We start from the raw sequence: 42,276 nt of genomic DNA, 5'->3' as shown, positions 1-42,276 counted from the left end.
TTTTTACGTCTGAAATAAGTGGCTGATAATAAGGGGCTGATAAAAACGCTTGGGAACGTGTTGGAAAGAAGTTAGCGGATCTGTTTATACACCGAAGAAAAATACGTTTTTTCCTATGCTGTTAAGGCTCTATCTTCATGAAAAGTAAAGTCGCGTTTAATAGCTTGAGTTATTGATTGAAATCTCTACGACTCCTTTGTACTGCTGACGCTTTTTAATATTTTTTTCAAAACATGATTGACCTGATGGCTTAAAGCAGTCTACAATCAATTTCGTTTAAAAGAGTTGGCAATATTTATGTCCAGAGTTGCGAATAATACGTTAGTATGTTCGGTCCTGTTAAGTCATAAGTAATACCGAGTTTTTTTAGCACTATAACGTTAGATGATTAACATCTACGTATAAATTAACTTAACCTACAGGATAACAGACATGTCTGACGTAGTAACTGGTACAGTAAAATTTTTCAACGAAACTAAAGGTTTCGGTTTTATCACTCAAGATTCAGGTCCTGACGTTTTCGTTCATTTCTCTGCAATCAACACTTCTGGTTTCAAAACTTTGGCTGAAGGCCAAAAAGTTGAATTCCAAGTAGCTCAAGGCAAAAAAGGCCCTGAAGCTCAAAACGTTACACCTTTATAAGGTAACGTTGCTGAGGATTCTCTCAGCAGTGCGAATACTAAAAAGCGACTTTTAAAGTCGCTTTTTTTGTTTTTATAGGTCAGGCTTATTTTCTCAAGGTGCTTCCATGGTAGGTTTGATCTTATAAATTGTGTTTGGATGAAATATGAGAGAGGTGATTTTCTATGGCTGCTAAATCTTTACAAGAGCAGTTGTTAGGCGTTGGGCTTGTTGATAAGAAGAAAGTTAAAAAATTAAAAGCAGAAAGCTTGCAGCATAAGCAGAAAGTGAAAAAAGGCAAAGCAGATGCTACGGATCAAGATGCACGTCTTGAGGAGTTGAAGCGCCAAAAAGAAGAGAAGGTTGAGAAAGATCGGGCTTTAAACCTTGAACGTCAAAAGATTGTTGAGCAAAAAGCCATCCAGGGGCAGATTCGTCAGATGATAGAGCAAAACCGTATTCGAAAAGAAAATGGTGATATTGCCTATCATTTCACAGATAACAAAAAAGTTAAGCAGCTGTATATTAGCCAGTCTATGCATGATGACTTGAGTCGAGGTCGCTTAGCGATTGTAAAGCTTGATTTGCAGTATGAGCTTCTTCCTGAGCCTGTTGCGGTAAAGATTAATGAGCGAGACTCATCATACGTGCTTGTTTGTAATAATCGCGTAGAAAGCATTGATGATGATCCTTATGCAGACTTTCAAATACCTGATGATTTAATGTGGTAACTGTCTTATCTAAAGTGATATGAGGGTTTTTTACCCTCTATTCTAATTTCCGCGCAGTTTTTCCTCTTCTAGATTTTATTTTTCATCTTCAAATCTGACTTTTTCATAGATATTTCTTTGTATCCTGACGGAAAGTTTTCAATTTTTGTGCTTAAAAGTGTCAAAAATTAGATTCCATGTGCACATTGACAGCCCAATATTCTCACTATTATTTTTATAACTACATGATAAATAATAAGTTTTAGATTTTATCTAAGGTATTCATTCTGCATTCAAAATCCTTTTTGAATGATATATTTCATCAAAAAAGCATCGATAGCGAATACTTTATGCAAGTAGCTTGCATCTACTTGTCTATTTCTGAGGAATGTTTAGATTGTTTGACTGTTGCTTGCACATATCAAGCGCCTACAAGAAAAAGCTAAACATTAAAAAGGGAAACGAGAATGAAAAAATCGATTATTGCTATTGCTGTGTCAAGTGCTGCACTTGCTTCTGTATCCGTTCAGGCTGCTGAAGGTTCAACTGTTGATGTTTACGGTAATATCCAGTACGCATACACAGACGCTGATGCTGGAAGTGACTTTGCAGATAATGGCTCAACCATTGGTTTGAAAGGTGAAACAAAAATCAATAATGATCTAACGGCTTTCTTCAAGTATGAACTTGAAGCTGATGCGGACCAGAAGACTGGAGATGTGAGTGTCGGTCTTGACCAAGCATTCGTTGGCTTAAAAGGCAGCTTTGGTAAGGTGCAAGTTGGTTCGTTTGATACTATTTATAATAACGCTATTCAGGACTCTGTTGATCAGTTTGAGAATGTTAGCTTTACAAGTGCTGACAAAACTACTGAAGGCGATACTGTTGCCTATTTCTCTCCTTCCATGAGCGGATTCGAGGTGCAAGTAGCAGCTCAGGTAAAAGGTGATGGTAGCGAATTGGCTGCATCTAACACAGATGGTACATCTGTAATGGCAGTTGTTAAATATTCAACTGACCTTGTGTCTGTTGCGTTGGGTTATGATGCTCGTGAAAACACATCAACAGATCCTAAAGCGACTACAGGTTTAGCTGTTACTGTAATGCCTATGGCTAACTTGTCCGTTACTGGTAAGTATGAAACGACTGAAGATACTCAAGACATCCTAGGTTTAGCCGCTCGTTACGGTTATGGAAGTGGTGATGTGTATGCTTCATATGAAAATGTTGATCCGGACTCTTCAGACGACTTCAATGAGTATGGTGTAGGTGTTACTTACAACCTAGCTTCAAATGTGTATGTTTATGCTGAAGTTGGTCAATTTACAGCGTCAGAAGATGACCAAACAGCTGTTGGTGTTTACTACGGTTTCTAAGATCTTCTCCTAGATGATTTTATTTACTCTAAGGCTCCTAACCTGTTAATAGGGTAGGAGCCTTATGTTAAGCAAGATCATTCAAGGTTCCATATTTCTTCTCTTGTAGGCGGATTGTTGGAACATTTTGGCATCAGATGGCAACATCTGGTGCCTTTTTTTATTCATTTACTTTGTCTTTTGATTTTAATCAATGGCTTGATTGTTATTTAATCAAAACGTTAAACTAATTTATCATTTAGATTTGGCGGCCAACTATGTTCAATATGAATTTTTCTGAGGCAGTTTATGTGGATACGAATCAGGTCGATTGGATTGCCAGCCCTATGTCTGGTGTTTATAGAAAGCCATTGGCAAGAGAAGAGGCTGAGCGGGGTCATGCGACGAGTTTAGTGCAGTATGAAGCTGGTTCTGTATTTCGTCCTCACCCTCATCCATTAGGTGAAGAAATACTTGTTCTAAAAGGTATTTTTTCAGATCAAAAAGGGGATTTCAAAGCGGGCAGTTATTTTAGGAACCCTCCGGGTAGCAGTCATGCACCTCATAGTCTTGATGGTTGTTTTTTGCTTGTAAAACTTCACCAATTTCAAGCGTCAGATTTAAACCAAGTATCTATCAATACGCCTTCTATTTGGTCTTCTGAGCATTCAGAAGTATTGCCGCTTTATCAATATGGGGCTGAGCAAGTTTGGCTTATTCGTATTCAAAATAGTGACGATATATTAAGCCAGCTAGACATGTCTGCTTCGGTTGAGTTATTTATAATCTCTGGTCATGCACGATATGGCGATATTGAAATGCCCGAGGGGGTTTGGTTGCGTGAGCCCGCGTTTTCATTGGATAAGTGGCATGTAAAATCAGAATGTTTTATCTGGTTAAAATCAGGCCATTTCTAAATTCAGATCATTATTTAGATTGAGGTTATTGTGAAGAATATTGTACCGGAACAAAAGCGTGTCTACCTACCTATAGTTGATAGTGACGAGGTGTTCCCTGTCGGTCGAGTGTATTGTGTTGGTCGTAACTATGCTGAACACTCAAAAGAAATGGGGGATGACCCAGAAAGAGACCCTCCGTTCTTTTTTGCGAAAGACTCTTCCAGTGTTGTTCCTGCTAATTTTTCTGCCGTTACTGCTATTTCTTACCCTATGGCGTCATCACAGTTTGAATACGAAGTTGAGTTGGTTGTTGCTATTGGTAAAGGTGGTCGTCACCTAACACAGGAGCAAGCTGCGGATTCTATTTTAGGTTATGCTGTTGGTTTGGATATGACCAGACGTGATCTTCAGGCACAAGCTAAGAAAAAAGGACGTCCTTGGGAGGTTGGGAAATCATTCGACCAGTCTGCGCCAATAAGTCCCATTTTGATTAAGAGTAAAAAGCTTACTGCTAAGGTCAGAGAGGCGGAAATTGGCTTAAAGGTGAATGGTGAGGTTAAGCAATTGAGTCGCGTTTCAAATTTAACCTGGTCTATTGAAGAGGTGATTTGTAAATTATCTGATGTTTTTGAGTTAAGGGCGGGTGATGTGATCATGACGGGAACCCCTGAGAACGTTGGTGCTGTGATTGTTGGTGATGACATGGTGGCTTGGGTTGAGCATCTTGGTGAAATTTGTGTCCGTGTTACTGATTAAACTCGTAAAAGGCGCTTTGTAAGGTGGAAGTGGCTGGGTGTTTGTATTTACTGAGCAAATGAATGGCAACTTCTGCGGTACATAGTCCAATATTTTTTTGGTTTCGTCGTTTGCTATAGACAGACGTCAAGCCTACTATCTCATAATGTTTGAAGCGTTTTAGGTAAGGCGATTGATTGTACATTTTTCGTGCTTGTTGCCATGTACCATCAATGATGACGATGTTTTCAATCGTTAATGAGCTTTCGCTAGTGTACTTTTGCTTTTCGTTCTCACAAAGGTAGATAAGTAAGGTCTTGTCGAGTGGAAGTGTAGCTACTGAGTTATTTTGCGCCACTCTCGACCATTCAATTATTTCACAATCGTTTCCAAGTGACTGCTTTATCAATTTCCCAGTTCCTGTTGTCTTTTTGAGTTCTTCGCTGTGTGTTAGCAGCCAAATTTTCATAGAATAGGTTCACTTTAATAAAGTGTGTATTCTACTTAATTTTCGTACATGTCGAAAATAAAAAAGCCTAAGGTAAATCAAGAGATCATCCTTAGGCTTTTGATTATTTCTTCTATTCGGTCTACGGTTTATTCTTTACCAATAGAGCCGATTTTGTGAATAGACAAATCGGCGCCGTTAAACTCATCTTCTTCACTCAGGCGTAAACCGCTGATTGCTTTTACAGCGCCGTAGACAATAACCCCTGATAAAGTTGCAACAACAATGCCGCTTAAACTTCCTATTAGCTGAGACATGACGCTAACGCCTCCGAGTCCACCAAATGTTTCGGACCCGAAAATACCGGCAGCTATGCCACCCCAAGCACCACAAACACCATGTAAAGGCCATACGCCGAGAACGTCATCTGTGTGTTTGAGTTTTTGTTGGATGTGGGTGAATAAGACGGTAAAAATGACACCCGCAATAGCACCGGTCGTTAAGGCGCCAATAGGGTGCATGATATCTGACCCTGCACAGATCGCAACGAGTCCTGCTAATGGTCCGTTATGAATAAAACCAGGGTCGTTTTTGCCAAAGATCATAGCGGCTATGATACCTCCCACCATGGCCATTAAAGAGTTCACAGCCACTAAACCACTAATGCCATCCAGAGTTTGCGCAGACATAACATTAAAACCAAACCAGCCTATGCAAAGGATCCAGGCGCCTAATGCGAGAAAAGGAATATTGGATGGCGCAAAAGCAACGAGTTTTCCATGTCTGAAACGACCATTCCGTGTGCCAAGTAAGATGACTGCGGCCAGTGCAACCCAACCACCAAAAGCATGAACCACAACCGAACCGGCAAAATCATGAAAAGGCGCGCCATATTGTGTTTCAAGCCAATTTTGAAAACCGTAATTGCCATTCCATACAATGCCTTCAAAAAATGGGTACGCAACACCCACAATGACAGCAGCGGATATGAGCATTGGGTAAAATTTTGCTCGCTCAGCCACGCCGCCAGAAATGATGGCAGGTATTGCTGCGGCAAACGTCATTAGAAAAAAGAATTTGACTAACGCGTAGCCATTTTCTTGAGATAAGGTCGCCGCACTTTCAAAAAAATTAATACCGTAGGCTATTTGATAACCAACAAAGAAATAAACCAAAGCGGATATCGCAAAATCTGTCATGATTTTCACGAGTGCATTGACTTGGTTTTTATGGCGTACGGTTCCGACTTCTAAAAAAGCAAAACCTGCATGCATCGCAAACACCATAATGGCGCCAAGAAGTATAAAAAGAGTATTTGAGCTGGAAACGAGCATTTCAACTGCACTGTTTGTGGGTGTCACGGGTGGCTCCTGATGTTGTTGTTGCACCGTAATGGTTTGATTTTTCTTTTCGGTGCACTTTATTTGGGCTTAATTGTGTTTTTATTCTCTTTATTTTGATTTCTTTCTTGGTTAAGCAATTATTATTCCACTTGTGCGTTTTTTTGGTGCTTTTTGTGTTTTTCATTTTTCTGTAACGCACTGTTTTGGTTTTTTAGAGGAGCTGGAGGGCGGTGTTTTAGGCGTTACTCTGATTTCTGGTGATCAAATATTAATCATTACCTTTTTTAACAATACTCAGTTTCTATTGGCTTTCTATTTTTTTTTTAACAACATACTATCGAGTGGTTGGTGTATTTATTAAGGTCAATATATTTTTAATACGCTTAACATAATGTCGTTGCTTAAGGTCTAATTGCTTTTAGCGTAGTTAAAAGATTGCTCATGTAAGAGCAGCATATAAAATGAGGTTGTTATGTCAGGTCAGTTAGTTTCAGGTATTGTTAAGTGGTTTAATGACGAGAAAGGATTTGGCTTTATTGAGCGTGACGGTGGGGCAGATGTTTTTGTTCATTTTCGTTCAATAAATGGAAATGGTCGTCGTACTTTGCAAGAAGGTCAAAAAGTAACGTTTGAAGTGACTGATGGGCAGAAAGGTCCTCAGGCTGAGAATGTCACTATTGTATAGTTGAGCCTCTGAGTCTTTATAAAAAACCATGCTTTACAAAGTGTGGTTTTTTTATGCGTATAATTTGTATATTTAAGAATATCGGAGATGAATGTGTTACCAGTTCTGTATTCGTTTAGGCGTTGTCCTTATGCCATTAGAGCAAGATACGTTATTGCTGTGTTGGGTGTATATGTGTCGCTAAGAGAAGTCATTCTCAAGTCAAAACCCGAGGAGTTGTTATCGTTAGGAGGCCGCTCCAGTGTGCCTCAGCTTATCGATGTCGATGGCTCTAGGTATCCAGAAAGTTTAGATATTATCTTTTGGGCGATTTCACGCGCTGCTGACAATCCCCTCAAAGACAGCCTGTGGTCGTCTCAAGTTAAGACGCAGCATAATATTAAAGCATGGATAAAATACAACGATCATTTTTTCAAGTGCTGGCTTGATCGTTATAAATACGCGGATCGTCATCCTGAGTTTAGCGAGCGGTATTATCGAAATAAAGGTGAGGTGTTTTTGCGGCGGTTGGATGCACGTTTAGCAAAAAAGGTTTTTTTATTCGGTAACACAGCGAGTATTGCCGATATTGCTGTATTCCCATTTGTGCGTCAATTTGCTGCGGTCGATCAAGCGTGGTTTGATCATTCTGAATACAATAATATTAAAACTTGGCTGGCTGGATTTTTAGAGTCTGAGGTGTTTAAAACGGTTGTGATGGCTAAATATACAGCTTGGGAACCAAGGCAAAAAGAAATTCTGTTTCCTGCTTCCTAAGCTGCTTGAGTGTTTAGAATATTAATCGATTAGGCCAAATGTCACCCAGTACAAGAAACCAGGGTCAGCATCATTTGGAAGCTTAAGAGGAATGAAGTTTCCGTCATTGTCTAGATAAGTAGAGTTTGGAAAGCTTTGTTTTAACACCGCAAGGTTGGTTTGTGCTAAATCAGTCTGTTCTAAATCGTTGTAAGATTGGACTGAAATGGCGAGCGCTTCTTCTACAGAGTGCGTGCTTGGGTAGTGCTGAATCACTTCTTGGCTGCGGCGCAATGCAGAAAGTGGGGCTTTGCGTTTTAAGTAATAGTGGGCTACTTGCAGTTCGTGACGGGACACCATTTCGCGCAAATAATACATGCGCGCTTTTGCGTCTGGTGCATAAGCGCTGTTTGGGTAGCGCGAAGTGAAGTCTGCAAGTTCATTGAATGCTTTTGATAGCTCCTTGGAATCTCGTTCACTAGGATCGAGATTCAAGTAACGAGACATTAGGCTTTCCGCCCCTTTGTAGGTAGAAAGAGCACGCATATAGTATGCGTAATCGACTGAGTCGTGTTCAGGGCGATTTTTGACGAACCGTTCAGCAGTTGCATGAGCAGCGATGAAATCGCCCGCTTCGATTTGAGCATAGATTAAATCCAGCTCTGCACGTGCGCTGAACTCGCCAAATGGATAGCGAGAGTCCAAATCTTTTAGGTGTTTAATGGCGGTGGACGGTAGATTTTCTTCCAGTGCTTGCTGAGCTTTATCGTAATAGGCGCGTTCAGGCAGGTCTGGTTCTTGTATTTGTTTGCTCGAACAAGCAACAATGAATAAAGAAAAACTTACTATTCCAGAGAATCGGAGCAACGAGTGATGAAATCCCATGTATAATCAAAACCTTGATATGGTAGTAGATTAGCCTCAATCGGCATTTTGTAGCGTTATATTGCGAAAGATGATGAAGTGCAAGGCGCTACACGTTTTTTCACTTTCAGACTCAATGATAAAATCAATGAACTGAAAACAACAGACTAAAGTACATTGTATGGCAGAGCGCATAGTAAAAGAAGCCCAAGTTCCGTTCGATTTGGGCGGTAACCGATTTGATCAGATCGCCACCGAGTTGTTTGGCGATTATTCACGTTCGCGAATCCAAAGTTGGATCAAAGAAGGTGTTTTAAGAGTCGATGGAAAAGCCACCAAAGCGAAAGAGAAACTGTTTGGCGGCGAGACGGTATCATTGGATATCGTAATCGAAGCTCAAGAAGACCACGAAGCGCAGGAAATGGCGCTCGACATCGTTTATGAAGATGACGATATTATCATCGTGAACAAACCAGCCGGTTTGGTTGTGCACCCAGCAGTGGGGAACCGCGACGGCACTTTAATGAATGCCATTCTTCATCATGCACCAGAAACCGCTCATATACCGCGCGCCGGCATAGTGCATCGTTTGGATAAAGAGACAACGGGTTTGATGGTGGTGGCGAAAACGCTAATCGCGCAGACGGATTTAGTCTCTCAGCTGCAAGAGCGCAGTATGGGACGTGAATACGAAGCCATTTCGATTGGTGTTATGACGGGCGGTGGTGAGGTTGATGAGCCAATTGGTCGTCATCCACACAATCGTCAAAAACAAGCCGTTGAGCCTGTGCATGGAAAAGATGCCGTGACGCATTATCGATTGGTCGAGCGTTTTAAAAATCACACGCATATCCGATTGAAGTTGGAAACTGGTCGTACTCATCAGATTCGAGTGCACATGGCCTTTATTCAATACCCATTGGTTGGCGACCCTCAATACGGCGGCCGTCTAAAAATGCCGAAAGCCTGCTCACCAGAGTTGCAAGATCAACTGCGTAATTTCCGCCGACAAGCATTGCACGCCAAAAGGTTGGAATTGGCTCACCCTGTTACGGGTGAGTGGATGGAATGGGAGGTTGATTTGCCCGAAGATATGAAGCAACTATTAGACGCCCTTAGAACCGATATGTTGGAATCTGGTAGTAACGACTCAGAATACTTCTAAAAATAAGGCAGCTTCGGCTGCCTTTTTACTGTTTGCTTGTCTGTATGGAGATACTGATGTCTTCCTCTTCTTCGTTTATTCGGCCTAACTGGCCGGCGCCTTCTAAAATTTGTGCTTATGTCTCTACTCGTATTGGTGGGGTCAGCAGTCCGCCGTTCGATAGCCTTAATTTAGGTCTTCATGTTCAGGATGATCCTGTTTCAGTCAATCAGAACCGCCATATATTTACAGCCAAAACTGGCATGCCTGATTCCGCTGTTTGGTTAAATCAGGTGCATGGAACGGATGTTGTGACGCTGCCTTCTGAGTCCTTACCTGAAAGCGCTGATGCGGCGTTCTCTGAAACGTTGAGTCAAGTGTGTGCGGTTTTAACCGCGGATTGTTTGCCCGTGTTTTTTTGTAACGCATCGGGCACGCAGGTCGCCGTTGCGCATGCGGGTTGGCGAGGTTTGTGCGCTGGTATTTTAGAGACAACATTAGCCAAATTTGAGGACAAGAGTCAGGTAATGGTGTGGTTTGGGCCTGCTATTGGGGCTTCTGCTTTTGAAGTAGGAGGCGAAGTGAGGGCGGCGTTTATGGCGATCCATCCGAATGCGCGAGATGCGTTTAAATCAGTGCCAGCGACGGACAAATGGCTGGGGGATTTATATTTGCTGGCCAAGCAGCGGTTATGCACTGCGGGTGTGACTCAGATTTATGGTGGCGATTATTGTACTTTTTCGGACGAGACGCGTTTTTATTCCTATCGTCGAGAGGGTAAAACGGGCCGAATGGCATCGGTTATTTGGATTGATGAGTAGATTGTTCGTTGTTTTATTGATGAGTGTCAAAAAAATGACACCTCACTCTTGAAAACGTATTTTTCAATGCTATTAAGTAATCAGTTGATGTATTTCCTCTTATTTTTTTCAAAGGATGTCAGATCATGCGTATAGATCGTTTAACCAGTAAATTGCAGTTGGCGCTTTCCGATGCTCAGTCCGTTGCTCTTGGGCAGGATCATTCTTATATCGAGCCATTGCATTTAATGATCGCGTTGCTGGATCAGCAAGGTGGTAGCACACGTCCGATTTTGCAGCAGTCAGGTATTCCTGTCGCCAAATTCCGTGACAGTCTAAATGAGTTATTGTCTCGTCTTCCTGAGGTTCAGGATCATGATGGGAATGTTCAAATGTCGCCAGAGCTCGGTCGATTAATGAATTTGGCGGACAAAGAAGCCCAGAAGCGAAAAGATCAGTTTATTTCTTCTGAATTGGTCTTGATGGCGATGTTCGACGGCAAAGACGACCTTGCAAAAAGCCTGAAAGCGAGTGGCGTGACAAAAGCTGATATTGCGGCGGTTATTGATAACATTCGAGGTGGGGACTCTATTAATGACCCTGATGCCGAAGAAAGTCGTCAGACATTAGATAAGTACACGGTTGACCTTACTGCTAGGGCAGCTGAAGGTAAGTTAGATCCTGTGATTGGTCGAGATGATGAGATTCGTCGTACTATCCAGGTTTTACAGCGTCGCCGTAAAAATAATCCGGTACTAATTGGTGAGCCGGGCGTGGGTAAGACCGCAATCGTTGAGGGCTTGGCGCAGCGAATCATTAATGGTGAAGTGCCTGAGGGTCTAAAAAACAAACGCGTTTTATCGCTTGATATGGCGGCCTTGATTGCTGGTGCGAAATATCGAGGAGAGTTTGAAGAGCGTCTAAAAGCCTTGCTGAATGAGTTATCAAAGCAGGAAGGTCAGATTATTTTGTTCATCGATGAAATTCATACCATGGTGGGGGCGGGTAAGTCGGAAGGTTCAATGGACGCTGGTAACATGCTTAAGCCTGCATTGGCGCGCGGAGAACTACATTGTGTTGGTGCGACGACCTTAAATGAATATCGTCAGTACATTGAGAAAGACGCTGCGTTGGAGCGACGTTTTCAAAAAGTGTTAGTGGAAGAGCCTACGGTATTGGATTCCATTGCCATTTTGAGGGGCTTGAAAGAGCGTTACGAAGTGCATCATGGTGTGGATATTACCGATTCTGCAATTATTGCAGCGGCCAAATTGTCTCAGCGCTATATCACTGATAGACAATTACCGGATAAGGCGATTGATCTGATTGATGAGGCTGCGAGTCGTATTCGGATGGAAATGGACTCTAAACCAGAAGACATGGACCGTTTGGAGCGTCGCTTGATTCAATTAAAAATTGAAAGAGAAGCGCTTAAGAAAGAAAAAGATAAGGCGTCTAAGCTTCGATTGGCTGAGTTGGATGGCGAAATTGAGAGTTTACAAAAACAGTTTTCGGATTTAGAAGAAATCTGGAACGCAGAAAAAGCCGCTGTTCAAGGGGCTCAAAAGTTAAAAGAAGAATTAGAAAGTGTTCGTCACGAAATGGAAGAGGCTCGCCGTAGTGGTAATTTGGCCAAAATGTCTGAGCTTCAATATGGCGTGATTCCCATGCTGGAAACAGAAATAGAAAAAGCCAGTCAAGCGGAAGAAAATACAGAAACTCAGTTATTGAAAAGACGCGTAACGGAAGAGGAGATTGCGACGGTAGTCTCTCGCTGGACAGGTATTCCGGTCGATAAAATGCTAGAAGGTGAGCGTGATAAGCTGCTACGAATGGAGGAAGCGCTGCATGAATCTGTTATGGGGCAGAATGAGGCTGTGTCAGCGGTTTCTAATGCGGTTAGGCGTTCTCGATCTGGATTAGCTGATCCAAACCGACCTAATGGCTCCTTCCTTTTCTTAGGGCCTACTGGTGTGGGGAAAACGGAGCTTTGTAAGTCATTAGCGAAATTTCTGTTTGACACTGAGCAGGCCATGGTTCGGGTCGATATGTCCGAGTTTATGGAAAAGCATTCAGTGGCTCGTTTGATCGGAGCGCCACCAGGATACGTTGGCTATGAAGAGGGGGGCTATTTGACCGAAGCGGTCAGACGTCGACCTTATTCTGTGTTATTGCTTGATGAAGTTGAGAAAGCGCATCCTGATGTTTTTAACATTCTCTTGCAAGTGTTGGATGATGGTCGATTAACAGACGGTCAAGGCCGCACAGTGGACTTTAGAAACACGGTTATTGTAATGACATCGAACTTGGGATCAGATTTGATTCAGGACTATAAATCAGCAGACCAATATGAAGAAATCAAATCGAAAGTGATGGAAGTGGTGGGGATGCATTTCCGTCCGGAATTCATCAACCGAATTGATGAAACCGTTGTGTTCCATCCTTTGATGAAATCTCAAGTCAAAGGTATTGCAACCGTACAGTTGGCGAACCTAAATGAAAGATTGTCAGAGATGGGAATGTCGTTAACGTTAACCGATGCGGCTGCAGATCAGTTGGTCGAGATAGGATACGATCCTGTTTATGGTGCTCGTCCACTGAAGCGAGCGATACAGAAGTGGATAGAAAATCCACTGGCTAATGAGTTACTAGCGGGTAATTTTGCGACTGGAGATCATATTCGCGCAGATGTTGTGGATGGTGTGATCGGTTTTTCCAAAGCGAGCTAGTGCTTTGAAGATATAAAAAATCCCTGAATACACAGTATTCAGGGATTTTTTTGGTTTTTGCTTAGAAGTCTACAAAAACACCAATGAAGGCGCCTTTAGGTTCGTATTTACCTGCGGATGAAAAATCTTCAGTCATCGTACGGTAACCAGCTTCTATACCTGCGAAAATTAAAGGCTGGTATTTGATTTTGAACGTTGTGTCGCTAATGTCTGCATCGCTACCGCCGCCATTTTTTACTTCACCGCCAATAGATAGGGCTGTGCCAGGGAAACTAACATAAGCGGATACATAAACTAATGGGTAAGTACCATCGATATCGGAGTTGCCCGCATCGGAAATCTTACGGAATGTAACACCAGCATCTAGATCCAACCACAATAGGCCATCTAGAAACTCATAGTATAGCGTGTAGTCATTAAAGCTAAGGTCCGCTTTGTCTTTTTGTTCTAGAGCTTGATGTTGTAAGCGAACGTTTGGGATTAGAGGGATTGGGTGCTCTACTGCGATACCGTAGTAAGAGTTAAAATCATCTCCATCATTGACAGCGAACGTTCCGGCTTCAGCGGTTAGGCCAAGTACGTCTGCATGAGCAGCACTGGCAAGCAAAGCAGTTGAAAGTAAAAGAGCTGATTTCATAATTAGTATCCATATATCAAGTAAGATAAATTTTGTCTAATTATAGTTTGAAGAGAAACAAAAACCAATGAAATAAGGAGGGGGTGTGAAATATTGTGAAGATTTTTAAAAGATGGCTGGGGTAGAAGGATTCGAACCTACGCATGACAGGATCAAAACCTGTTGCCTTACCGCTTGGCTATACCCCAATAACTGATTTTCTTTGTGCTGGTGAGAAGGATTCGAACCTCCGCATGACAGGATCAAAACCTGTTGCCTTACCGCTTGGCTATACCCCAATATCGAATTTTGGTGGCTATGACTAGATTCGAACTAGTGACCCCATCATTATGAGTGATGTGCTCTAACCAACTGAGCTACATAGCCTAAATTGTATCTTGACGCTTATAACGTATATCGATGGCTGGGGGAGAAGGATTCGAACCTCCGCATGACAGGATCAAAACCTGTTGCCTTACCGCTTGGCTATACCCCAATATCGAATTTTGGTGGCTATGACTAGATTCGAACTAGTGACCCCATCATTATGAGTGATGTGCTCTAACCAACTGAGCTACATAGCCTTGTCTGTTGGCTGGGGTAGAAGGATTCGAACCTAAGCATGACAGGATCAAAACCTGTTGCCTTACCGCTTGGCTATACCCCAACAGACTGACACAAAAGCCGCTTACATAAAATGATCTACTGCCTCTGTGGCGCGATATTATTCATATAACCGGTTAATGGGTCAAGTGTTTTTCTTAAAACTTTTAATAATGAGCTAAACATTAAAACGGAAATGCATGACATCGCCGTCTTTTACGATGTAGTCCTTACCTTCCAAGCGCCATTTTCCTGCTTCTTTTGCGCCACTTTCGCCCTTATATTGGATAAAATCATTATAGCCAACCACTTCGGCGCGGATAAAACCTTTTTCAAAGTCTGTATGGATCACACCAGCGGCCTGTGGGCCTGTTGCGCCTTGTTTTACTGTCCAAGCACGTACTTCTTTGACGCCTGCTGTAAAGTAGGTCTGAAGGCCTAGAAGCTCGTATCCTGCGCGGATGACTCGATCAAGACCGGGTTCTGCCATGCCCATTTCATCAAGAAACTCTTGCATCTCTTCTGTGTCTAGCTCAGAGATTTCCGCTTCAAGCTGGTTGCAGATGGGAACAAGCATTGCGCCCTCTGCAGCGGCTATTTCACGCACTTGATCCAAGTAAGGGTTATTCTCGAAACCGTCTTCCGCTACGTTGGCAATGTACATCGTTGGTTTTGTTGTCAAAAGGTGCAGTTGACGCACTTCTTTTTGCTGATCTTCTGACATTTCTAGTGAGCGAACAGGAAGGCCGTCTTCAAGATGGGCCTTGATTTTTTCTAAAAAAGCTTTGTGGGCAATGGCTTCTTTGTTACCACTCTTTGCATTTTTTCCAGTACGGAAAATTTGCTTGTCGATAGACTCGATATCGGCAAAGATCAACTCTAAATTGATGACTTCAATGTCTAGTTTTGGGTTGACGTGATTTGAAACGTGAATAACGTTTTCGTCTTCAAAGCAGCGAACAACGTGAGCAATGGCGTCTGTTTCGCGGATATTAGCAAGAAACTTGTTACCAAGGCCTTCGCCTTTTGAAGCGCCTTCTACAAGGCCGGCAATGTCAACAAACTCCATCGTCGTTGCCAAAACGCGTTCAGGCTTCACTATCTCAGCAAGCGCATCCAAGCGAGGGTCTGGCATGGCAACAACGCCTGCATTTGGCTCGATTGTACAGAATGGAAAGTTCTCCGCGCCAATACCTGCTTTGGTTAACGCATTGAATAAAGTTGATTTACCGACGTTAGGTAACCCAACGATGCCGCAATTAAAACCCATAGTGAGATTCCTAAAATAATTAAGTTGTTACGCTTTGAAGCTGTGAAGTTGATTCATTACAGGGTTTAAGTTGCCTTTTACTATGTCGTCAACATAGCGCAATGATTCGTCGATTGTTTGTTCTATTTTTGCATAGTCGTCAGGAGACGCTTTTTTAAGAACGTAATTGGCGACTTGACTTGCGTGACCTGGGTGGCCAATGCCTAATCTTAGGCGGCCAAAGTCTCGGTTATTCGCAAGCTTAGCAATAATGTCTTTTAGTCCATTGTGACCACCATGACCACCACCTTTTTTCAATTTTACGGTGCCGGGAGGAATGTCGAGCTCATCGTGTATAACAAGGACTTCTTCAGGAGGGATTTTGTAGAATTGACAAACGGCCTGAACGGCTTTGCCACTTAAATTCATATAGGTGGTGGGAATAAGGAGGTAGCACTCTTCACCAGCTATAGAAACTTTGCCAAATTGGCCTGAAAACTTTTTCTCAGAACGAAGAGAGCATTGGCTCTGACGAGCCAATGCCTCAATCCACTGAGCGCCTGCATTGTGGCGAGTATTCTCGTATTCGCTGCCTGGATTACCCAAGCCTACTAATAATTTGAAACCTGCCACAATACTGCCTTCAATGGTGTCTTAACGTTTTGATTTACCGATACGGCCGATAGGTTGGTTGTGATCTTCGCCTTTCAACAAAGAAATCAACTCAACGCCTTCAGGCAGAATAACATCAGATAAATGGAAGATTTGATCAAGTTGACCTTCGATTACGTCAACGATCAATACTTCAGGTAGGTTAGCTGGTAGGCAACGTACTTCAGCCAATTTAGATTCAACAGTCAAACGACCGCCTTGGCTCTTAACACCTTCACTTTGTGCAGCGTTGATGAAGCTTAAAGGAACACGAGTTGTGATCGCTTTGTCTTCTTGTACGCGCTGAAGGTCCATGTGCATAACTAGACCTGTTGCTGGGTGACGCTGTAGTGCTTTAACAAGAACTTTTTCAGCTTTACCTTCAACAGATACTTCAACTAGACCAGTCAAGAAACCTGGTGTTCCAACTGCTTTAAGTAGCTCATTGTCTTTGAAAGAAACAGACTGTGGAGCAACTTCGCCACCATAAATAACCGCTGGTACTTGACCAGTGTTACGAAGGCGGCGGCTCGCACCTTTACCTTCTTCATTACGTGCTACGGCATTAATAGATAATGTCATGATATTTTCCTAATAAATAATATAGTTTGTGCCCAGAACTGCGACCCGCTCCGAGCGTAATTGTTTGGCTTAGGCCCCAAACATGGCACTGATAGACTCTTCGTTGCATACACGACGAACAGCCTCCGCCATAATGTCAGACATCGACAATTGGCGTATTTGAGGGCAATTAAGCGCCTCTTGTGTCAATGGGATGGTATCAGTCACGACCAACTCATCAAGCACGGAATTTGTAATGTTCTCAATCGCTTTGCCAGACAGTACTGGGTGAGTACAGTATGCAAGCACTTTTGCGGCGCCGTGTTCTTTTAAGGCTTTTGCCGCGGCACATAATGTGCCACCGGTATCACACATGTCATCGACTAATACACATGTTTTACCTGCTACGTCGCCGATCAAATGCATGATTTGTGCTTCGTTAGCACGTGGACGACGTTTGTCGATAATCGCTAGGTCAGCATCATCGAGCATTTTTGCAAAGGCGCGAGCGCGAACTACACCACCAACATCGGGAGAAACCACCGTAATGTTTTCATGGCCTTGGCGTTTTAAATCGTCAAGTAATAATGGCGTTGCATAAACGTTATCAACAGGGATATCGAAGAACCCTTGGATTTGGTCTGCGTGCAAGTCGACTGTTAGTACGCGATTGATACCAACAGCAGAAATCATATCGGCGACGACTTTCGCTGTAATGGGTACACGAGCAGAACGTACTCGACGATCTTGGCGAGCATAACCAAAATAAGGAATAACAGCGGTTACACGCGTAGCTGACGCTCTGCGTAATGCGTCTGCCATGACAATCAGTTCCATTAGGTTGTCATTGCTGGGTGCACAAGTAGATTGGATAATAAAAACGTCTTTACCGCGCACATTTTCATTGATCTCGACCGCAATCTCACCGTCACTAAACTTACCTACGGTTGCATTGCCGATCGGTAGCCCTAGACGGCGTACCACCCTGCGAGCGAGTTCAGGATTTGCATTACCGGTAAAAACCATCAACTTGGACACTGTGTATACCTTTGTATTTTGTAGCGATGAAATAGACTGGCCAGGGACTTGATGTGTTTGTCTGGCGTACTTAATCCCTGTTTTGCTTAATCCACTGGTTTAGTGCGTAATGAGTAGGAGAAGTGTTACAGCCACGACAAATCCAGCTTTGCCATTTTTGTGGTGTAAATGCTTTAACTCGTTCAGCATCTTGCAAATTTTCAAATGCTAAGAACAGACAAGCCCCGGTTCCAGTTAATTTCGCATCACCGTGGTTTTTAAGCCACAAATAGGCTTCATTTACGTCGGGATTGTGCTTTCTTACTACTTCTAAACAGTCGTTATGCCCATCCAGCTTCAAGGCGTGCGGTATTTTGATCGGAGGGGTGTCTCTTGTCAAATACTTATCGGTAAAAATTTGACCAGTTGAGACATGGCAATTGGGCTTGATCAGCAAATAATAAGGCGTATCTAAGGTGACTTTTTCCAGCTTCTCACCAATGCCTTCTGCAAAAGCCGCAAACCCCATCACAAAAACAGGGATGTCAGCGCCTAAATGGACACTGAGCTCGGCCAATTTTTCTAATGAAAGATGGCATTCCCATAGGGTGTTTAATGCTAATAATGTCGTAGCAGCATTAGAGCTGCCGCCGCCAATCCCTCCACCCATAGGTAGTTGTTTTTCTAGTGTAATATCGACGCCGAAGTGACTGTTTTGTTTGTAGGGTTGCAGTAGTTTTGCGGCTTTATATATGAGGTTGTCTTCGGTTGGCAATTGCTCAATAACTGGCGAAATAGTGATGTGGTTATTTTGCGTCAGCGTAAATTCTAACGTGTCACATAAATCAATAAATTGAAACACCGTTTGCAGTTCATGGTAACCGTCTTCTCGTCGGCCTGTGATGTGTAAAAATAAATTTAATTTAGCGGGAGAAGGTAATTGCATGGTGATTATTGAATGGTCCATTGGTTAATGATCAAGTTTACTTTAAATGGTGGGTTAGAGACTTGCATTTTTTGCGGTAAGGATAAGCCATCTATTTCTGTGAAATTAGTATAAGTCACCAACCAACCATCTTGTTCAATTTCACTCGGAAGGTTGCTGTCTGGATCGTTGGTGGTTCGTGATGCGCTACTTGGGTCAGGCAATCCTCTTATCCAATACGATACCTGTTCGACGGGAAACTCCCAGCCGAGCTCTTGTTGCAATAGTGTTGCAGGGTTGGTGCCTGTTATCACTGTGTCTTCATAGGCTAAGGTGACAATGCCTTCTTTTGATTTATTCAATTTAGTGGCGCCTTGACCAAAAGGACCAACAATATTCAGAGAGAAGGTTTTTGGGTCTTTTTGCCAGTTAAAATTACCGGACACAGCGTCTTCTGGTGTTCGTATTCCGACTCGGCCAGATGTTTCCCATTTAGAAATGGCGCTGACGCTGGTTGGTGGTGGCGTGATAGGGCCTCTTGGTGTTGTGCTACAAGCGCTAATAAGTGAGGTTAATGTCACCAAGCAGAGTATGCGAAAATTCATTCGGATTGTTCCTGTTCCAGTTCGTCTATCAGCGACGGTGAAAGTCGTTTTATTGTATTAAGTAGCAACGGCGTCTCTGGCGATGTTTTTAGTGCCGCTTTCCAGACGTCTATTGCTTCATCGTAATATCTTTGTTGCCACAGAGATTCACCGTAATGTGCGGCAATTTCTGCGTCTGGGAGAATAGACCACGCTTTTTTTAAATAATAAGTGGACTGCTCTAATTCACCTTTAAGGAAAAAACCCCACCCTAAACTGTCGATAATGGCAGGATCGTTGTCGGCTTTTTGATACGCCGATTCTATATAGGTCATCGCTTCATCAATGCGTTTACTGCGAGTTAATAAGGTATAGCCGAGCGCATTAAGGTACTGGGGGTTGTCTGGGTCTTTTTGCAATAATGTTTTCAGCTCTGTTTCCGTTGTTTTCCAGTTCCCCAACGTTTCTGCGAGCAGGGCTTTTCGGTAACGTAAAATATCAGACTCAGGAAGCGTAATGAGAGCATGATCTATTAACTCGTATGACAGTTCTATGTGTCCTTTCTCTTCATGCAGTCGGCAAATAGAAGCCACCTGCTCCGGCATATTTTCACGCAGCGTTCGGCTGAGCACCATGTTGTTAATGTCGTTTTCTTTGCCTTCCTCGTAAAGCCATAACGCCATTTGGTTGGTTGCATTGGCGCGCAATGTTCCGTCGACCATTGACATGGTTTGAAGGGCGTCTGTTTTTTTTCCAAGTTGCGCCTGCGCAATGGCGCTTAAGTATTGAATTTGATCCGATAGGCCAAGTTGTTCTTTGGGGAGTTCTTTAGCGATATCTAAGGCCAATGCCGGCTGTTCGTTCTCTAGCAACACACGCATGAAGTTGATGCCAACCTGAAGTTTTTCGGGGGTGTCTAAATTCGTGTTTTCATACACCTCAACCGCATGACTTGACTGTTTGTTTTCAACAAGAAAATCAATCAAAGGCGTCAATAATCTTGTGTTTCTGGGAGTATGTTTCAATGCGGTGGATAAGGTTGAAATGGCGTGATCAAATTCCCCGAGGTTCTTTTGACTAAAGGCGAGAATAAGGTAAAGCGCTTCACTTTTTTCAGTATCGGCTTGCGCCAAAAGGCGTTCAGAGGTGCTGATAGCAGCTTGGTACTTTCCTGAAAGCAATAAAATATGAGCATGGCTTAATTGAATGTATTGGTTACTTCTTGGTTCCGGCGATAAGACCGAAATTGCTTCTTCAATGGTGTTGACCTGATCGCTGTCACGGACAATTTCTTCAAGATAAAGTGGCAGGAAGCGCAAAGAAACGTTTTTTTGTATGGCATCGGTTAGCAAGGTCGCGACGTCGTTAGCACGATTCTCTTTAATGAGAATTTGCAGCTTGAGTGAGTAAGCGGGCTCTGATGTTGGGACAACAGACAGCCATAGATCGGCACTTCTTTCGATGTACATACGATTTTGAGAAACGACCGCAATGTGTGTTAGTCGTTCAATTAGGGGGACATTGCCTGATTGACTGGCCAGTTTATAAAACGGTTCGAATGCTTTATTTGGGCCTTCTCTTTGCAAGGTGAATTCGGCGTTTAGTAGCGCTTCAATATTGCTATTGGACATTCTTGTTACTTGAGGGGATTTATCGCTCAAAGTCGCAATATCCGCTTGGGCCGTAATATGACTACAGGCGCTTAAAAACGGTAAACACAGAATAGACAGTAGAGCCAAAGACATTTTAGTGTAGGGCTTGTTGTTCTGTTGTTTTTGGGTATTGCCTAAAGCGGAAGGCATGCGTTTTCTCAGTATTAAATTCATATAACCCTTATGGTATCGCTCACAACTCTTTATGTCAGGCATAACTATAAACTAATCCTATTACTTTTATTGATCATATGGGGTGCGAAAAAAAGCTAATTTCTCGTATAATGTGTCTTCTTTATGTAAAGAGTCGTGTTGGAGCGGTGCTTGCTCCTGTCATTACCTTAAATCTCGATCTTTGAGAAGAGCCCTGAATGCCGCTAATTACTGTAGGTGTAAATCACAAAACTGCGCCGGTCTCGATCCGTGAACGCGTGGCTTTTGCTCCTGAAAAGATGATCGATGCCTTGTCTTCTCTTATCTCCGAGAAAAAAGCGAGCGAAGCTGTCATCGTTTCGACTTGCAATCGAACCGAACTTTATTGTGCTATCGAAGATGTTAGTCAGGTTGACGACGTTATTGCGTGGCTTGGGGAATATCATGGTATTGCCTTATCCGATTTGCAGCAATATTGTTACACGCATATGGAGGACGACAGTGTGCGTCATATTATGCGAGTGGCATCGGGTTTGGATTCTCTGATCTTAGGTGAACCGCAAATTCTGGGGCAAGTAAAGTCAGCGTATGCGGTCTCGCAAGAAGGGGCGTCCATCGGCCCCAAACTAGAGTCTTTATTTCAGCGCGCTTTTTCTGTCGCCAAGCGCGTACGAACCGATACGGCGATTGGTGAAAACCCCGTTTCCATTGCCTTTGCTGCCGTGAGTTTGGCACAACGTATTTTCGCAGATATCAGAAACAGTACCGCGTTACTGATTGGTGCTGGACAAACGATTGAGTTGGTGGCGAGACACCTTAAAGAAAACGGCATCAAACGTATTATCGTGGCCAACCGAACCTTAGCGCGGGCTGAATCCTTAGCCCATGAACTCAATGCCGAAGCCATAATGCTGGGCGAAATAGGCGATTATTTATCACAGGCTGATATTGTTATTTCTTCTACGGCCAGCCAGTTACCCATTATTGGTAAAGGAATGGTGGAGCGCGCGACATCCAAACGTCGCCACTCTCCAATGTTGTTGATTGACATTGCTGTGCCACGAGACATAGAGCCAGAAGTAGAAGAAGTAAACGACGCATACCTTTATACCGTGGACGATCTTCATTCAGTGATTGAAGAAAACGTTCGAGCAAGGCAAGATGCTGCGAAAGCGGCCGAAGAAATGATCGACGAAGGCGTAGATTCTTATCGGCGCGTGGTTGAATCTAGGAAAGTATCGGATCTTATTGTCACGTTTAGGCAATCGGCCGAAACCATGAAAAACACAGAATTAGAAAAAGCGCTAAAAAGCCTTGAAATGGGCCATTCTCCAGAGCAAGTGATGAACAAACTTGCGCATGGATTAATGAACAAGCTTATTCATGCGCCGACGCGCTATTTGCGTGATGCTGGCGCAGACGCAGATCAAGACGCATTAACCATTGCCTCAAATGTATTGGGCATTTACCAAGAAAAAGACAATTAAAAAATGAAAGAATCCATTAAGTTAAAATTAGAAAGTTTGTCCGATCGTTACGATGAATTGGCGGCGCTGTTGAGTGTTGCTGAAGTCATTATGGATCAGGATTTGTTTCGTTCTTATTCAAAAGAATACGCCGAACTTGAGCCTGTGGTTAAGTGCTTTAATGAGTTTCAGCAAATAGATGAAAACATTGCTGAAGCAGAACTAATGATGACCGACTCTGACCCAGATATTAAAGAAATGGGTGTAGAGGAATACAAAGCAGGCCAAGCGCAAAAAGAAGCGTTGCAGCTAGTATTGCAAAAATTGCTGTTGCCTAAAGACCCTAACGATTCACGAAACGTGTTTTTGGAAGTGCGAGCAGGCACTGGTGGTGATGAAGCGTCTATTTTTTCTGGCGATTTATTCCGCATGTACTCTCGTTATGCCGAGACACAACGCTGGAAAGTGGAAATCATCAGCGCAAATGAAGGCGAACACGGTGGTTATAAAGAAGTGATTGCTCGAATTGTTGGTGAAGGCGCGTATTCAAAACTTAAATTTGAATCTGGCGTACACCGAGTGCAGCGTGTTCCAGCCACAGAATCACAAGGGCGTATCCATACGTCGGCTTGTACTGTTGCTGTCATGCCAGAAATGGACGAAGTGGACGATATTATTATCAACAAAGGCGATTTACGCATCGACACGTTCCGTGCGTCAGGCGCGGGTGGTCAGCACGTTAACAAAACGGATTCGGCGATTCGTCTTACCCACATTCCAACCGGTGTTGTGGTGGAGTGTCAGGAAGAGCGTTCGCAGCATAAGAACCGAGCCAAAGCCATGTCACTATTGGCGTCCCGATTGTTAGCGGCTGAGCAAGAAAAAGCCGCCAGTGAACAATCGGAAACGCGTAAATCTTTGGTGGGCAGTGGGGATCGTTCTGAGCGTATTCGTACCTACAATTACCCTCAAGGTCGTGTAACGGACCATCGCATCAATCTTACTTTGTACAAATTAGACGAGATTGTCACAGGCGATTTGGATGTGTTGATTAATCCATTGGTCAATGAGTTCCAAGCAGAACAGCTTGCGGCGTTGAGTGGCGATAATTAATCATTCGTACCCTGTTTTGTATAAGGTAATCATCGCGTATGCGAATTGATGAATTATTAAAAGGCGCTTGTGAGCGCCTTACTTTTATCTCCGATACCGCTCAACTTGATGCGCAGCTTTTGCTGGCTCATGTTTTGGGTGTCTCGGCGTCTTATTTTTATACCTGGCCGGAAAAGACCGTAAGCGACGTCGATATCGAACGCTACAATGCGTTGTTGGTTCGTCGAGAGTTGGGCGAGCCCGTTGCGTATTTATTAGGCCATCAAGCGTTTTGGACGTTAGACATCGAAGTCTCGCCTTGCACTTTGATTCCGCGAGCAGACACCGAACGGCTGGTGGAAGTGGCGTTGAGCTTACTTAGTACCGAAAGCGCAAGTCGCATTCTGGATCTTGGCACGGGAACGGGCGCGATAGCCTTGGCCCTGGCAGCGGAACTGCCTCGCTCGAATGTGACTGGCGTGGATCTGGTTGACGATGCGGTTGCGTTAGCCAAGCGCAATGCCATACGAAATCGGCTTAACAATGCGGCGTTTAAGCAAAGCAGTTGGTTTGATGCATTAAAAGAAGACGCTAGGTTTGATTTGATCGTATCGAATCCGCCTTATATTGACCCTGACGACGAACATTTATCACAAGGCGATGTGCGTTTTGAACCGAAAAGCGCGCTGGTGGCCGACAATCATGGTTTGGCGGATATTGAGCACATTATTCACACTGCGCCTAACTTCTTGTCGCCAAATGCTTATCTTGTGTTCGAGCACGGCTACGACCAAGCGCAAGCGGTTCGAGAGCGATTCAAGCTGGCGGGGTATTCTGCAATTGAAAGCTTTCAAGATTTAGGCGGAAATGACCGCGTGACGATTGGCAAGTGGGTTTTGTAGACATCAAGATAAAAGCGCGGATGCTAACGCTTCTATCTTGATGTCTTTGTTCGCTATTTTTTCGGTTGGGCGCTTTCAGGTCGGATAAACACAGGCGCGTCTTTTGTTGATTGCTGGGGGTCGTAACGATAACCCGCGAGATCAAATGCTTTTATTTCGTCTAATGTTTCGCAGCGGTTTTCAATGAGATATCGAGCCATCAAACCTCGTGCTTTTTTCGCGTAAAAGCTAATGACTTTAAACTGCCCATTTTTTTCGTCGAGAAAGTTTGGCGTAATCAGCGGCGCAGTGAGCTTTTTCTTGTTTATCGCTTTGAAATATTCATTCGACGCGAGATTGACCAACAATTCGCCGTCTTGCAAAGTATCGTTTATTTTATCAACAATGATGTCACCCCAAAATTGATAAAGATTGCTTCCTCGAGTGTTGCTTAGTCGTGTTCCCATTTCTAAGCGGTATGCCTGCATAAGATCAAGAGGTTTTAGCAGCCCATATAAACCGCTCAAAATACGCAAGGATTTTTGAGCGTAGGCCATATCGCTATCATTCAACGAATACGCGTCTAGTCCTGTGTATACGTCACCCATGAAAGTATAAACGGCTGGTCGACTGTTTAGCGGAGTGTGTTCTTTTTGCCATTCTTGATAACGTGAGACATTGAGTGTGGCCAGTTTGTCACTGAGTTTCATCAAAGAGGCGATGTCGGCTGGCGTACAAGGTTTAATAGTATCAATGAGTTGCTGAGCGTTATCCAGCAGTTCAGGTTGACTGAATGTGTCGTTGTTAGGCTGTGATGTGAGATCCAGTGTTTTGGCTGGTGATATTAAAAACTTCATAAATTATTCCATCTGCTTGATCATTGCGTTTCCTAAAGATTATCCATAGAGTGTCGATAGATATCCAGACAATGCTTTAATAGAGATAGTTTATGAAGAATAATCTGATACCATTTCCTAAGTCTCGTCATCGCGATAATGAGAAAGAAGTTCCGCTGGCGCCCAGTGATGAATTGACTGCGCTTCGTGCTGCTTTTGATCGGGCTCGCACCGATTGGGTGATAGAGTTGGCTGAGCTACCTGAAAATAATAAATTGCGTTGCGGCTCAAAAAAATAACCGAATTACACTCAATTCGTTTTTATAATGGGTCGCCTATTAAGGTGTAAAACCCATGTTACTTTTTCTTGTGCGTCATTCTCTTCCTTTTATGTTTGTTTTTGCCGTGCTCGGCTTTCTGATTCCTTCTGCGTCGCAGGCTTTTTTTCCTTTTCTTCCGTTTGTTTTGTTCACGCTAATGACATTGACCTTATTGGGAATGAAACAGCATGAGTTAATTAAGCGCTTAGGCAGTAAAGAGATATGGTTTTATGCTGCGCTGCATTCTGCCGCTTTTATGGCAATTGTCGGTGTGTTGGGTTGGTTATTGGCGTTTGATTCAGACCTTTTGTTGGCGGTGGTTGCCGTCGCGGCGACGGGGTCTTTATTTGCCACTCCAGCCATTGTTAGAGCATTAGGATTTGATAGCCTTCAAGCGATGGCGATGACGATTGCAACGACGCTGGTATTGCCTGTGTCGATTTGCGTTGTTTTGATTTTATATCAAACAGAAGACGTTACACTTGATTGGATAAGTTACTTTATTCGTTTGCTGGTGTTTATTTTTGGCCCTATGTTGTTTTCTTTTTTAGTTCATTATTTTTTACCAGAAGAATCCCTGAGTCGCTTCTTGGTTAAGATTTCACCTTATACCATCTTGTTAGTGTTTGCGTTTCCTTTTGGTTTAGTGGGGAGCTTTAGGGTGCTGTTTGACCAAAATCCGATGATGGCGTTGAACTATTTTCTGATAGCAACAGGGCTATGTGCGCTGTTTTTTATTCTGTCTTATTTCACCTATCGCAAGCATGGAAAAGCCATTGCGCTGACTGCCGCTATTACTTCTGGGAACCGCAATGTTTTACTCACCTACAGCATCGCAGGCGGGTTACTTGGCCCCGCTTTTTTACCCTTAGCTGGGGCGTTACAAATCCCTACATATCTGTTGCCTGTTTTGACTCGTTGGCTGAAAAAAATTACTAAAATAAGTTTAGATAGTTAACGTATTTTAGTAAGCTTCGCCGGTATTAGTTTAACTAATGAAAACAGTGGGAAGCTTCCCATGCCATATTTAAGGATGAACGGTCGATGCGTCAAAATACACCGGTGACAAAACAAGAAAAAACTTTCGCCAAAGAAGAAAAACTCATATCTACCACGGATTTAAATGGCAACATTGTCCATTGTAATGATGCCTTTGTGAAAATCAGTGGCTTTGATAAAAGTGAGCTTATTGGCAGTCCGCACAATATTGTTCGACACCCAGACATGCCAAAAGAAGCGTTCCAGATTATGTGGGAAACGTTAAAGCAGGGTAAAGCCTGGATGGGATTGGTTAAGAATCGCTGTAAAAATGGCGATTTTTATTGGGTTGATGCGTACGTGACGCCTGTCACTGAGGCAGGGAAGGTCGTGGGATACGAGTCCGTTCGGACCGTTCCTAATCGAGACGATGTGGCGAGAGCGGACAAAGTCTACCGAAAAATCATGAACGGTAAAAAGGTGCTTCCGAGTGCTTATCTTTCGTGGAAGGTTGTCGTCCCTATTGTGGGCTTGGTGTCCGCTTTTGTAGCCGGAAGTGTGAATGTACTTTATGGTGTTGGTGTAATGGCAATCGCGAGTTTCGTCGCCAATGCCCTCTTTTGGCTGAACCAATCACAATTGCAAAACACATTAAGAAAACGACTTTCTACGTCTTTTTTGCACCCATTAGCAGGTATTACTTATTCCGATCGCGCTTTGGATATTGCGACATTGGATGTCGGTGTTAAGAGCTTATTATCAAGAATGGACGCGGTATTAACCCGATTCGAAGATGAATCTTTGAAGGTATCTCAGCAATCAAAGATAGGTTTAGATCTGACGGTTGAAACCACAAAGGGCATGGTCAGCCAGCAACACGAAACTCAAGATGTGGCGGCCGCGATGCAGCAAATGACCACGACTATTCATGATGTGGCTCAGCATGTACAAATGACAGCAGACAGTGCAAAAACGTCTTTTGAATCGGCAGAAAGTGGCCAAAAAATAGTGACTGAGACAAGACAATCTATTCGCCAGTTAAGCGAAACCGTAAACGACATTAGCGCAACGGTGCAAGAGTTAGCGGATCGCTCAGAGCAAATTGCGCAAGTAGCACAGATGATCGACCAAATCGCCGAGCAAACCAACCTATTGGCGCTTAATGCAGCGATAGAAGCGGCTCGGGCAGGGGAATATGGACGAGGTTTTGCTGTGGTGGCGGATGAAGTTCGTCAGCTGGCCCAAAGAACGCAAGGTTCCACGAAGGACATTCATGACATTATCGCCACGCTACGCAGTGGTTCTCAGAACTCCGTATCGATTGCGAATCAGGGAAAGCAAGATGCTGAAAAAGGTTTGGGAAAAATTGTCGAGTTGGAAAGCGCATTTGTAAACATTGTTGGCGCAGTGTCGAAAATCTCCGACATGGCAATGCAAATGTCGGCTGCGGTTGAAGAGCAAGCGCAAGTGTCTGAGGACATTAATCGACAAGTTGTTCGTATTTCTGATTTGTCGGTCGAAAGTTCAGAGAAATCCAACTTATCAAGTGACAGTATTCGTTCATTGCAACATGTGGCTGATGACATGCATGAGTTGGTGATTCGTTTTAAATAAAACAAATTAGAGATCAGGCAGACGAAAAAAAACGCTGTTACCAAGTAAGGTAGCGGCGTTTTTTTATGCAATAAGCTTTGAGTTGATGATGGTTAAGGAAGTGGCAAGGCTTTCAGTCGCTCACTCGCGTGGTTTAGATTAATCATCATCAGTTCTTGGCTGGCTTTCGTATCGCCCAATGCCTTGAGTAAGCGGCTCAGTTCAGCCAGAGCTTCGCTTTGTGAGTCTAGTGATAACGCTTGCTCGTAATAGTCTCTGGCTTTACCCCACAGCATCATAGATTGGCTGAAGCGGCCACAGACGAGGTAAAGGTTTGCGCTTGCGGGTTCTTTTTTTAGCCAACTTTCACAGTTGGTTAAGCGCTTTTTGATGTTGTCTTGCTGAACGTTGCCATATTCATAAATGAGTTCTTCTGACCATTTATGGTTCAAGCTAGTACGAATGAAGCTTTCTGCTTTTGCATCGTCACCAAAATGAATCAATGTCTGTGCATACAGTTGTCGCATTCTGTCGTCTTGAGCAAGCGTGTCTAGTTTATTCCATAGGTTTTCGACTTCCGTCACTAGGTCTTTTTTGTTTTGTCCCAGTTTATTACGGAATTTGATTTTATCGAGCAGTGCTAAAAAAGCATTACGCTCTAATTCAAGCATATTGTCGTCGTCGAATATGCCGTCTTTTTTAAGCGTGGGCGTAAGTGTTAACAAGGCATCCCAGTCTTTTAATTGTGTGTAAACCGTGACAAGCATTTTTAATACTTGTTTGTGTTTTGGTTTTAACTTTTGAAGACGCAATAGCGAAGCAAGCGCGCCTTCAAAGTGTTCTTGTTTTATTTGGATCTGACTCTGCGCGAAACCAATCGCGAATTCCGCTTCTGGTGTGGATTTATGGGCGGAGCGCAATAGTGCTTTAGAGCGTTCATGTTCATCTTGTTCACTGGCTGCGTATGCGGCACCGATGTAATTAATCAATGGATAAGGGACTTTTTCTGCACTGTTGGTGAGCAGTTTCTCTGCTTTGTTCCAGTTACCGCCAACCAGTTCTAGCATGCCTCTAATCGTGTTTCGAGACGCTCTTTTTTGCGCTAGGTTACCTGTGACTTTTGCTAAAGAATTACTGGGTCTAAGGGCGATAAACAAAATACGTTTCACCCAGCTCATGACAAATAAAGCCACGACCATGCCAATAACCAAAACCCATAAACTGGTTTCAAGGGTAACGCCATTAAAGGCCACCAATACATAGCCGCTGTCTTGGCGCATCAGCAAGCCTAAAACGCCACCAACGGCCATCATAATGACCAGTAAGAAGAGAAGTTTCCTCATAGGTTGTCCCCTGTGTTGGTGTTAGGTGTGACGAGGTTTTCTTCCGGTGTTTCAGCTTGATTTTCTGCACTTGTATTTATATGTGGTGCACTTGGTGTTGCTTCGTTTGGTGTTATCTCATTTGGTATCGTTTCACTTGGCGTTGTGGGGGTGTCATCACGATTTGTCCACTCTTTCATTAATGACTTCATGGCCATTAATGAATCTCTAGGCTGCGGTAAATCAGGCGATGGATTCAGCTGCTGTAAAGCTGTTAAGCTGCCCAAAAATGAAATGACGCTATTGGATTGTGTTTCAAAATGTTCTGTTGTGGCGTTCGCAATGCGGGACAGCGCTTGCTGATAAATAACAGGTTCACCCTTGATAAGGGCAACTTGCGCGATTTCCAGCTGCAGTTGCAAGCTGGTCACCAGTTCTTGATATTCCGCTGGCGGCAGCAAGGCTTTGATGGGTTTGTGGTTATAGTTTATCACCACCAATGATCGAATGGATTGCCAGAAGTTTTCTAATGCCGCGGTGAGCTGGCTGGTGGTTGAATTCTCTGTGGTTGTCGCGGACTGTTCTGTCGACGATTTTTGCCATTCTTTTGACGGCTCTCTTTGAGGCAATGTTTGTACGTTATCGTATAAGGCATTAAGTTGCAGATACGCACCTTCTAAGTCGAATGCGCTGATCGACTTCAATGCTTGGATGTCTTTCGCAAGCGCTTTGCGTGTTGAAAACACGATAGGGTCTGCTAGTTCGTTTAGAATATCATCTGCATTGCTTAGTAATGTTACGGCGCCGTTGTTGTCAGATTCAAGTAATAAGCGCTGATTGGCTAGGCGAATCAGATACTCAGCTTCCGCCAATTTCCAGTCTTCTTTCGTGGTGTTATTGAGTCGATTGAGCTTAGACTCTAATGACAAAAGTTTCTCGTCTTGCTGAGCTTGATACGTGTTGAATTGATTTTGTTGCGTTTGGGCACCGTGTTCCGAGCGTTTAACCTGCTCAATAAGTTGGTTGAGCTGAGATTGGCTTAATGCACTCGAATTTAGCTTTTTATCAAGGCCCATTTGCTGAATGGTTAATTGCTCAATGTCTTTATTGGTTGTGCTTTGGGTGCTTTGGAAATACAACCAGCCGCTTAAGGCGATTGCAATGGCAGAAAGGCCTAGTGAAATAGGAACCAGTCTATTTGAGGGCGACGTTGTTTGTGTCTTTTTGCTGGACGGAGTTGTGGGTTGGTCGCGTTGCATTTCTGCTTTTTCAGTGACAGCTGAGGAGGTTTCAATCGCCTCGTTCGGATGCGTTTCTTGCTTATTATTCTCTGACATTCTATTTTCCTGTGTGAAATTCCGTCGCTTTGATCAAGCTGTTATCGTCAGCGCCATTTGCGCACGAGGCATTTATCCAACCCATTTTTTTTGCTTGTTCATTCACTCTGATACTTGGCGTGAGTATAGGGAGTGTTTTCCATTCTGGTTTATGCATTGCAACGTATTCTGAAAGATTGTCTAAGTTTTCGCCACTGGTTACCCATATTAAATTGATATCGGGCAACATGAAGAAGGTTTGAGCGGAATAATCCGGTTTTTTTCTTTCGTAAAGAGAAAGATAGCTGACTTTAGCGCCTCTTTCTTCCAGTTTGTTGCCTAATTCTGGTCGTCCACCCACTCCTCTGACAATGAGAATTTTTTGGTTCGTCATTTTGGCGGGCTTTAACCAATCCAATAGCGCTTCCGTGGTGTGCCCAGGATTGGATAAGGCAGGAACACCTTCATCAAGTAAAGATTGTGTTGTACCTTGCCCAATACCGATCCAATGAACGCCAATAGGCAGCATTGGCCAACAGGCGTCTAACCATTCACACGCAAGGCGCGCGGCATTTTTACTGACGAAAATAACGTAATCGAAGGTGTCTATGTCAAACACTTGAGCGCGAATAATGTTGCGTTGCGCCGCGTCTTGTATTGGTGCAATTTCAAGCATAGGCAAAGTAACCGGCGTCCAACCTTGAGCACGAATACGTTCACAGCTCAGGGTGTTTTCCGGTTCGGGTCGAGTGATTAAAATACGACAATCTTTCACCAAATATTCGCCTATTTGATTTATTAGAGGGCGTTATTGATACAAGGCATCAAGGATGACATTCGCACCACGAGAAAGCAGATCGTCGGCGAGTTGGACGCCAAGCGATTTAGCATCGTCTTTGTGGCCTCGGATTTCGCCTTCAATCATGGTTGTGCCATCTGGGCTGCCTACCAAGCCTCTCAGCCAAAGTGTGTCGTCGGTTAATATCGCAAAACACGCAATAGGTGCTTGGCAACCGCCATTTAATCGCTCATTGACCGCGCGTTCTGCCGTAACTCGGATAGCGGTTTCTTCGTGCTGCAAAGGGGTTAGTAGTTTGATTGTTTGTACGTCATCAGAGCGGCATTCGATTCCCATCGCGCCTTGTCCGCCGGCCGGTAAACTAGTTTCGGCTGAGATGCGTTGGCGAATTCGCTCAGGCATTTCAAGGCGAAGTAATCCCGCGGTGGCTAAGATAATGGCATCATATTCACCGTCATCCATTTTGCGTAAACGCGTGTTCACGTTGCCGCGTAAATCTTTAATGATTATGTCAGGGCGTTGCATTTTTAATTGGCAGGAACGGCGAAGACTGGAAGTGCCGACGATCGCGCCGTTCGGAAGACTGTCGAGTGATTCAAAGGTGTTGGAAACAAACGCGTCGCTTGGGTCTTCACGCTCACAAATCACCGCCAAGCCTAGCCCTTCAGGAAAGGCCATCGGAACGTCTTTCATCGAGTGAACGGCTATGTCGGCTCTGCCTTCTAAAAGTGCTGTTTCGAGTTCTTTAACAAACAGTCCTTTGCCACCAATTTTAGAAAGAGGAGAGTCTAAAATTTGATCGCCCTTAGTTGTCATACCCAGTAATTCAACCAGCATGTCAGGGTAGAGTGCTTCCAGTTGTGCTTTGACATTATTAGCTTGCCAAAGGGCTAACTGGCTTTCTCTGGTTGCGATCACAATTTTATCTTTCACTTCATCTCCTCATGAGTTTCGGGCGGAAAAATGCCTTTAAATCTTGCGTTTAATGATACTCGCTAAGAAGGACTCCGTCATCTTTCAATGCTTTATAAGTCGAAGCGCATACTGTACTCTTGGCAGCTGTTTGAATTTGTGTGGGAACCAACCGAATGACTGATACTAATAAAACCACTAACCAGCAATGGGGTGGCCGTTTTTCTGAGCCTGTGGACGCTTTTGTGGCGCGTTTTACGGCGTCTGTTGAGTTTGATCAACGTATGGCGAAGCAAGATATTCAAGGGTCGATTGCTCACGGTAAAATGCTCGCCAGTATTGGGGTTTTGACGGCAGAAGAACGTGATCAGATTATTCAGGGTTTGACTGAAATCGAAGGCGAAATAGCCCGTGGTGAGTTTGAATGGTCAATTGAGCTAGAAGATGTTCACATGAACATAGAAGCGCGTTTGACTCAGAAAATTGGCATTACAGGTAAAAAATTGCATACCGGTCGTTCGCGTAATGACCAAGTCGCAACCGACATTCGTTTGTACATGCGTGACGAAGTGGACTTTTTGCTAGAAGAAGTCACACGTTTACAACAAGGTATTTTGAGTTTGGCGGAAAAAGAAGCCAATACCATTATGCCTGGATTTACGCATTTGCAAACGGCTCAGCCTGTGACTTTTGGTCATCATTTGATGGCGTGGTACGAGATGATGCAGCGTGATTACGAACGTCTAGTAGATTGTCGTAAACGCATTAATATTTTACCGCTTGGTGCGGCGGCGCTTGCTGGGACGACTTACCCGATTGATCGTCATATGACGGCAGAATTACTGGGTTTTGAACGCCCAACGTACAACTCTTTGGATTCTGTTAGTGACCGTGACTTTGCGATCGAGTTTGCGTCAACGGCATCCATTATTATGATGCACATGTCTCGTTGGGCGGAAGAAATGGTGATGTGGGCGTCTGCTCAGTTTAACTTCATTTTCTTGCCGGATCGTTTCTGCACAGGCTCATCGATCATGCCGCAGAAGAAAAACCCAGATGTGCCTGAATTGGTGCGTGGTAAAACGGGTCGTGTTTATGGTCATTTGATGGGATTGTTAACCTTGATGAAGTCGCAATGTTTGGCCTACAACAAAGACAATCAAGAAGACAAAGAGCCACTGTTTGATACAGTGGATACGCTGAAAGGTTCATTGCGAGCCTTTGCTGACATGATTCCAGCGATTGAATCGCGTAAAGAGCACATGTACGAAGCGGCCCGTCGCGGTTTTTCTACAGCAACCGATCTGGCTGATTATTTGGTTCGTCATGGGGTTGCGTTTCGCGATGCCCACGAAGTGGTTGGTAAAGCAGTTGGCTACGGTGTGAAAACAGGTAAAGATTTATCTGAAATGACACTGGAAGAACTTCAGTCTTTTGGCAGTATGATTGAGGCGGACGTATTTGATGTGTTGACATTAGAAGGGTCTGTCGCTGCTCGTGACCATATTGGTGGTACTGCACCTGCGCAAGTTTTAAAAGCGGTAGAGCGAGCAAAAGTAGAGCTTGCAGATCGTTTGGCGTAATGGTGTTTATTGGATTTATCTAGCATAAAAAAACGGCGACCAGTTCGCCGTTTTTTTATGCTGAAATAGCGGCGCTAATGGCCAATAGAAAACGGGGAATCTGGACCCAGTAATGTGCTGGGGGTGATGTTGAGTTCAAAATGAAAAGATTTTGTTTGTCCGCTGCAACCAGCGAATACAATTACCCAAGGTTCTTTGCTTCCTGGTTCGGGTAAGCGCCAGCAAACGCCTTTGATATTAACGTAGCGAGTGCCATCCGAATCTTTTGTGATCGGGTAAGTTACTTCTTCAATTTGCCCTTTCAAATAATCCTTTTGTGCTTTTTTGGATTCTGCAATTTTATTTCTTAGCTCTTCAGAAAAAACACCTTCGAGCGCGTCATCGTCGGTATTGGGTGATAAGGAAATTTTTGATAGATCCAGTAAGCTTGGCTTGTCCGTGCTGAAAAAAGTGTCATTCAATTCCGATGTGTCTGCTGTTTTGTTGTCTACTGTGCTACTGAATAGCGCTTCCTGTCCGTTTGCATTGTCTAAGTTGTTGCTGTTTTCATCTTGAATCTGCGTTTGTACTTGAGAGCCAAACGTATTTTGCTCAAGAGGGTTTGGTTCAAATAGATTTGATTCAGTAATATTGGCTTGCCCACCTTGCTGTTGTTTGTCAAATATGTCGAATGGTGCGGTTGATTGCTCTGAGTCTCTTTCTTCAAATGCAGCGTAAGTTTCATTGTCATTATGGTAGGGTGTGGTTTGTTCCGATTCTTCTGTTGTTTGTTGGCTGGCAGGTAATAGAAATAATTCGAAATTGGATGCGGAAACGTCGACATCAAGCCAATGTTGATTGGCTGATATCGCAATAATCATTATGTGTACGATGATGGCGCAAAGTAGTGCGGTCAGCCATGGCGCAAGTTTTCTTTTCATTCGTGTTTGTCGGTGATCCATATTGAAGAAGTGGAAGAGGTTATCTCTTGTGGTAAATATAGCAAATTCAAGACAGGGATCCCTCCTATTCTAAGTAAAGAATTCCAACGAAAGAATATCCAGCTAATTGACTTGCTAGGGTTGGGAAACGAACAGGGCGCAAGGTATACTATCTCAATCAAAAAATAGAAGAGATAAGGCGATGTTTAAGTTGTTTTCAGTGTGTGTATTGGCTGTTCTTTTGACGGCTTGCGGCAATAAAGGAGCCCTTTATTTACCAGATAGCACGCCTGTAATACAACAAGAATCGTCTTTATAGCTGAGGATCCCCTTTTGGACTTTTTTAATTATTCTAATGAGACTCTGCACGCAGAGCGTGTGGCGTTATCTGATATCGCCAATCAATATGGAACGCCTTGTTATGTGTATTCGCGCGCAACGCTAGAGCGTCATTATAATGCCTATGCAGAGGCATTTGCTTCTCATCCAACACTCATTTGTTATGCCGTAAAGGCGTGCTCAAATATTGCGATTTTGAACGTATTGGCTCGATTAGGTTCGGGCTTTGATATTGTTTCCATCGGCGAGTTGGAGCGCGTACTCAAGGCTGGCGGTGACCCTGCTAAGGTGATGTTTTCTGGACTAGGCAAACAAGCCGTCGAAATGCGTCGTGCTTTAGAGGTTGGCATTCATTGTTTTAATGTTGAGTCTGAAGCTGAGTTGTACCGCTTGGATCAAGTTGCTGGCGAGATGGGCAAAATAGCACCTGTGTCATTGCGTGTGAATCCAGATGTAGACGCGAAAACGCACCCTTATATATCGACTGGATTAAAAGAAAATAAATTTGGCATCGATATTAAAGACGCGGTCCGTATCTATCAAATTGCCCACAAATTACCAAATTTAAATGTGATGGGGGTAGATTGTCATATTGGGTCTCAACTGACTGAGTTGAAGCCTTTTCTTGATACATTTGATCGTTTGATCGGTTTGGTGGATCAGCTGTCAGAGGTGGGGATTAAGATTAAGCATCTTGATCTTGGTGGTGGCTTGGGTGTTCGTTACCGTGACGAAGTGCCGCCAGAGCCTGCAGAGTACGCCAAACTTTTGCTTGAGAAAGTAAAGGGGATGGATTTCGAATTGGCATTTGAACCTGGTCGCTCTATTGCGGCGAATGCGGGAATTCTGCTGACTCAAGTTGAGTTTCTGAAGTGTAGTCCGCATAAAAACTTTGCCATCATTGATGGTGCGATGAATGATCTTATTCGCCCATCTTTGTATAGCGCGTGGATGAATATTGTACCTGTCTCTTTGGTGCCAACATCAGAAGGTGAGCGTACGTACGATCTTGTTGGGCCAATTTGTGAAACTGGTGACTTTTTAGGCAAGGATCGCGAACTTGATATTCAGCCTGGCGACCTTTTGGCTGTCCGTTCGGCGGGGGCGTATGGCTTTACCATGTCATCAAACTACAACAGCCGTAATCGCGCGGCAGAAGTGATGGTTGATGGTGATAACACGTATTTAATTCGTGCCCGTGAAACGATTGAGCATCAGTTAGCTGGTGAGCAAATTTTGCCAGACTAAGGAGTTCGTCGTGTTGTTAAAATTTACCAAAATGCATGGATTGGGCAATGATTTTGTTGTCGTCGATGCGGTGTCTCGTAAAGTGTTTTTTAATAAGCAGCAAATCGAGCGACTGAGTGATCGAAACTGGGGGATTGGGTTTGACCAATTGTTGGTGGTAGAGCCACCAACTCAGCCAGATATGGATTTCCGTTATCGTATTTATAATTCAGACGGCAGTGAAGTAGAGCATTGTGGTAACGGCGCTCGTTGTTTTGCCAAGTTTGTATTGGATCGTGAATTAACGAACAAGCGTGTGATCAATGTGGAAACTAAGCGCGGCGTGATCCAGTTACGAGTATTGGATGACGGATTGGTCACGGTCGACATGGGAATGCCGAGCTTTGATCCTAAGGAGTTGCCTTTTACGGCGGAGCCTTCTGATGCGCTTTATGGTATTACGGCTGGTGGCGACGATTTTCTAATGACGCCTGTCTCGGTTGGTAATCCTCATGCTGTGATTAAGGTGGATCAACTGACTGATAATCAAGTATCGACAGTCGGGGCGCTTATTGAATGTCATGAACGTTTTCCTCGAAAAGTAAATGTAGGTTTTATGCAGGTGATTAATCCTGATGAAATTAATTTGCGTGTTTATGAGCGTGGCGTGGGCGAAACTCAAGCTTGTGGAACCGGAGCTTGTGCCGCGGTTGTTGCTGGTATCAAGCAAGGGTGGTTGTCACCTAAAGTGACAGCGCATTTACGAGGTGGTGATTTGCAGATCGAATGGCAGGGTGAAGGTCATCCCATATTAATGACTGGACCTGCTGAAAAAGTATTTGAAGGTCAAATTTACCTATAGAGGCATTATGAGCGAAGAGGAAGTAATTCAATATTTGTCACAAACGCCAGATTTTTTTATTCGGCATGCTGATTTGTTGGAGAGTTTGACTCTTCCTCATCCTGTTAATGGGAAGGTTATTTCTTTACTTGAATATCAGGTGAATTTGTTAAGGCAATCGACAGCGAATTACCGCGGGCAGTTTGAGCGCCTTGTTGATGTGGCTCGTGAAAATGAGTCAACCATGCAGAAAAGTCGGCGCTTGGTATTGGCTGGTCTGACGTGTAGTACTTTGGATGATCTTGCTGTTGTTATCGATGATATGGTGAGAGATGACTTTGAAGTCTCTCATCATGCTTTGGTTTTGTATGGCGAATTTCCAGACAGTGCCGTAAGAAGTCATGTGCTGGTGGATGACGATGTGTTTTTATCTCATGCTGCCGGGTTTGTTGATTGCTTTTGTGGTGTCTTGCCTCTCAATGAAATGCGCTTTTTGTTTTCTGATGATGCGGACTTGATTCGTTCAGTGGCTGTTTTGCCTCTTCTGTCAAGAGAAGGCGGTGTCATTAAAAAGTGCGGTGTTCTCGTTTTAGGCTCTAAAAGCCAAGTGGCGTTTGATAAAGAGAAGGGTGCTATGTTTCTTCAATATATTGCTGATTTATTAAGCGCAATTTTATTGAGGTTGTTACCGTGACTGTGCTTATTACGTTTGATCTGGACAATACCTTGTGGGATGTTGCACCGGTTATTTCCCGTGCAGAATATGCAATGGAAGCTTGGTTTGAAATGCGTTTTCCTGGCTTTTTACAGCAGCATTCCTTGTCAGTACAAGAAGAGCTTAAAAAGAAAGTCATGGCTGAGACGCCAGAAATTGCTGCGAACTTAACCGCCCTTCGTTTGTCTATTTATAAACTGGCACTGAAGCAGTTTGGGTTGCCTTCTGAAGAGGCTAATTCGGTTGCTGAGGCAGCACTGGCGCATTTTTGCGAATGGCGTCAGAAAGTGGATTTATACCCTCATGTTGTTGATGTGCTTGAAGTGTTACATCAGGATTATTCGTTGGCCGTCATTACGAACGGGAATGCCGATGTTTATCATCCTTATGTTGGTCTAGGGCAGTATTTTGACTTTGCTGTGCGAGCTGATCAAGTTGGCGTTGCAAAGCCCGCTGTCGATGTTTTTTCACTTGCCGCTACAACCGCTGGTGTGGATTTAAGCCAAATCATTCATATTGGTGATCACCCTGTGGATGATGTTTTTGGTGCGGCCAATGCGGGAGCAAGAAGTGTTTGGTTTAATCGCCATGGCGCACAGCGTTGGGGGGATAGTTGGGGGGCTCCTTCGGATGCTGAAGTACACTCTTTGCTTGAGTTACCGACGGTTATTCGTTCGCTAATATCATAGCGTTTTTCTATTGCTTTAATTAATAGAGACGCATTTTTACCCCATTCATTTAGTGATACACTATGTCATATTCATTGGTTAAATATAGATTTTAAGGAAATTATTATGAGTGAGAATACAATTCAAATCACTGATGCTCAATTTGCAGAAGAAGTACTGAATTCAGAGATCCCGGTTATTGTTGATTTTTGGGCTCCTTGGTGTGGACCGTGTAAGATGATTGCGCCAGTGTTAGAAGACGTTGCTGCAGAATACGCTGGTAAAGTGAAAGTGGTGAAGCTTAACGTTGATGAAAACCAAGAAACAGCACCAAAATACAATGTTCGTGGTATTCCTACTTTGCTTATCGTTAAAGGTGGTGAAGTGGTTGCGACTAAAGTGGGTGCGGTATCTAAGTCTCAGTTAATTGAATTTGTTAACGGCGCTATCTAATTAGAGATGAGGTCGTAAAAAAGCAGCCAATTGGCTGCTTTTTTTTGGTTGGTTGTTTGTTAGTTTTTGAGTGATGCGAGCTTTTGAGCAAAAGAAGGAGAGTGTGAATTTGACAGTGTTGCAACCACTTGTTTTGCGTAAGGTAGGTATTTTTCTAAGTCCTTTTTAGGCATAGGGGCATCATTGGGTAGCCTCACGGTGACTGGGTTTTTGTGAGTGCCATTAATCCTAAATTCATAATGTAAATGAGGCCCTGTTGCCCAGCCGGTTTGTCCAACATACGCAATGATTCTACCTTGCTGAATTCTAGCGCCACGCTTTGTGCCTCTCGCGAAGCCTTTTAGATGGGCATAGAGTGTTTGATAGCCTCTTCCGTGATCGATAATTACTACATTTCCATAACCATTCTGCTTTCCAGCAAACGAAATTTTTCCATCACCAGCGGCTTTTACGGGTGTGCCACTGGCTGCTGCGTAGTCAACTCCTCGGTGAGGGCGGCTGGTTTTAAATATTGGGTGTAGCCTGTTTGGGTTGAATTTAGAGGAAATCCTAGTGAAATCTACCGGCGTTCGTATAAAGGCTTTGCGCATCGCCAAACCGTCGGGCGTGTAGTAACTCGCGCCTTTACCTGTTTTATATCGAATTGCCTGATAGGTTCTTCCATTATTGATAAATTGAGCGGCGATGATATTGCCGTAGCCAATCTTTTCGCCATCAAGAAACTTTTCTTCGTATAAAACGCTTAAGCTGTCGCCTTTTCGGATGTCTAAAGCAAAATCGATGTCCCAGCCAAAAATATTGGCCAATTCGATTAAAAGGGACTGTTCAATACCGGATCTCAATCCATCAACAAAGAGTGAGTTGTTAATCTCGGCTTCTTTATATGTCTGAATAATATCAGGGATTCTTGATGTGTCGGTGCGATTGAATTTGTCGTCTTCACGTTCAAAAGTGACACTGTCTAAGCGATTTAACACGAGTGTTAAGTGAGTGAGTTCGCCAGACATTTCATTGTTAGTAAAGTTAAGTATTTGTCCTGGCTTCATCTGCAATAAGGTTTTTTGTTTCTTATCCGCCAATGAAACTTTATAAATATCTTGGGCAGAGATGCCTCTGCTTGAGAGTACTCTGGACAGTGAATCGCCAGGTTGAACTTCAACAGACTGTTCTTTAAATGTCGGAGGGCTGTTCTTTTTTGCTAAGGCGTCGGGCACAGAAATTTCATATGTCGTACTGAGATTGCTTGCTAGCAACGGCGTCGATTCGACGGTTCGAGTGGCTGGCGACAGTTTCTGTAGGTCGTGAAGTATGAGTTCCGACTGATCTATTACTTCGAGCTTTGCCTCGAAGGAAATGGAATTGTTGTCTGATATTTCCTCATCCGGCAATGCAATAAGCAACACGGCAAGGAGTGCACTGACTGCAGCAATGAGCAGTAAATGCTTTGTTGGTAGTAATTTGATCAAGATGCGTACCTAAAATCTTTAATAAAGCCTTATAATCCTACCAACATTGCTTTTATAATTGAATGCTTAAGTACGATAAACTAACTAGGATATGGATCAAAATAATGACTGTTAGCAGTAAAGACCTTTTAAATGACTTGCAAGCTCGCGGACTTATCGCCCAAATGACGGCAGAAGATGAGCTAAAAAAACATCTAGATGGTGGAAGTCGTACTCTTTATTGTGGTTTTGATCCAACAGCGGATAGTTTGCATATTGGTAGTTTGGTGCCACTTTTAATGCTTAAGCGATTTCAATTGGCTGGCCATAAACCGCTGGCGCTGGTTGGTGGTGCCACGGGATTGATTGGTGATCCAAGTTTTAAAGCGGTTGAGCGTAAATTGAATGGCCCTGAAGTTGTGGCTGAATGGGTAGAAAAACTGCGTGCACAAGTAAGTCAATTTATTGAATTTAATGATGAGGCCAACAGCGCAGAAGTTGTCAATAATTACGACTGGACAAAAGATCTTAGTATTTTAGATTTTTTGCGTGATGTGGGTAAGCATTTCTCTATTAATGCAATGATCCAAAAAGAATCAGTAAAGCAACGCATCAACCGCGAAGGTGAAGGTATCTCTTTCACTGAATTTACCTACATGATTTTACAGTCTTATGATTTTGCAGAATTAAATAGGCTGCATAACTGTACTTTGCAGATAGGTGGTAGTGATCAGTGGGGGAATATTACCGGCGGAACGGATCTTACTCGTAGGCAAAATGGTAATCAGGCCTTTGGTTTGACAATGCCTTTGGTGACTAAGTCAGATGGTACAAAGTTTGGTAAAACGGAAACTGGTACGATTTGGCTGGATTCAAGTAAAACTAGCCAATATGCCTTTTACCAGTTCTGGCTAAATTCCGCGGATGCGGATGCTTATAAGTTCTTAAAATACTTTACATTCTTGTCTGTTGAAGAAATTGACGCTATTGAAAAGCAAGACAAAGATGGTGGTGGTAAACCACAGGGTCAATCTATCTTGGCACGTGAAGTGACGAGATTAGTTCATGGTGAAGAAGGCTTGAATGCAGCTGAGCGAATTACGCAGGCTTTATTTAGTGGCGATGTAGATTCATTGAGCGAACAAGATCTTGAGCAAATACAGCAAGATGGATTGCCTAGCAGTTCATTATCAGGTCTCGATCTAACAGCAACACCACTAACGTCTTTGATGGCCGATGCGGGATTGGCGGCGAGTGGTAAACAAGTGAAGGATGCGCTCCAGCGAAATTCCGTATTTGTTAATGGTGTGGCGAAAGGACTTGATGACAACATGAGTGCTGCTGACATTTTCAAACCTAAGAATGGATATTACAATAAATACTTCCTTGTTAAATTAGGTAAGAAAAAGCACCACTTATTCGTTGTGTGATGCATTTGACCTTAGTTTGTTTCAAATGACCAAAAAGGGCGCTTCGGCGCCTTTTTTGTTA

General features: G+C 43.6%; 42 protein-coding genes and 6 tRNA genes. 24 read left to right on the top strand and 24 right to left on the bottom strand.

Features of this window, described 5'->3' with window-relative positions:
* The first annotated feature begins 432 nt into the window (after positions 1 to 432).
* The 5 genes from D104_RS28520 to D104_RS28500 all read left to right on the top strand — a co-directional run bounded on the left by D104_RS28520 (position 433) and on the right by D104_RS28500 (position 4,341).
* On the top strand, positions 433 to 642 hold the full coding sequence (locus tag D104_RS28520; RefSeq protein WP_024024079.1) for a cold-shock protein: 210 nt from the start codon (positions 433 to 435) through the stop codon (positions 640 to 642).
* Positions 643 to 806: 164 nt separating this feature from the next.
* Positions 807 to 1,352 carry a DUF2058 domain-containing protein gene (locus tag D104_RS28515; protein WP_024024078.1) on the top strand — a complete coding sequence of 182 codons (546 nt, stop codon included), beginning with the start codon at positions 807 to 809 and terminating at the stop codon, positions 1,350 to 1,352.
* 446 nt (positions 1,353 to 1,798) lie between these two features.
* Positions 1,799 to 2,707 carry a porin gene (locus tag D104_RS28510; RefSeq protein ID WP_024024077.1) on the top strand — a complete coding sequence of 303 codons (909 nt, stop codon included), beginning with the start codon at positions 1,799 to 1,801 and terminating at the stop codon, positions 2,705 to 2,707.
* Between the two features lie 257 nt (positions 2,708 to 2,964).
* Positions 2,965 to 3,603, top strand: a complete 639-nt coding sequence (locus D104_RS28505) for a cupin domain-containing protein (protein WP_024024076.1) — start codon at positions 2,965 to 2,967, stop codon at positions 3,601 to 3,603.
* Between the two features lie 30 nt (positions 3,604 to 3,633).
* Positions 3,634 to 4,341, top strand: coding sequence for a fumarylacetoacetate hydrolase family protein (locus D104_RS28500; protein WP_024024075.1), 708 nt, complete (start codon positions 3,634 to 3,636; stop codon positions 4,339 to 4,341).
* On the opposite strand, the gene D104_RS28495 is transcribed toward D104_RS28500, so the two are convergent.
* Positions 4,331 to 4,789 (bottom strand): tRNA-uridine aminocarboxypropyltransferase, encoded by a 459-nt coding sequence (locus D104_RS28495; protein WP_024024074.1) that lies wholly within the window; start codon positions 4,787 to 4,789, stop codon positions 4,331 to 4,333. The two genes, D104_RS28500 and D104_RS28495, sit on opposite strands and share 11 nt — an antisense overlap.
* Before the next feature lie 128 nt (positions 4,790 to 4,917).
* Complete coding sequence (locus tag D104_RS28490; protein ID WP_024024073.1) at positions 4,918 to 6,129, bottom strand: ammonium transporter; 1,212 nt, start codon at positions 6,127 to 6,129, stop codon at positions 4,918 to 4,920.
* A gap of 454 nt (positions 6,130 to 6,583) precedes the next feature.
* On the opposite strand from D104_RS28490, the gene D104_RS28485 reads away from it, so the two are divergent.
* Both D104_RS28485 and D104_RS28480 read left to right on the top strand, forming a co-directional pair.
* Positions 6,584 to 6,796, top strand: coding sequence for a cold-shock protein (locus D104_RS28485; protein ID WP_024024072.1), 213 nt, complete (start codon positions 6,584 to 6,586; stop codon positions 6,794 to 6,796).
* Between the two features lie 87 nt (positions 6,797 to 6,883).
* A complete protein-coding gene (locus tag D104_RS28480; RefSeq protein ID WP_024024071.1) occupies positions 6,884 to 7,552 on the top strand; it encodes a glutathione S-transferase in 669 nt (222 codons plus the stop codon).
* A gap of 21 nt (positions 7,553 to 7,573) precedes the next feature.
* Here the strand turns inward: D104_RS28480 and D104_RS28475 are convergent, their stop codons facing one another.
* Entirely contained in the window at positions 7,574 to 8,416 is an 843-nt protein-coding gene (locus D104_RS28475; RefSeq protein WP_024024070.1) for an outer membrane protein assembly factor BamD, read from the bottom strand.
* 160 nt (positions 8,417 to 8,576) lie between these two features.
* Between D104_RS28475 and rluD the strand changes: the two genes are divergently transcribed.
* From rluD to clpB, 3 genes are all read left to right on the top strand, one after another.
* Complete coding sequence (gene rluD, locus D104_RS28470; protein WP_024024069.1) at positions 8,577 to 9,560, top strand: 23S rRNA pseudouridine(1911/1915/1917) synthase RluD; 984 nt, start codon at positions 8,577 to 8,579, stop codon at positions 9,558 to 9,560.
* A 56-nt stretch (positions 9,561 to 9,616) separates the two neighbouring features.
* Positions 9,617 to 10,360: a peptidoglycan editing factor PgeF gene (pgeF, locus tag D104_RS28465; RefSeq protein WP_024024068.1), complete on the top strand. Its 744-nt coding sequence runs from the start codon at positions 9,617 to 9,619 to the stop codon at positions 10,358 to 10,360.
* A 125-nt stretch (positions 10,361 to 10,485) separates the two neighbouring features.
* Positions 10,486 to 13,068, top strand: a complete 2,583-nt coding sequence (clpB, locus tag D104_RS28460; RefSeq protein ID WP_024024067.1) for an ATP-dependent chaperone ClpB — start codon at positions 10,486 to 10,488, stop codon at positions 13,066 to 13,068.
* A gap of 61 nt (positions 13,069 to 13,129) precedes the next feature.
* Here clpB and D104_RS28455 read toward each other — a convergent pair whose 3' ends face one another.
* The 14 genes from D104_RS28455 to D104_RS28390 all read right to left on the bottom strand — a co-directional run bounded on the left by D104_RS28455 (position 13,130) and on the right by D104_RS28390 (position 21,100).
* Positions 13,130 to 13,705: a TIGR04219 family outer membrane beta-barrel protein gene (locus D104_RS28455; RefSeq protein ID WP_024024066.1), complete on the bottom strand. Its 576-nt coding sequence runs from the start codon at positions 13,703 to 13,705 to the stop codon at positions 13,130 to 13,132.
* A 113-nt stretch (positions 13,706 to 13,818) separates the two neighbouring features.
* Positions 13,819 to 13,893, bottom strand: a tRNA-Gln gene (locus D104_RS28450).
* Between the two features lie 20 nt (positions 13,894 to 13,913).
* Positions 13,914 to 13,980: transfer RNA gene (locus D104_RS28445), tRNA-Gln, on the bottom strand.
* 14 nt (positions 13,981 to 13,994) lie between these two features.
* Positions 13,995 to 14,071: transfer RNA gene (locus D104_RS28440), tRNA-Met, on the bottom strand.
* A gap of 34 nt (positions 14,072 to 14,105) precedes the next feature.
* Positions 14,106 to 14,180: transfer RNA gene (locus tag D104_RS28435), tRNA-Gln, on the bottom strand.
* Positions 14,181 to 14,191: 11 nt separating this feature from the next.
* A tRNA-Met gene (locus D104_RS28430) sits at positions 14,192 to 14,268 on the bottom strand.
* A gap of 8 nt (positions 14,269 to 14,276) precedes the next feature.
* Positions 14,277 to 14,351 (bottom strand) — tRNA-Gln (locus tag D104_RS28425).
* Between the two features lie 114 nt (positions 14,352 to 14,465).
* On the bottom strand, positions 14,466 to 15,557 hold the full coding sequence (ychF, locus tag D104_RS28420; protein ID WP_024024065.1) for a redox-regulated ATPase YchF: 1,092 nt from the start codon (positions 15,555 to 15,557) through the stop codon (positions 14,466 to 14,468).
* A 27-nt stretch (positions 15,558 to 15,584) separates the two neighbouring features.
* Complete coding sequence (gene pth / locus D104_RS28415; RefSeq protein ID WP_024024064.1) at positions 15,585 to 16,169, bottom strand: aminoacyl-tRNA hydrolase; 585 nt, start codon at positions 16,167 to 16,169, stop codon at positions 15,585 to 15,587.
* Positions 16,170 to 16,190: 21 nt separating this feature from the next.
* The gene (locus D104_RS28410; RefSeq protein ID WP_024024063.1) at positions 16,191 to 16,769 is read right to left on the bottom strand and encodes a 50S ribosomal protein L25/general stress protein Ctc; all 579 of its coding nucleotides are present in this window, start codon (positions 16,767 to 16,769) and stop codon (positions 16,191 to 16,193) included.
* A 69-nt stretch (positions 16,770 to 16,838) separates the two neighbouring features.
* Positions 16,839 to 17,786: a ribose-phosphate diphosphokinase gene (locus D104_RS28405; RefSeq protein ID WP_024024062.1), complete on the bottom strand. Its 948-nt coding sequence runs from the start codon at positions 17,784 to 17,786 to the stop codon at positions 16,839 to 16,841.
* A 70-nt stretch (positions 17,787 to 17,856) separates the two neighbouring features.
* On the bottom strand, positions 17,857 to 18,732 hold the full coding sequence (gene ispE, locus D104_RS28400) for a 4-(cytidine 5'-diphospho)-2-C-methyl-D-erythritol kinase (protein ID WP_031214835.1): 876 nt from the start codon (positions 18,730 to 18,732) through the stop codon (positions 17,857 to 17,859).
* Positions 18,717 to 19,295 (bottom strand): lipoprotein insertase outer membrane protein LolB, encoded by a 579-nt coding sequence (gene lolB / locus D104_RS28395; RefSeq protein ID WP_024024060.1) that lies wholly within the window; start codon positions 19,293 to 19,295, stop codon positions 18,717 to 18,719. Before lolB ends, ispE begins: the two co-directional genes overlap by 16 nt.
* The gene (locus D104_RS28390; protein WP_024024059.1) at positions 19,292 to 21,100 is read right to left on the bottom strand and encodes a tetratricopeptide repeat protein; all 1,809 of its coding nucleotides are present in this window, start codon (positions 21,098 to 21,100) and stop codon (positions 19,292 to 19,294) included. The genes lolB and D104_RS28390 overlap by 4 nt, the downstream gene beginning before the upstream one ends.
* Positions 21,101 to 21,297: 197 nt before the next feature.
* Here D104_RS28390 and hemA point away from each other — a divergent pair, with 197 nt between their 5' ends.
* From hemA to prmC, 3 genes are read left to right on the top strand one after another with little or no spacing between them, the layout of a single operon-like run.
* The gene (gene hemA / locus D104_RS28385; RefSeq protein ID WP_024024058.1) at positions 21,298 to 22,566 is read left to right on the top strand and encodes a glutamyl-tRNA reductase; all 1,269 of its coding nucleotides are present in this window, start codon (positions 21,298 to 21,300) and stop codon (positions 22,564 to 22,566) included.
* Positions 22,567 to 22,569: 3 nt separating this feature from the next.
* Entirely contained in the window at positions 22,570 to 23,658 is a 1,089-nt protein-coding gene (prfA, locus tag D104_RS28380; protein WP_024024057.1) for a peptide chain release factor 1, read from the top strand.
* Between the two features lie 38 nt (positions 23,659 to 23,696).
* Positions 23,697 to 24,539 (top strand): peptide chain release factor N(5)-glutamine methyltransferase, encoded by an 843-nt coding sequence (gene prmC / locus D104_RS28375; protein WP_024024056.1) that lies wholly within the window; start codon positions 23,697 to 23,699, stop codon positions 24,537 to 24,539.
* Positions 24,540 to 24,592: 53 nt separating this feature from the next.
* Here the strand turns inward: prmC and yaaA are convergent, their stop codons facing one another.
* On the bottom strand, positions 24,593 to 25,375 hold the full coding sequence (gene yaaA / locus D104_RS28370) for a peroxide stress protein YaaA (protein WP_024024055.1): 783 nt from the start codon (positions 25,373 to 25,375) through the stop codon (positions 24,593 to 24,595).
* A 92-nt stretch (positions 25,376 to 25,467) separates the two neighbouring features.
* Between yaaA and D104_RS28365 the strand changes: the two genes are divergently transcribed.
* From D104_RS28365 to D104_RS28355, 3 genes are all read left to right on the top strand, one after another.
* Positions 25,468 to 25,653 (top strand): hypothetical protein, encoded by a 186-nt coding sequence (locus D104_RS28365; protein ID WP_024024054.1) that lies wholly within the window; start codon positions 25,468 to 25,470, stop codon positions 25,651 to 25,653.
* 55 nt (positions 25,654 to 25,708) lie between these two features.
* Positions 25,709 to 26,632 (top strand): hypothetical protein, encoded by a 924-nt coding sequence (locus D104_RS28360; protein WP_024024053.1) that lies wholly within the window; start codon positions 25,709 to 25,711, stop codon positions 26,630 to 26,632.
* Between the two features lie 86 nt (positions 26,633 to 26,718).
* The gene (locus tag D104_RS28355) at positions 26,719 to 28,266 is read left to right on the top strand and encodes a methyl-accepting chemotaxis protein (protein ID WP_024024052.1); all 1,548 of its coding nucleotides are present in this window, start codon (positions 26,719 to 26,721) and stop codon (positions 28,264 to 28,266) included.
* A gap of 92 nt (positions 28,267 to 28,358) precedes the next feature.
* Here D104_RS28355 and D104_RS28350 read toward each other — a convergent pair whose 3' ends face one another.
* From D104_RS28350 to hemC, 4 genes are read right to left on the bottom strand one after another with little or no spacing between them, the layout of a single operon-like run.
* A complete protein-coding gene (locus D104_RS28350) occupies positions 28,359 to 29,588 on the bottom strand; it encodes a heme biosynthesis HemY N-terminal domain-containing protein (RefSeq protein ID WP_024024051.1) in 1,230 nt (409 codons plus the stop codon).
* Positions 29,585 to 30,904, bottom strand: a complete 1,320-nt coding sequence (locus D104_RS28345; RefSeq protein WP_024024050.1) for a uroporphyrinogen-III C-methyltransferase — start codon at positions 30,902 to 30,904, stop codon at positions 29,585 to 29,587. The genes D104_RS28350 and D104_RS28345 overlap by 4 nt, the downstream gene beginning before the upstream one ends.
* A gap of 1 nt (position 30,905) precedes the next feature.
* Positions 30,906 to 31,658: a uroporphyrinogen-III synthase gene (locus D104_RS28340; RefSeq protein WP_024024049.1), complete on the bottom strand. Its 753-nt coding sequence runs from the start codon at positions 31,656 to 31,658 to the stop codon at positions 30,906 to 30,908.
* Between the two features lie 33 nt (positions 31,659 to 31,691).
* Positions 31,692 to 32,615, bottom strand: a complete 924-nt coding sequence (hemC, locus tag D104_RS28335) for a hydroxymethylbilane synthase (RefSeq protein ID WP_024024048.1) — start codon at positions 32,613 to 32,615, stop codon at positions 31,692 to 31,694.
* 155 nt (positions 32,616 to 32,770) lie between these two features.
* Between hemC and argH the strand changes: the two genes are divergently transcribed.
* Complete coding sequence (argH, locus tag D104_RS28330; RefSeq protein ID WP_024024047.1) at positions 32,771 to 34,177, top strand: argininosuccinate lyase; 1,407 nt, start codon at positions 32,771 to 32,773, stop codon at positions 34,175 to 34,177.
* Positions 34,178 to 34,251: 74 nt separating this feature from the next.
* On the opposite strand, the gene D104_RS28325 is transcribed toward argH, so the two are convergent.
* Positions 34,252 to 35,097 (bottom strand): hypothetical protein, encoded by an 846-nt coding sequence (locus D104_RS28325; RefSeq protein ID WP_024024046.1) that lies wholly within the window; start codon positions 35,095 to 35,097, stop codon positions 34,252 to 34,254.
* A 202-nt stretch (positions 35,098 to 35,299) separates the two neighbouring features.
* Between D104_RS28325 and lptM the strand changes: the two genes are divergently transcribed.
* The 6 genes from lptM (at position 35,300) to trxA (ending at position 39,340) form a co-directional block, all read left to right on the top strand.
* Positions 35,300 to 35,416, top strand: a complete 117-nt coding sequence (gene lptM / locus D104_RS37175) for an LPS translocon maturation chaperone LptM (protein WP_084546014.1) — start codon at positions 35,300 to 35,302, stop codon at positions 35,414 to 35,416.
* A 14-nt stretch (positions 35,417 to 35,430) separates the two neighbouring features.
* Positions 35,431 to 36,684: a diaminopimelate decarboxylase gene (lysA, locus tag D104_RS28320; protein WP_024024044.1), complete on the top strand. Its 1,254-nt coding sequence runs from the start codon at positions 35,431 to 35,433 to the stop codon at positions 36,682 to 36,684.
* Between the two features lie 10 nt (positions 36,685 to 36,694).
* Positions 36,695 to 37,525 carry a diaminopimelate epimerase gene (gene dapF, locus D104_RS28315; RefSeq protein ID WP_024024043.1) on the top strand — a complete coding sequence of 277 codons (831 nt, stop codon included), beginning with the start codon at positions 36,695 to 36,697 and terminating at the stop codon, positions 37,523 to 37,525.
* Between the two features lie 7 nt (positions 37,526 to 37,532).
* Positions 37,533 to 38,198 carry a DUF484 family protein gene (locus D104_RS28310; RefSeq protein ID WP_024024042.1) on the top strand — a complete coding sequence of 222 codons (666 nt, stop codon included), beginning with the start codon at positions 37,533 to 37,535 and terminating at the stop codon, positions 38,196 to 38,198.
* Positions 38,195 to 38,908 carry an HAD family hydrolase gene (locus tag D104_RS28305; RefSeq protein ID WP_024024041.1) on the top strand — a complete coding sequence of 238 codons (714 nt, stop codon included), beginning with the start codon at positions 38,195 to 38,197 and terminating at the stop codon, positions 38,906 to 38,908. Before D104_RS28310 ends, D104_RS28305 begins: the two co-directional genes overlap by 4 nt.
* A gap of 105 nt (positions 38,909 to 39,013) precedes the next feature.
* On the top strand, positions 39,014 to 39,340 hold the full coding sequence (trxA, locus tag D104_RS28300) for a thioredoxin TrxA (RefSeq protein ID WP_024024040.1): 327 nt from the start codon (positions 39,014 to 39,016) through the stop codon (positions 39,338 to 39,340).
* A gap of 59 nt (positions 39,341 to 39,399) precedes the next feature.
* Here trxA and D104_RS28295 read toward each other — a convergent pair whose 3' ends face one another.
* On the bottom strand, positions 39,400 to 40,806 hold the full coding sequence (locus tag D104_RS28295; RefSeq protein ID WP_024024039.1) for a peptidoglycan DD-metalloendopeptidase family protein: 1,407 nt from the start codon (positions 40,804 to 40,806) through the stop codon (positions 39,400 to 39,402).
* Between the two features lie 104 nt (positions 40,807 to 40,910).
* On the opposite strand from D104_RS28295, the gene tyrS reads away from it, so the two are divergent.
* Entirely contained in the window at positions 40,911 to 42,215 is a 1,305-nt protein-coding gene (gene tyrS / locus D104_RS28290) for a tyrosine--tRNA ligase (RefSeq protein ID WP_024024038.1), read from the top strand.
* Positions 42,216 to 42,276 lie beyond the last annotated feature (61 nt).

The sequence above is a fragment of the Marinomonas profundimaris genome (assembly GCF_000508165.1).
Lineage (GTDB): Bacteria > Pseudomonadota > Gammaproteobacteria > Pseudomonadales > Marinomonadaceae > Marinomonas > Marinomonas profundimaris.
This window is presented reverse-complemented; position numbering and strand designations above follow the sequence as displayed.

What these genes read in the sequence shown, in the direction of transcription:
- D104_RS28520 (WP_024024079.1), top strand. Translation starts at nt 433, where the DNA reads ATGTCTGACGTAGTAACTGGTACAGTAAAATTTTTCAACGAAACTAAA.
- D104_RS28515 (WP_024024078.1), top strand. Translation starts at nt 807, where the DNA reads ATGGCTGCTAAATCTTTACAAGAGCAGTTGTTAGGCGTTGGGCTTGTT.
- D104_RS28510 (WP_024024077.1), top strand. Translation starts at nt 1,799, where the DNA reads ATGAAAAAATCGATTATTGCTATTGCTGTGTCAAGTGCTGCACTTGCT.
- D104_RS28505 (WP_024024076.1), top strand. Translation starts at nt 2,965, where the DNA reads ATGTTCAATATGAATTTTTCTGAGGCAGTTTATGTGGATACGAATCAG.
- D104_RS28495 (WP_024024074.1), bottom strand. Translation starts at nt 4,789, where the DNA reads ATGAAAATTTGGCTGCTAACACACAGCGAAGAACTCAAAAAGACAACA.
- D104_RS28485 (WP_024024072.1), top strand. Translation starts at nt 6,584, where the DNA reads ATGTCAGGTCAGTTAGTTTCAGGTATTGTTAAGTGGTTTAATGACGAG.
- D104_RS28480 (WP_024024071.1), top strand. Translation starts at nt 6,884, where the DNA reads ATGAATGTGTTACCAGTTCTGTATTCGTTTAGGCGTTGTCCTTATGCC.
- D104_RS28475 (WP_024024070.1), bottom strand. Translation starts at nt 8,416, where the DNA reads ATGGGATTTCATCACTCGTTGCTCCGATTCTCTGGAATAGTAAGTTTT.
- rluD (WP_024024069.1), top strand. Translation starts at nt 8,577, where the DNA reads ATGGCAGAGCGCATAGTAAAAGAAGCCCAAGTTCCGTTCGATTTGGGC.
- pgeF (WP_024024068.1), top strand. Translation starts at nt 9,617, where the DNA reads ATGTCTTCCTCTTCTTCGTTTATTCGGCCTAACTGGCCGGCGCCTTCT.
- clpB (WP_024024067.1), top strand. Translation starts at nt 10,486, where the DNA reads ATGCGTATAGATCGTTTAACCAGTAAATTGCAGTTGGCGCTTTCCGAT.
- D104_RS28455 (WP_024024066.1), bottom strand. Translation starts at nt 13,705, where the DNA reads ATGAAATCAGCTCTTTTACTTTCAACTGCTTTGCTTGCCAGTGCTGCT.
- ychF (WP_024024065.1), bottom strand. Translation starts at nt 15,557, where the DNA reads ATGGGTTTTAATTGCGGCATCGTTGGGTTACCTAACGTCGGTAAATCA.
- D104_RS28410 (WP_024024063.1), bottom strand. Translation starts at nt 16,769, where the DNA reads ATGACATTATCTATTAATGCCGTAGCACGTAATGAAGAAGGTAAAGGT.
- ispE (WP_031214835.1), bottom strand. Translation starts at nt 18,732, where the DNA reads ATGGACCATTCAATAATCACCATGCAATTACCTTCTCCCGCTAAATTA.
- lolB (WP_024024060.1), bottom strand. Translation starts at nt 19,295, where the DNA reads ATGAATTTTCGCATACTCTGCTTGGTGACATTAACCTCACTTATTAGC.
- D104_RS28390 (WP_024024059.1), bottom strand. Translation starts at nt 21,100, where the DNA reads ATGAATTTAATACTGAGAAAACGCATGCCTTCCGCTTTAGGCAATACC.
- hemA (WP_024024058.1), top strand. Translation starts at nt 21,298, where the DNA reads ATGCCGCTAATTACTGTAGGTGTAAATCACAAAACTGCGCCGGTCTCG.
- prfA (WP_024024057.1), top strand. Translation starts at nt 22,570, where the DNA reads ATGAAAGAATCCATTAAGTTAAAATTAGAAAGTTTGTCCGATCGTTAC.
- prmC (WP_024024056.1), top strand. Translation starts at nt 23,697, where the DNA reads ATGCGAATTGATGAATTATTAAAAGGCGCTTGTGAGCGCCTTACTTTT.
- yaaA (WP_024024055.1), bottom strand. Translation starts at nt 25,375, where the DNA reads ATGAAGTTTTTAATATCACCAGCCAAAACACTGGATCTCACATCACAG.
- D104_RS28365 (WP_024024054.1), top strand. Translation starts at nt 25,468, where the DNA reads ATGAAGAATAATCTGATACCATTTCCTAAGTCTCGTCATCGCGATAAT.
- D104_RS28360 (WP_024024053.1), top strand. Translation starts at nt 25,709, where the DNA reads ATGTTACTTTTTCTTGTGCGTCATTCTCTTCCTTTTATGTTTGTTTTT.
- D104_RS28355 (WP_024024052.1), top strand. Translation starts at nt 26,719, where the DNA reads ATGCGTCAAAATACACCGGTGACAAAACAAGAAAAAACTTTCGCCAAA.
- D104_RS28350 (WP_024024051.1), bottom strand. Translation starts at nt 29,588, where the DNA reads ATGAGGAAACTTCTCTTCTTACTGGTCATTATGATGGCCGTTGGTGGC.
- D104_RS28345 (WP_024024050.1), bottom strand. Translation starts at nt 30,904, where the DNA reads ATGTCAGAGAATAATAAGCAAGAAACGCATCCGAACGAGGCGATTGAA.
- argH (WP_024024047.1), top strand. Translation starts at nt 32,771, where the DNA reads ATGACTGATACTAATAAAACCACTAACCAGCAATGGGGTGGCCGTTTT.
- D104_RS28325 (WP_024024046.1), bottom strand. Translation starts at nt 35,097, where the DNA reads ATGAAAAGAAAACTTGCGCCATGGCTGACCGCACTACTTTGCGCCATC.
- lptM (WP_084546014.1), top strand. Translation starts at nt 35,300, where the DNA reads ATGTTTAAGTTGTTTTCAGTGTGTGTATTGGCTGTTCTTTTGACGGCT.
- D104_RS28310 (WP_024024042.1), top strand. Translation starts at nt 37,533, where the DNA reads ATGAGCGAAGAGGAAGTAATTCAATATTTGTCACAAACGCCAGATTTT.
- trxA (WP_024024040.1), top strand. Translation starts at nt 39,014, where the DNA reads ATGAGTGAGAATACAATTCAAATCACTGATGCTCAATTTGCAGAAGAA.
- tyrS (WP_024024038.1), top strand. Translation starts at nt 40,911, where the DNA reads ATGACTGTTAGCAGTAAAGACCTTTTAAATGACTTGCAAGCTCGCGGA.